Here is a 55,608-nt window from a genome sequence, read left to right on the forward strand (position 1 = left end):
AATGTTCCCTTTATTTTTTATCTTACTGAATTTTAGTCATTATTTGTGGGGATACCTCAGACTCTGACCCCATTTTTCAGCGTGCGAGAAATGTACTCTGACCCCATTTTTTGGGTGTATAAGTGGTCGAAACGCATATGTATTCGCAATATAAATATTGCTGATAGTTGTGGCGTGTTAGCTTAGCACTACATTCAGCGTTCAATTTTCAGGGCGAAATAATCACATGAATAGATCAAAACAACTGTTTACGCTAATTACCTCAGAAGGCGAGCTTCAGGTTTCGTTAAAAGAGGTTGATGTTCCAGAGCCGAAGCCGCACGAAGTGATTGTGCGTATGGAAGCATCTCCTATTAACCCGTCAGACATGTGGCCTATGTTTGGTCCAGCAAGCCTAGATAAAGCGACCTTCGATACAGATAAAAGTGCGTTGGTTGCGCCGGTGCATAAGCCTTTGTTAAATCGTATTAAGTCGCGTTTAGACCAGACTCTGCCTATCGGGAACGAAGGTGCAGGTACGGTTGTTAAGGCGGGTGATAGCCCAGAGGCACAAGCTTTAATGGGCAAAACCGTATCTATTCTTACTGGCGCAGCGTACACCGAGTATGCCTGTGTGCCTATGCAGGCATGCTTGCCTCACCTAGATAGCACAACGCCACAACAAGCAGCGTCGTCATTCGTTAACCCACTGACCGCGCTAGGTATGGTTGAAACCATGCGTATGGAAGGCCACAAAGCGCTAGTGCACACCGCAGCGGCATCAAACCTGGGGCAAATGCTGAACAAGATTTGTTTAGAGCAGGGCGTTGAGCTTGTAAATATTGTTCGCAGCCAAAAGCAGGTAGATATGCTTAAAGAGATCGGCGCGAAAATTGTGCTCGACTCTAGTAGCGAGAATTTTAAAGCCGAACTTTATCAAGCCATCGACAGCACGGGCGCAACACTAGCGTTTGACGCCATTGGCGGCGGTGAGCTAGTTAGCGATATCCTCACTATGATGGAAGCGTCGGGCAGTAAAGATGCAAAAGGCTTTAACACTTACGGCTCTGACAGCAATAAACAAGTGTATATCTACGGCGGCTTAGATTTCTCGCCCACTACTTTGAATCGCGCTTACGGCATGACGTGGAGCATTGGTGGTTGGCTATTAATGCGTTTCTTAGGCAAGCTTGATAAGAAGCGTGTAGGCGAGCTATATCAAAAAGTGGCGACGGAAATTAACACTACCTTTGCGTCGTCTTACACCAAAGAATTGAGTCTTGAGGAGGCACTACAGCCTGAGAATGTAGCGCTTTATAACGCTAAAAAAACCGGTGAAAAATACCTGATTGTGCCAAACAAGGGCTAAACAGCGCAGCGTTTAAATACGGCATTTTCAGCTTAAATTTGTTCAATAATGGGGTCTGTTGATCTTTGATGTACAAACTTCGGTTTAAAGTACATCAAAGGCTACAGGCCTTTTTTGTATTCGTTATCATCCAGCTGCAAAGAAGCTGAAAATGATGCGAAGTAACCAGTAAACAGTAACCGAGATAAAGGTATTTGAGACAGCATGCCTGAAGGCCCAGAGATTCGTCGCGCTGCAGATAAAGTCGAAGCGGTGATAAAAGATATCCCCCTAGAAAAAGTAGAGTTTGGATTAGCTCAGCTAAAACCCTATGTTAAACAGCTAGAAGGCGAAAACGTCTTGCGCATGGAAACCTGTGGCAAGGCGCTAATTACCCATTTTAGTAATGGGCTCTCTATGTATTCACATAACCAACTCTACGGCGTGTGGCATACCTGTAAACGCAACAAAATGCCCGATACTACTCGTCAACTAAGGGTAGGGCTTCATACCGAAACACACAGTGCTATTTTATATAGTGCGTCTGACATTAGCATTTGGCCAACACAAACTATTCATGAACACCCTTTTTTACAAAGAGTTGGACCCGATGTACTCAACGATTTAGTGACAGAAGAGTTGGTATTAGAACGTTTACGTTCTAAAACTTTTTATAACCGCGCACTAAGCGGTTTATATCTGGACCAACGCTTTATGGCAGGTCTGGGCAACTATCTTCGCAGCGAAATATTGTTTGCAGCAGGTGTTCACCCCTCACTTAAACCCTCTCAGTTAGATGATGAGCAGCTACGCACCTTGTCACATCACACCTTAGCAATATGCAAACGCAGCTATGAAACCGGTGGCTATACCGTGTACACAGAACTACGCGAAGTGCTTGAAGCAAAAGGCGTTAACTTTGAAGGTACGCGGTTTATGGTGTTCGACAGGGAAGAGCAGCCTTGTAGAGTTTGCGCCACTCCAATAAAACGCCAAACGTATAATGGGCGGCGTCTTTATTGGTGTAGCCGGTGCCAGGCGAAGTAATCCACATCCCGGTTTTTTGATGATTAATTAATAATCTGTTTGACTTGTTTCCAATTACGATTAATTATATTCCGTAACTGGTTACGGAGTTTTGTGAAATGAAGTCATTTAATGAATTGGGGCATATTGCATTAGGTACTGCCTTACGTCAGTTAGCCGCGCAGGTGTCAAAGGATGCGGAAAATACTTATGCGAAATTTGGATTTGCGATAGAGCCAAAGTGGTTTCCAGTATTTTATGTGCTCGCGTCAAAAGGTGCTGATTCCGTCGTGAATATCGCTAAAGAGATAAATCATTCTCACGTGTCGGTGAGTAAAATCGTAAAAGAAATGAAAGCACGCGACCTAATTGAAAGCTACAGATCGAGCGACGATTCGCGGGTTACGTTGGTGGCGTTAAACGACAAAGCGAAAGCGATGGTGCCCCAAATGGAAAAGCAATGCGACGCCATAGACGCAGCCATGCGCGAGCTAAAGGAAGAAACGGGTATCGATTTATGGGAAGCGGTGAGCGTAGTTGAAAGGCACCTTCGATATCGCCCCATAAGTGCAAGAGTGGACGCTCACTCGCCTGATATCAAGGTAGTCGATTATGCGCCAAAGTATCGCGAGGCATTTAAATCGCTCAATGTTGAATGGATAAGTAAATATTGGGAATTGGAAGAGCCCGACTTTAAAGCGCTCCACGACCCTGAAGGCTACATTTTGAATCAGTCGGGTGTGATATTAATCGCGTTAGATAAGGGCGAACCCATAGGCTGCTGTGCACTTATTAAACAAGCTGACGATACGTTTGAACTTGCCAAAATGGCGGTGTCTCCCGAAGCTCAAGGTAAAGGGGTAGGGCTGCTGTTGGGTAAAAGTATTGTCGAAAGAGCGAAACTGATGGGGTTAAAGCGGCTTTATTTAGAAAGCAACTCGGTACTTAAGCCCGCGGTAAGTTTGTACGAAAAGATAGGATTTAAGCATATTAAGGGGGCGTCGTCGCCTTACGCGAGATGTGATGTGCAGATGGAGCTACAGTTAAAATAGTCTGGGCGTACGAAAGTACGCGTAAGAAAAGACAGGACTCTAACGACCTGCCCGGTGCTTTACAAGCATGAACACTAACATCACGTTTAAGCCAAATATGGCAATGCACAACGACCCAATAGTGGCATCTCTGAAGCTAAAGAATTGAGCCACGGTGCCTGCGCCAATGGTGCCTAGCATCATACCCACCCGAGTGGCGTTTGAATAAAACGCTGAAGTGAATCCAGTTAAGTCGGGCGCTTGTTGTTGGAGCAAGGTCAATCCAATACCGGCATATAAACCGTAGAACAGCGCGTTCAATATTTGAAGGGTCAATAACTCCCAACTCGACTGAGAAAAGTACACGCCAACGTAGAAGCAACAGCCGAAAATAAATGCCACTGCCATGATACCCGCAGGTGGGAAGCGTCGGGCTAATTTGGCTGCTAGCAGCATGGTAGGTATTTCAAGTGCGGCCACAACCCCCATCATTAGCCCAGGCAAATTTTCCGGTAACCCCAGTTCATTCATTACGTACAAAGGCATGGATGATAAATACATGACATTGCCCGCCATTCCGGCAAGTATGGCTAACCCCACAAGCCAAAACGGCAGTGATAGCGAGCCTTTAAGCGTTGTATTGAGTGACTGTTGATTGGCTTTTTGAGGCGGCACAATGTTCACCACAAAAAGCGTTGCAACAATCACGCATGCAATGGCCACCGAGAAGGACGCTGCGAAGCCAAAATTGGCAACCAGCGTAAATGCCAGCGGCGGACCTACTACCCAAGCGAGAGAAATGGCAGCGCGAACTTTTGAGTTAAATGCAGCTAAGTCAATGTCTTGGTTTTTTGCCCATAATCCCGAAACGGTCAACATTTGAGACACGGCTCCAGCGCCCACCGACATAAACAAGACGCCAGCGAGAAATACGTGCCAAAACTGTTTGCTAAAGATAAAGGCGACCATGGCAATGCCCACGCAAATCATGGTTAGCCCGTAAAGGCGATTTGCGTTAAAACCTTTGTCTGCCAAGTGCCCGAGGTACTGACTGATCACCAACCCTGATAGCGTAACGGACACCATATAAATACTTATATAAATAGGCTCAACGTTGATCTCATCAACGAGGAAATAGCTCATCAGTGGCGTAACAAACGACGATGTTAGGCCAGTTAATAGACTTAACAGTAAAAAAGGAAGCTGTGGAGAAAATGCGTGACGCGATGACATGAGGATACGAGCTCCGAGGGACTGTTAAACGTGGTTGACCGAAATTCGTAAAGAAAAGGTCGCAGCCCTTAATAACGAGGGCGCATTATAAGTGCTGCGTATCTCATGTCTATGACAAAGCTTTTATTAGTTATGCCGTTTTAAATACTTGGTTTACCTCATATGCTCAAGCACTGCGCGCTTTTTAAATTTAAAGAAAGCTCGCAATTTCGCTAAGCGACTTTTTTTGCATGGCGTGTGCAGGAATTGTGGCGTTATCCGCCGGATAGCCCGCAATAATAAGCATATAAGCACGCTCGTTATCAGGCCGCTGACAGACTTCGGTTAAAAAGTTCATTGGCTTTGGTGTGTGGGTCAAGGTTGCCAAACCTGCGTTGTGGAGTGAAGTAATAAGCATACCCACTGCGATACCCACCGATTCGTGCACATAGTAGTTTTGGCTTTTTTCGCCCGATTCTGTCTCTCCAAACTTTTGACTGAATACGGCAATAAGCCAAGGCGCGGTTTCCAGATAAGGTTTACTTGCGTCAGTGCCTAACGGCTTTAGGTCATCTAGCCACTGTTGCCCAGCACGCCCATTATAAAAACCGCGCTCATGCGCTTCAGCCTGTTCGCGTATTTGTTGTTTTACTTCGGGCGACTGAATAGCGGCGAAATGCCAAGGCTGATGATTCGCTCCACTAGGTGCAGTGCCAGCAGTCAAAATACAGTTTTCAATTACCGCTTTATCAACGTGCTTGTCACTAAAGTGACGAATACTGTGGCGGCGCTGCATGGTTTTCAAAAAATCTTCGCTTCGGGAAAGCATTTGCTCTTCAGGGTACTCAATAAAATCACTGAGCGGAGAATGGTCGTGAGGCTGCATTTATAATCTCGTTTTTCTGCTTTTTTACTACTCTATCGTTAGTGACGGGTTATTAAAAATAAAAACGCGCTAACTAGAGCGTGTTATTTACATCGAAATAAAAAATAGCGTAAACAAGTATGCACAATAAAAAAGCGACTCACTCAGGCAAAAGTGAATCGCTTTGGTGCAATTTGTTGGTAGTAGAAAATGCTGTTAGTGGCGTTTGAACGGCGGACGAGTGCCGCGTTTTTGCGTGTCAGTTTGCTCTTCTAGCATTTCAAGTTGGGCAACGTCATACACAGGCATCATTGTTGTCACTCTGCGATACGGTGGCTTACCGCGCATGATGACTTCTTTCACTTCTACGTATTCAATAGCTTCTTGCCCTACTGATTCCAATTGCGCTACATCGTTAACCGATAAGCTTACGATCTTGCGTTTAAATGGAGGCTTTCCTGAATAATCAACTACTTGTACATCAACCGTTTCATCAGTTGATGATGTCATAGCTTGCGCTGCGTTTGCAGAAAAACCAAGTGAAACAGCCGTAATTAATGAACTCAATACATAGCGTAATTTCATGTCGTGTCCTCTCGTTGACATACTTACCTTTCTACATTGTATGAGCGAAAAAGTTCTAAACAATGACGATTGGTGATAGGTAATTGCTATCACCTAATTGGATATAGAGAATTTGAGTAATCAAGAGGATAGAGAGCAGTTGAAAGAGAAGTTACTGCGTTGAAAACGGAGTGTTTAGCCTTGGTGCGGAATAAATGGTTTTGTGCACTATTATGGTGCTGTGGCACCGTCTGGTATTGTAGAGTTTCGGTAAAATCAATCATTTACCCTTTGGTCTTTATCTTGCTGTCAATCAACACCTATGTAAAGAGTCGACAAAGGGTGTATGTGCGGTGAGTGTAAAATCTAAAATTCCCTTATTTGTTCTGCTAACTTTTTGGTTAGCGTGCACATCTGCCGTGTCAGCGATAGAGCAAAATATTCCTCTTTCACAAAGCAAAGGCGGAACACTGTACCTAGAAGCGACCCTAGAATCGAACATAAAGGCTTCGTTTCTATTAGATACGGGTTCAAGCTTGTTAACCCTCAATCAAGCTACGTTCGATGCGCTAACAAGAAATCAAAAGCTTCTTGCCACCAGAACCTCTGCTGCCAGAATGGCAAATGGAAAGATCGTTAAAATATCTCAGTATCAATTAAACTCGGTTCGTATAGGAAATACGTGCGAAGTGGGGCCAGTGGAAGTGGCCGTGCTTCCCAAAGGGAACAATATTTTAGGTATTAATACGTTGCTTAGGGTCGCACCTTTAACTATAACACCAGACGCTGTGATTTTAGCAGGGTGTGAATAGCGTGAATGACTCACTTTTGTTTGATTAAACAGCAAAAAAAAGCGAACCCGAAGGTTCGCTTTCAAATTTTCTTTTTTTGCTGGAAGATTAAATTAATCGTCGCACTCGCTAACGTCGCCGCCCATTTGCTCTTTCATTTTTACGCAAGCTTCATAAGCTTTCTTCGCTGCGGCGTCTTTAAATTCGCCAGCTTTCTCAGCCGTTGCGTCGTATGCGTCAGAGGCCATTTTCTTGCCATCTTCGTATGCGTCTGAAGCCATCTCTTTGCCGTCATCAAAGGCATCAGAAGCCATTTCTTTACCTTCTTCGTAAGCTTCAGAGTTCGCGTCTTTGGTTTTATCCCAAGAATCTGCAGCACTTTCTTTTGCGCTGTCATAGGCGTCAGCTGTCGCTTCGCCCGCTTTTTCCATCTCTTTTTTTACTTCGCTTTTCGTCTCTTCGCTAGACTCAGTACAGCCCATTAAAGACAGTAACAGTGCTAACGCCATTGCTTTAGTTTTCATTGTGAAGCTCCTTTTGCTGGGATAGTGGCTTGTTTCAAAGCCGGTCAACATGGTGTGTTCAAATATCCATTGTAAACGTTCAAAATGCCTGCCGTTTTATTGTCATATTCGGCAAGCTGAATATTCGACGAGACCAGTCTAGCCTACTTACCTGATAAAGTGTAAGTAGACTTTATGAGGAAAAATGAAAGGTTTATAACCAAAAACAAACCTAGCTAAGATTGAACAAAGAAGTTGGATATCCTGTTCTGCAAAGCGTGATGTGGGTTACTCTTCTGGGCCTTGTGTGGTGAATATAAGATGTCGACGCATATCTTTTAACACTACGCCTTTTTTAAGCAGCGCTGCGCTTAATTTTCGCTGCCACTTCTTTAGCTCGGGCTCAGCGTTTGACACCGCTTCTTCATTTTCGAATTGAAAGCGAAGCAGTAACGAGCCGGGGAATTGGTGATACTGAACGTCAAACCAACACTGTTGCATACCATTTAACTCTTCAAGCGCTTGTGCTTCAAGGCTATCAGCTATACTAAAGACCAGTGCTTGCTGTTTGAGTTGAACGGCAGAGAGTTTTTTCATTACAAATGCTTCTCTATAGACACTTCAACGCTCTCGGTGACATCTGCACCTTCAATGGTTAGCCACATTTGCCCATCTTGAATAGTAACCTGTATTTGCATAGAGCGATGAACAGCATTGGCCAAAGTAGCGGCAAGCGACTCTGGCAAAGTAAACACCGACAAATTCTTTCTTGTTTGCAGCTTGTTTTGCTCCTTCTTCCACCACGCATCGAAGCTGTTGTCGGCGTAGGAATAAATCATCATTTGCTGGCTTTGATTGCAGCCCTTTTTGATGCGCTGTTCAGAGGGTTGGCCTAACTCAATCCACAGTTCTATTTCATCGCTAAAACTCTTTTGCCATAAATCTGGAACGTCATCGTCAGACAGTCCTTTGGTAAACTGTAGGCGTTCATGAGCATTAACAATAAACGCAACCACGCGCAACATCATTCGTTCGTCATTTTCAGAAGGGTGACGGGCAATAGTAAGGTTGTGGTCGTTATAGTAACTGCGATCCATATCCGTTATGGATATGTCAGCTTTAAAAATGGTCGCTTTAAGAGCCATGGTGTTCCTGCTTTGTTCTTAGGAGGCTTGAAGTTAACCCCGTGTGCTATGTAAAAAAGTGGCATAGCAAGTTTTGGCGCTATAGTAGCAGTAAAAAGCAAATTTCGCTGTAGGTGAGTAGCGCCCATTACAAGTATTTGTCGGTTTATTTATTGGAGTGCGAAATTTCTAGTGAAGCTTCTCGGTCATATTGGACATCGCGCAAAGCGCGGATAACCAAAAACTAAACAAACAAAAATGATAACGGAGAGGGTTGATGAAGAGACTAGTGGCTATGGCGATGTTAATGTTCGGCTGTATAGCAGGCGCATCAAATGCGTATGCTTTGGAGCGCGGCACTATTGCAGAAGATGCAGATTCAGTAACGCCGTTGCTTAATGGTCAAGTGGCGCCTAAAACAACGCTTAAAATGGCAGATGGCTCGCCGGTAAGCTTACAAGCGCTTACTATGCAAAAGCCCAGCATTGTACTTTTTTATCGCGGCGGGTGGTGCCCGTATTGTAATGAGCAGCTTGCCCAGCTTAAAGATATTGAAAAAGACTTGGTGGATATGGGCTATCAGATTTTGGCCATTTCACCTGAATCACCAGAGCGCTTGCAAGAGCAAAAGCTTGAAACAGAATTCTTGGTTACGCTTTTATCCGACGACAAACTAGAGACTATTCGTGAGTTCGGCGTTGGATTCTACCTAGATACTGTGACTGAGTTAAAGTACAAAACCTATGGCATTAACTTAACAAAAGATGAAAGTGGTAATAGTGTTTTACCAGCACCCAGCATCTTCATGCTCAATAAAAAAGGGCAGGTTTTGTTTAGCTATGTTAACCCAGACTTCAAAGTTCGTCCGTCGGCAGACTTAGTTTTAGCGGTTGCGAAAACCCTTAAAAAAGAAATGTAATGCGAATAGCCTTACCAAGGCGTTGTTCCTGGTAAGGCATGCCAAAAGAACTTTATGATATCGAGCACTACATTTCATCGTGTCTAATATTGATTCAGTTAGATTCGCACGTATTTGACTGTCATAACGAGCTGTACTTAACCATTCACCAAGTCACCCTATCTCAAACTGTAAGGAGTAAGCATTTACACTGAGATCAATGAAGTGATGTGCGTGGCTAGACGTTTAGGTTCAATATAAGTGTCGCCTTTACAGTTGTTTACGACGCTTAATAGCTGAGTAAGTAAGTGTTTATTCGCTACGTTCCGCTGACATATGGCGTGAACGGTATTGAGTTCAAGTGTACTTGCTAACGCGTACACACCTTTCAAATTGCGATTTATTAGAAGCGCGTTTAACACGCGGTTAGCGGTGTATCGACGCCACGCCATATGAAAGCTGTCGAAATCGCACGTTAAGTCAACAGTTAACGCCACACGAAGCGCCCAAGACAATGGGCGAAAGTGTAAAAGATGTTCGGTTAGTAAGAATATTTCAAGTGCATGGTCAACAAACAGTGACGGCTTTGCAGTTTCACTTAGCGCAATAATGGGGAATAGCCCTTCAGCAGCGAACATAGACTCTACGAATTCAAAGGTGTAATACCCGTTACCATGAAGAGCAAGAAGGCATGTCTCAATTTCATCGAGAAGCGTTTCATCGAGGGTATTAGCAATGTCTTGAAGCGTTAGGTTATCTAAAAACTTCTCAACGTTCGGATAGAGGGCATTAATCTCAGCCCATTTACTTTCTTTTGAATGACGTAAGGCCCTCTGATATTTAAGAACGTCGTCATGCCGTGTTAAATCGATTTGGGTGTGCAATTCGTTTCTCGAATAAATCCATCCTGCCCAAGCTATCATTGGCGAGTCCGCAAATCCAAGTGCGTGGAGCTCATTGAGCGAAGAACCTAATGAGCATACCGCTTCCACCAAGCCATGGGCTGCCTTTACATCATTCCCCATAAAATCGGGTTCTTCTTGCATATGTTCGAATGAATACACGCCATTACGCCAGCCTGCTAAATAGCAGCCTTCTATACATTTTCCGCACATGACTGTGCTCCTGTTAGTGTTTTTTGGTGATAATGAAGAGGCCTGTTGCTCTTTGGTGGTATTTAGCCTGTGTGACAAGGCGCACGCCAACGAGCAACTGGCTCGTTGCTATTGAAAGTTATGAAAAGTAATCAAGAAAAGCATCGATAGAGTGAAGTTAGATGCCTAGTACGAACTTAAAACAAATTTTGTTTCAAAAAAAGTACTGTTTTGTCCCGCTATAAAAAAGTTATTTTCTGCAAGAATGCGAGGTTTACAGCGCCAAGTGGTATAGTAGGGCTTACGCCTTAACCCATCGTATTTCCATGATAAATAAAAACTTTCCATTACTTGATTTACATCGTCATTTAGATGGCAATGTGCGTCTGCAAACCATTCTGGAGCTCGGTCAGCAATTTAACATTTGTTTGCCAGCTTATTCGTTGGAAGGCTTGCGACCGCATGTTCGAGTAATGGAGATCGCCCCCGATTTGGTGTCATTTTTAGATAAGCTTACTTGGGGCGTTAAGGTGTTAGGCAGTCTCGACGCCTGCAAACGGGTAGCGATAGAGAATGTAGAAGATGCAGCTAAGCAGGGTATTGACTACACAGAGCTGCGTTTTAGTCCTTATTTTATGGGTGAAAGTCACGGGCTACCGACACAAGGTGTGGTTGAGGCCGTAATAGACGGTGTAAAAAGCGCAACTAAAGATCACGATGTTAAAGTTAATCTCATCGGTATTTTGTCGCGTTCTTATGGCGCAAAAGTATGTCAGCATGAGCTAGATTCAATCTTGGCCTGTAAAGCGCATATAACTGCAATTGATTTGGCGGGTGATGAAAAAGGCTTTCCTGGCAACATGTTCATAGAGCACTTTACAAAAGTGCGCCGCGAAGGGCTGCCTATCACAATTCATGCAGGTGAAGCAGTAGGCCCACAGAGTATTTGGCAAGCCATTAACGACTTAGGTGCTGTGCGTATAGGACACGGCGTTAATGCTGTTAATGATGCTAAGCTAATGGACTATTTGCGCGACAACCGTATTGGTATTGAAAGCTGTTTAACCAGCAACGTATTGACGAACACGGTCACATCATTAACTGAGCACCCGTTAACCACCTTTTTGGATCACGGCATACTCGCCTGCCTGAATACCGACGACCCGGCAGTTCAAGGTGTAGAGCTAGATCACGAATTCTCCGTTGCAGCTAAGCAAGCTGGCCTTATGCCTTCTCATATTAAACAAGCGCAAGAGAATGCGCTTGCAATTGCTTTTTTAAGTGAAAGCGAAAAAGCCGCACTTAAGCGCAAAGTAAATTAATCCGAAAGATAAAAATCGTGCCGTGGTTAAACGGGCCGTAACATTATTTTGATTAATAATGCCACCGGTGGCATTATTGTCGTGATGTGAACAATTTGTTTCTTAAACGTAATAAGTTACGACTTAAATAATGGAGCTTTTATGCTGCGCTTTATACCTGATGTTGACCGTTCTATGAGTAGCTACCCCAGCCGTTTCACACACCGCCGGGCTTTGGGATGGGTGGCGTTTATTGTGACCCTTCTAACTTGTTCCTATGCGTCGGCATCTACTGACGAAGACTGGGAAATTGCTGAACAGATTGTAAATCAGATCCAGCTGCCCACTATTCCAAACGAAAAATTTGTGGTTGATGTGAGTGATACTTCACTAAGTGCAGCGCGAGCGCCAATTCAAAGTGTAATTGACAAGGCTTCGGCTAGCGGCGGCGGTATTGTTGTTGTGCCCAAAGGAACATGGCAAGTAGACGGTCCTATTCGTCTTAAAAGCAAAGTGAACTTGCACCTAGAGGAAGGCGCTACTCTGCTGTTTTCCGGCGACCCTTCGCACTACCTACCGGTGGTTAAAACCCGTTGGGAGGGTACTGAGGTATTTACCTATTCACCGCTAATTTATGCGCTAAATGTGGAAGATGTGGCAATTACAGGTAAAGGTACTATCGACGGAAATGCCCAATCGGCGTTCATTGGCTGGTATGAGAAACAAAATACAGATATGCATGCGCTTCGTAAAATGGGGTTTGATGGCGTTCCAGTAGAGAAGCGTCAGTTCGGAGAAGGGCATTACTTGCGCCCTCCGCTTATTCAGTTTTTCCACGCCAAGCGTGTGCTGCTTGAAGATTATACGGCCCTGAACTCACCGTTTTGGGTTAATCACTTAGTTTATACTTCTCATGCTACGGTAAGACGAGTGAAGGTAGAAAGTCACCTGTACAACAACGATGGGTTAGACATTGAGTCGAGCCAGTATGTGCTTGCTGAAGATAATCACTTTAGAACCGGTGATGACGGTATCGTTATTAAGTCTGGTAGAGACGCCGACGGTCGAAATATAGGTATACCTAGCAAAGACATTGTTGCGCGAAACAATGATTTAGGCGGGGAAGACGGCATTGGTCTTGGTTCGGAAATGTCTGGCGGCATTAAGCGCGTATTTTTCGAGAACAATGTCTTGCATGAGGGAGACTCAGCATATCGTTTTAAAAGCAACTTAGACAGAGGCGGGCGCGTAGAAATGGTTCGAATTAGAGGCAGTAAAGTGGCTTCGTTTAAGCACTTATTCTGGTTCCAGCTAAACTACCCCAGTAATTTACATGGTAATTTCCCGGCTACCTATACCGACATTATTATTGAAGATTTAACGGTAGAAAATGTGGGAACGGTTTTGGAAATTCACGCTCCGGACGCAGCCCCTGTGCACAACGTTAAATTCAAAGACATTAAAATTAAGGAAGCAGAAGAAATTCTTGTCCTAGAAAATGCCGACGATATTAGCTTTGAAAATGTCAGCATAGGTGAGCAAATCTGGAACGGCACGTTTTCTTCGCTGCACATAGAATCTATTACTCGCTAGAAAACAGGTTAAACGCGATAGGTTGTTCGCATTGGTCCTTTATTTTCGCCGTAACAAGCGGCTAATTAATTGTAGGCGAACCTATTTAGGTTCGCTGGCTTTCAGTTTCGACCAGCTCAACAACAAGGCGTAAATTACTTTGTGTTGATACCGCATTAAATGGGTAGCAGGTAACTAAGTAGAGCTGCTGCCCATTTACATCTACTTTCATTGCCGAGGCGGCATCGACTATCGTCTTCGATACAACCCGATAGGTTACCCACTGTGAGTTCGGCAACTGCAATTGCATAATATCTCTGGCTCTCACCTTCTTTAAGAACGTGAAGTGAGTATCTCTATGCCCGCCAATCACACTACCACCCTGTCCGAGTGGGGGCGAGCCGGTGTGGTGTCCAGGGCCAAATGCAAGGGCGTTTCCCTGTGCGCCTTCTAGTACATACAGCTGCGTTTCGCTTTTGGCATGAACCAGCTTGCCTACTGGCCAGGTATCAGACCAACGCCAAGGCTTCTGGTTAGCACCAGTGGTTAGCGTTTCTTCCCACGAAGATTGAATTAAATATTGCGCGAGCTCAGCTTTCAGTAATATCCAGCCAGCTTTGCCAAAGCTGGCTGTGGCGATCAAGACTAAGATGATAGTAAAAGAGTATTTAATCATTGTTTGTCCAAGCAATATTCAGTCAAAAAATAAAGAAATGAGCTTAAGGTGCTAATCTCGTCCCCCTTTGTTTCGCAAGAAGGCGACGCTGTGAAAAAGCGATAATAAAAGCATGGCAATCATGCCTAATACGACATGTTCAGATACACCCGCTGCGGTTTGGGGGTAACTGATTTGTCTGAATTGCGTTCCCTGTGGCATTAGGTTTCTTACGTTTTCGGTGGAAGACGGTATGCGCTGTGTATTTGCTATTTTTTCTTCAATAGCAACGAAGCTGGTGAACTCTGTTATAAGTTTATGGGGCAGGGCTACAGCAAGAATGTCCTGTTTTACTTCATCTACATTTCGCCCTAACGCTTTTTCATCCATTAACGCCGCCACTTTCTTTCTTGCCCAAGCAGTCGCTACGCCAAGGTGTTGAGTAGAACCTGTCGACGTTGGCGATATTGCTATCGAACGGGTCCACTCGCGAGTAGTGCCCTGCTTGTCTACAAGTGCGCCTTGAAGGGCCATTTTTCCGCTTGTACCGGCGTTATGAGGCAGTTTCACATTCAAAAGTAAAGGAACTCCCGCGTATAAATCAGGGATCTTAGAAGGGTAAATCTCTGCTGACTGTGCATAGCCAGCTGGTAGAGTGAGGCTTAAATCACTCAACACAGGGCTTTCTAATTTATAAAGCAAGCTATCCATTTGCTGTTTAATATCTGCCGTATTGCTAACAAATACATAGCTTCCGCGACCAAACTGAGCGGCTCGGGTCATAAAATAGCTATTAGGCGCGCTGCCTATGCCTACTGTAAAAAGGCGCGCATCACCCAGTTCGTTCTTTATTTGCGAGAACAATGCAGCTTCATTGCCTACCGCACCATCGGTAATAAAGACAACTTGTTTTATAAAATCTTTAGTTGTCGTGCGCTTAAGTGCGGCATTAAGCGCTGGCGCCATTTCAGTGCCGCCCCCTGCATTGAGGTGCTTTACAAAATCCCTCGCATATTGCTTGTTTCGTGTTGTTCCCTCTACGGAGGTTTCAAACAAACGCGTGGTGTCATTGTTGAATGCAACAACATTAAATCGGTCTTTCTCACTCAAGCGGTCTATCGCTAATTGTAAACTCTCTTTTGCGTCGACAATCGGGCGACCTCCCATAGAGCCTGACGTGTCGATAACGAAGGTGATATCGCGATCAAAATCCTGTAAATCTTGGCTCTTCACTTGTGGCGGCATTAGCATAACAAGGGCGTAGTCATGTTGACCTTTCGATTCAGTGAAAATAGCTGCTTGTGGTGCACTAGAGGGCGAGGGCTGCCACTCTAGCCAAATGTCTCGGTCCATTTTGATATTGCTTTGATTAAAGGTGACAAGATAATTACCTGTGGATTCTGACCAATTCACACGATGATTTCTGCTAGTGACGCTATTAAGCGTTAAACCGGTATTTAGTGTTGCGTTGAACGTAAGTTGCGGGCCTTCATTGCCTTCTCTCATATAAGGCGTGATAGCTCTGGCATCGGGTACCTGATCTGTGGGTTCTCCCCAACCTGTACCTGATATTTCAGCCTCTATATTCTCGTTAAACTGATTTAGCAGAATGCCGGGCGAATAGCGAGGAGTGAGCGTAGTAGGCAAGTGAAAAGTAAATTTTCCATCGCGGTAGTCTACCTGTTGGACATACTGAAGTGTCACCGTTATTTCCTCACCCGGCGCTATATTCGCGACCTGCTGGGTGAATAAATTTGGGCGTTGTTGCTTTGTTAAACTGGCTTTCTTACCCGCTTTTTTGGCCGCTTCAAATGCTTCTTTCGCTTCTGCCTTCGGCTTAATTTGCCCCCGGATTATTCTGTCTCCTATACGCATTTCCATACTGTTAATCGCCGCGTTTTCATTAAGCGGAAAGGTGTAAACGGCATGCTTCCATTCATTACTGGTGTTAGTGAATTTTTGAGAATAGGTAACGTGCGCAATCATGCCATTCACCTGTAAATCCACGTCAGTTGAATGCAAAAGAGCGGGGGAAGACTCACCGTCTACGCTTTGCAGCATCAATTCGCCAGACTCAGCGCGACTTAGCGGGCTAACTACTACACCAAGCAAAAAGCACAGGAAGGAAGTAAGGATAAGCAACCTGTGATTACGCGGCTTGGCTGCATGGTGCCGTTCCCTAAATAAAGGTTTGTAAGTATTGGCAGGCATTAAATAATCCCGCTTGGGTGTTTTGGAAAATAGCATCAGGTAAGCTCGCTTTAGTATCGATACTTACCATTAAACGCCCTGAATAGGGCGAATTGTGAACAGAGATTATGGCAATCTAATGGGCAATAGTGGCGAGTGTGTTACTCGCCTGCCATGGCGCGCCCTTTGGTTTTAACACTGGCTATCAGCATATAAATACTGGTAGCAAGTAAGCACGCAAATAAGTAGCCCATCAACCCTTGAGGGCCTACTAAAAAGTTATCGGCAATGAGTGGGCCTACTACTGAACCCACGCTGTAGCTGAAAAGCATGACCTGTGTGGCGCATACAATGAAGCTAGCATCGAGTTTGTCGCAGGCGAGATTTATTGCCACTGGGTATAGGGCAAATATTGCCATACCTAATAGAAACAGACCCGCTCCCAAAGCGTATATACCACTAACCGCTGCGGTTAATGTTATGGCGGCGACACCCAGTAAACAAAATAGTGCCATGAGTAACGTGCGGCCTAAGTACTTGGATAACGCAGGAATTAAAGGTTGAACTGCCATAGCGCCTAAAATAATTAAGGCCATTAAGCTACCCAAATCGTCATGAGCAATGCCGCGGTTTAATAGTTCAAGGGGCATTAAGCCGTAGATGGCACCTAGGGTTAAGCCTGACACTATGCAACCAATAATTGCGGCATGATTTAGTTTCGATATTTGCTTTAGCGACAGTGGCGTACTGTGGGAAGATTCAGGCTGTTCGCTCTTTGCAAACAAAAGTACGCCAATGGCTAAAATCAACATGGTGAAAATGGCAGCAAAAGGAAGCATGCCGCCTACGCCAATAGCGCCAATACCTAACTGACCTAAAGAACTTCCCCCGTAAAGTGCGCCCATGTATAAGCCTAAACGTTTGGCTCTATCGGCTTCGTCGCCGTGTAAAAGCCACGACTCTACGATAACAAATACACCCGCTACAGCAACGCCAGCCACTAACCGAGCCACAAGCCAAACTGCGGTGTGAGCAAACAAAGGCATTACTACAATAGTTAGCAATAATACGCCTAAACACAGTGCAAAACCGTGCTTGTACCCAATGCGGGTGACCAGCGGTTCAATGCTAAGGGCACCTACAAGTAATCCTGCGTAAAAGCTGCTAGCCAGCCAACTGGCGATAGCCGTGTCTAGGTTGTAATGGCTGAGCATTAGTGGGATCAGACTCATCAAATAGCCAGACGCAACTGCGTAAATACCCAGCGCAATAACGGGAACAGAAACCCGCGCTTTGGCTGGCGGGATAAGGGTGTTGTCCAAGGTAATGCCTTACATTAAAGGAAAGAGAAGATAATTTCGCGGCGCGAATATGAGGCAAATTCTGATATAGGTAAAATGAAAAGAAATGCTCGTAAAGATGCTAAAAATTGATGGTGAGGAAGGCGCTGCTAGATAGTGCATGCGCCTCAGATAGTTTAAGCATTAGCGCCTTAAATCATCCGGTGTATGATCTGCCACAAATGCGTTTCTTTCGCCCATAGGTTTATCTTCTCCTACCGTACTGTCCGCGGAGGTTTGTAGCTCTATCGACGAGTTCACCTCTGCACCGATTAGAATGATATAGGCGGTTAAATACAACCACATAAGCAAAATAATAATGCCCCCAACGGAGCCGTAGGTTTTGTTGTAGCTTCCAAATTCATTGAGGTATATCGAAAAACCATACGAGGCTACCACCCATAATAAGGTGGCAAAAACTGACCCCGGCGTCACCCAACGCCACTGGGCTTCTCTTCGATGAGGGGCATATCGATATAGGGCTGAAAGCGCAATATTAAATAGGGCCAGCATAACTGGCCAAGTCACCCACATGGCTTGCTCGGTACTAAGGGCATTTGACGTCATCCAGTTTATTGCTTCGGGTAAAATGGTGATGCAGGCGAGGGACACAATTACGGTAAGGATCATAAATATGGTGCACGTAATGCGCGCTAGAATACCTTTGAAAAAGCCTCTTCCTTCCGCCTCGCTATAGGTAATGTTGCATGCTTTTATCAGTGCGTTGGCGCCTTTGCTACTGCTCCACAGTGACAAGAGCAGAGTAAATAAAAAACTCCAGCCTAATGCAGTATTCGACTTCTCGGTTAAATTTTTAAGCTGTTCTTCAATGATGTAGCGACTGTCATTTGGCACCACATTTACCAGCAATGCCATGTGGCGTTGCAGTTCGTCGGGTGATACAACAAGCCCATACAAGGCAATGGTTGCCCCTAGTAAGGGGAAGATAGCCAGCAAGCAGTAAAAGGCAACCCCAGCGGAGATAAGAGGAATGTTATCTTTTTGCAGGCTAGTGAAAATACGCTTTGAAATACTCCACCAACTTTTCAAAGAAAGCTCGAATGCAGATTTAGCGTGGTTGAAACGTTCCTTGCTCATGTGTCCTCATGTTTTGCCTAATCGATAGAACTCTTAAAGCTTGATACATGAAAACTTCGCTGTCGGCTTACATCAACTTAAAAAAAAGGAGCGAGAAAGAAGCTCTGTAAATCGTTCACAAAATCTGAATATGTGCGTGACTATTGGTGTTGGTGAGATTTCTTTTTTTTGTATTTATTTTCATAAAATCAATGGTTTGCTTTGTTCTTTGGGAATGGTTTGCAATTTGCACCTTCAATAGCATCTTAGCTAGATAGTAAGAGCTAGGTTATGCCATGCACAAACTAACGCGTTCACCTGATGTGATTTGCTAATGGTGGTAGGCGGACAGTTATTCCTGTCGTGTGGCGACCCCTGTTTTTACTAGCTTTACATTTCGTCTTTCAGAAGGAGAGAACACTATGAGCAACACCCAAAACCTTAAAGGCAAAAAAATCGCTATTTTGGCAACCAATGGTTTTGAGCAAAGCGAGTTGATTCAACCAAGAGACAAGTTTATTGAGCAAGGTGCTGAAGTTGATGTGCTATCTATTGATGATCAGTCCACGATCAAAGCATGGGACGAAGACAACTGGGGGAAAGAAATTAGCGTTGATAAACAAGTTACGTCAGTAAACCCTGAAGATTACGATGCCCTTGTGCTACCCGGCGGTCAAATCAATCCCGATGTGCTGCGTACCAATGAAGATGCTATTGCCTTCATCAAAAGTGCAAACAGCGCGGCAAGTATTAAAGCTATAGGTGCTATCTGTCATGGTCCATGGTTGCTGGTGGAGTCTGGGTTAGCGAAAGGTGCAACACTCACCTCGTTTCCTAGTATCCAAACAGATCTCAAAAATGCTGGTGCGACCTGGGTTGATGAAGAAGTGGTGACCCACTCAAAACTAGTCACTAGTAGAAACCCAGATGATATTCCAGCTTTCGTAAGCAAAATTAGTGAATTGGTTGCCCAGTAAAAAGGAGGAAGTGTATGTCCACCTCAGCTACAAATGAAAAGGTTATCGCGATAACGGGTGCCTCCAGCGGCATTGGTGAAGAAACGGCGAAGCAACTGGTAAATAACGGTTTTAACGTTGCCCTCTTAGCGAGAAGTGAGGACAAACTGCGTGCCTTAGTTGAAGAGCTTGGCAATGATAATGCATTTGCTGTAAAAGCTGACGTAAGCGACTTTAATGAAGTAAACAAGGCGTTTAAACAGGTAAGCGAACATTTCGGTCGCATTGACGGCATTTTCGCCAATGCCGGGCGTGGCGCGAAAGCCGCCGGCATTGAAAAGGGGGACGTAGATGACTGGGATGGCATGCTGGGCGCAAACGTAAATGGACTGCTTTATACTGCAAAAGCTGGATTGCCGTACCTGCGCGATACGCAAGGCCACTTCATTATTACGTCTTCGGTCGCCGGTCGAATAGCCCTGAAAGGCTCTGTATATGGGGCAAGTAAGTGGTTCGCTTATGGTTTCGGTCAGAACCTCGCCGAAGAAATGCGCGAGTGGGGCGGCCGCTGTACAACTATCTGCCCTGGCATGGTGAATACGCCATTTTTCGATGAGCCTAAGGAAGATAAACTTCAGCCAGCGGATATTGCAAAATCGGTATTATTTGCCCTAAGCGCAGAAGAGTCAGCCTGCGTTCGCGAGGTTTATGTTATGCCGGCGAAGTAAACGAACTAACCACGGGTAAGAGATAATTTATTCAAGCAAAGGGCAAGGTTAGTCACTGCCCTTTTTTGTTTGCCTGTCCCTTACTTTTAACCTGCCTTATTAATTTCATGAAGCTATTCAAATTAGCCAAATAAAGTATTTTCCCCTTCCTGTTACCCCTAATCTAGGTGTGTAGATAAGCGCTAGTTGAGTGAGATAGGCGATTGCAAACTCCTCATTGAAATGGCTTTCACAAAGGGCCCGCGGCGCAATAACAATAACAGGAGAGTAAGATGTCTAACGAATTTACGGGTAAGACCGCTATTATTTCTGGCGCCGCTGGCGGCATAGGGTTAGCGCTGGCAGAGGCATTGGCAAGGCAGGGTATGAATATCGTCATGGGCGATATTGATAATGCTGCATTAACCGAATCGGGTAACGACTTACGAGAGAAAGGTTTCGATGTATTGACTTGCGCCCTTGATGTTACCGATTACGCTCAGTGGGAAGATATTGTAGCTAACGCCAAAGAGAAGTTTGGCAAGGTTCATATGGTCATCAATAATGCTGGTGTTGGCGGTACGCCGGGGAAAGTCGAAGATTCGGAGCATGAGACCTGGCGCTGGGTAATGGACGTCAACGTTATGGGCGTACTCTATGGCGCACAAGCATGCGTGCCAGCTATTAAAGAGCACGGCGAAGGAGGTTGGGTGCTAAACGTGGCGTCGATGGCAGGAATGATGGGCATGCCATATGCGGCGGCCTATTGCGCATCAAAGGCTGCGGTTGTCTCTATGACGGAAAGCTGGGTACCAGAACTGAAACCTTTTGGAATCCATACTTCTGTATTGTGTCCAGCATTCGTGAAAACCCGCATTCACGAGTCGTATAGAAATAGGCAGCAAAAATACGCAGTAGCCGCTGAGAAACGCATTGATAAAGAAAAGCTTAAAGCAGGAGCTCAAGCGGCCACTAAAGCAGTAGAGTCGGGAATCGATGCATCTGTGCTAGCTGAGCGCGTGATAGAGGCGCTTCAGTCAGAGCAAACTTATATTTATACACACCCGAATTATAGAAAGGTTACTACGGCGCGCTTTGGCGCGATTGATAGCGCCTTTGTCGATGCTGAGCAGAGTCAGGCTGTTGGTCATCTTATTGATGATGAAATCGTGACTTTTTAGTTCATTCGTGGCTACGGTTTACGTATAAACACACGAAAGTGCCCTGAATTTTGTCTTCCAAAAGCCGTTATATAACGGCTTTTGGTGTTGTGAGAGTCTGAAGGTCAATGACGCGGTCACAGACTTTTTCTAGCTGTGTTCTATCGTGACTGATAAAGAGCACCGTACAATTTTCTTCTCTGCATTGATCGACAAGTAAGTGAGTAATTGCCTTACTTGTAATGGGGTCGAGCCTAGATGTTGGCTCGTCAGCTATAAGTAGCTTGGGTCTTAGTAGCAGCGCGCGCAGCAATGCAATGCGTTGAAGCTCACCTCCACTTACCTCAGAGGCGCTGCGCTCAAACAATCGCTGGTTAAGGCCTAGTTGAGATGAAAGTAAATCAGCACGCTTTTTAGACACCTTGTGAAGCTTTATTACGTCATCAATCAATGATTTAAGCGTAGTGTGATCGGCAAATGAACTGGGGGGATCTTGATATAGCTTTAGGGTTTGATAACGGTGTAAAAGCGTATGAAACGCAATATTGCCTTGATAGGGTAGGAGCCCAAGTAGAGCATCACCTAGAGACGTTTTTCCACTGCCGCTATCACCACAAAGCCCGACAATTTCGCCTTCCCCTAAAGAAAAACTAAGGCCAGTAAATAGTGTACGGTTACCTCTCATAATTGTGAGGTCATTCACCGATACCAGCGGTGCAATCCTATGCGTTTTTTTTGTTGTAGCCGTCCAGTGTTGCGGAGCCGACGCAATAAGGGTTTTGGTATAGTTTGAAGACGGGGAGGACAGTATCTTGCGGGTATCACCTGTTTCAACCAGTTTCCCGTTTTTAAGCACCATACATTTACCACCCAGTGCCTCTGCCACTGAAACATCGTGTGTAATAGTAAGTAGCGTACCGTCGTTAGCTTTTTGCTTTAGTTGCTCAACAATATGATGTTTGCGTCCGGCATCTAGCCCTTTTGTGGGTTCGTCGGCTAGAAATAAAGGTGCATTAGTCGCTGATGCACAGGCAAAAGCGACACGCTGTGCCATTCCACCGGAAAGTTGAGAAGGGACCTTATCACTGTCGTCTTTAAGAGCCAGGTTGTCTAGCTGTGTCTTCGCACTCTTTTGTGCTTCGCGAGCACCGTTACCCAATGTAAACCGAAAAACTTCGGCGACTTGCTGGCGAATTTTCATCATTGGGCTTAGAGAATGCCATGGCTCTTGCGGCAGCATAACAATGTCTCGCCCCCACAATTGTTCACATTCACGTCGGTTCGCACGAAGCATATCTACACCGTTTACCAGAACATTTCCCGTAACCCTCAGTGCAGGTGGTAAGTCGCCCATAATTGCTTGCGCTAGCAGACTTTTACCTGCCCCGGTTTCACCCAATATAGTCAGTGTCTCGCCTTGTTCAAGGTTAAGGGATAGATCCTCTACAATAATGGTGTCTTGCGCGTAAATTGATAAGTGTTCAATAGCAATGTACTGGCTCACAGTTTGCGCTCCAATGCATCACTCTTTGATAGTCTACTGCTGCTGTCAAAAATGAACTTATTTAAACGAGGTGTTTTGTCACTCTTCGCAGAAAGTAAGTGAAAGCCCAGTACGAGAACGAATAGGGTGGAAATAGGTTGTGCGAGCAGCCAAGGTGCTTCGTGATAGTATGGAAAAAGCTCAACTATCATCAGCCCGAGCTCAGGGCTGGGTGGTTTTAAACCAACATAAACGAAGCCCACCGATGCCATGGCGATAATTGAGGAGGAGGCACCAAAAGCAGCAAGTGATAACACGTCTTGTCGAATGGCGGGCCATATATGCTTACTAAATAAATAGCGTTTTGGAAAACCCATTAGCGCAGAGTTTTCCAGTGCAGGGCCTGTCACTACTGGTAGAGTGATAGCACGTACCAGCCTGAAGTACTCGACGGCCAGTACTAAGGAAATGGCTAAATACAGCATAATGAAAGAGCCTGGTACTAGCGCCGCGAAAAGAAGAATAAGTACCAGTCCGGGGAGCGCCAATATTGTATTGGCAATGAAATTCAACGTCGTATCTACCCAACCTCTACACCACGCTGCAATTACGCCCGTTAGCACGCCAATGATTGATGAACTTAGTACACACAGTGCAGCGAGAGAAAGTGATATGCGCAGACCCTCTGAGATTCTGGCTAACATGTCGCGTCCGAACTGATCTGTACCTAACCAATGTTGCGCACTTGGGGCTTCGAGCACTTGCTTTAAATTTTGTTGATTACCGTTTGTTCCCAATAGAACAGGCTCGCCCAACGCAAGTAATAAGAGCAGCATCAAAAGTGAAAAGCCAATCACTTTTTCAACAGGTAAGGCGGGTGTCTTCATTGGCTATACCCTCGATTCTCTCTCACCCTTGGGTCGAGTGCATACTGACTTAAATCGACTAGTGTGTTGACCAATACGAATAAAATGCCCATCAGCAAAGCTGTGCCTTGCAACATAGTGATGTCGCGGGCAAAGACAGCATGGGAAAGTCCGTGTCCTATGCCGGGCCAAGCAAAAAGGCTTTCAATCATAATTACGCCTTCAATTAACCCGATAAGCTGTATGCCCATGAAGGCTAGAGCAGGTATTACAATGTTAGGTAGCGCATGGCACCTAAACGCCTCTAGAGCGCTTAACCCTTTTATCTTGGCGAAATGGAAGTAACCCGATTGAACCGCATTAACAGTACTATTGCGAATTACGCGGTTTGATATAGCCGCCAGGCTTAACCCTAAGGTCATTACAGGTAATATGGTATAGACAAAGCCTGAAGAGCCCGCAACCGGTAGCCAGTTGAGCTCTAGTGCAAAAATAAAGATGAGAATTAGCCCCAAGCAAAAGACCGGTTGAGAGCGCACGAACGTGGAAAATACTAATGCTGTTTTATCAAAAAGAGAAGCACGGCTTTTAGGAGTATTTTCACTTTTTCGAGCGCTTCTGATGCCGCTATAAATTCCCAGAGGAAACGCAATTAATGCGGATACCAGAATAGCGAGTCCAGCGAGAACAAGGGTGTAAGAAAGCTGATTTTGTAGCTCAACAACAATGGGGGCCCCCGTGACCAAGCTATTGCCTAATTCCAGTGAGGCTAAATCAGTCATCCAGCTTACGTACTGTTCGAAAGCGCTTCTGTGCAGACCAAGTTCTTCTGCTACGGCGTTAGCGGCACTTGTGCTTACCGCATCGTCACCGTAGCGGCCAGCCGCTATTTTGTAAGCCATATCTCCAGGTAGTGAACGGGTTATAATAAATGTGAGTGTGCCTACACTCCACGCCATCAGTACAGCTTGAAGCAGCCGTTGAAGTAGGATTTTTCTCATTATTATGGGGCTATTCTCATTTGAGATACGCGAAAAGAACGCTCGTAAGGGTCGAAGCTGAAGTTTCTTAGTCGGCTAGAAGTCGCCGTTTGCTGCACATAGTACATAACGGGGATAAGAGGAACGTCTTGCTGAACTTCTTGCATAATTGATGATATCAACGATTTGTAAGCGTGTTCATCCGTGGTGTGACTCAAGGTCTTTAAATCGCTAAACACTTTTTCATTTTGCCAGTTCATTGGCCCCCAATCGCCGCCTTCTTTTGAAGAAAAGTCAGCCAGCATTATACCGAGAGGGTCTGGAATGTTAGCAAAGTTACGCGCCATAAGTGCAGTTTCTAATGTACCATCAGCATGCCCTGAAGGAATGGCACTTACATTTTCCATATGGACAGAGAGCTTCACTCCAATGCTAGCCCACTGATCTTGAATTGCCGTGGCAATGGTAATGAGTTCTGGGCGATTGGCATAGGTAATCATATCCAGCGTTAAAGGTGAGCCATCTTTGTAGCGCACGCCATCCTCACTTACTAACCATCCCGCGTCGGTTAGCAGCTGTGCCGCTTTTTTCCTATTTAATAATAAGTCACCATTTTCAACGCTATTTTTAATTGTTGGATTATTGTCAGCGTCACCCATTGAAATAGTATTGGTAGCATTATCTGTGGCAGTAGAACGAATATGCCAGTCTCGAATATTTGGGCCAAATAGCTGATCAGCAGAGATATTCGATATACGCATTACGCCAGATGCAATGCCTTTTCTGTCAATCGCTAAACTCAATGCTTGCCTTACTTTTACATCTGAGAGGATAGGATGGCCGCTATTTAACTTAACTAGAGTGGTGCGAGGGATCCTGTCGCTAAACACGTTTACGTTAGAGTCAGTGCGCAACATGCTAACCGCGGCAGGGTCGAGGTTGTACACAATATCTGCTTGCCCCGTTCGTACCATAAGCGCCCGCGTTTCAGAGCGGTGACCCGTTACGTACTCAACGTTTTCAATAACAGCGGGCTCGCCCCAATAATTGTCAAAGCGCGTGGTTGTAATATTGTGGGGTGGTTCAAAGTGCGTAATCTGATAGGGGCCTGTACCTATTAAGGTTTTAATTCGATTGAACTTGCCGAAGGTAGCAGGTGCCACGATCGCAGTTGCATAATTACTTAACAGGGAAGGGAAGGGACGGTAACTTTGGTTCAAGGTGAACTTGATAGAATATTCTGATACCACCTCCATGTTGGCGATCATATCTTTTGAAAATGGCGTTGGTTTACCAAACGCGACCGAAAGGCTTTTGTAGACGGCGTCGGCGGTCATTAATGTGCCGTCATGAAAATACACATCAGGACGTAAATTAAATGTCCAAACAGTAAAGTCCTCATCATTTGACCATGAGCTAGCAAGTCCTGGGATAAGCTGACCTTGGTTGCCCACGTCTATGAGAGTTTCCAGAATTTGCATTCGTGTAAACATGTAGCCGGTACTTGCCGGATCGTTATTGACTGGTTCAAAAGGACCACTGATCAGAATTTTGTTTGTAGGTTGTGAAGGTGTGCAGGCACTAAGTAGAACGCTGGCAACGACGAGTAAAATTGTTAGATGTCTAATCCGCATATTATTTTTATGTATTCCCTTCGAGCCTTTAAGCTTTTTCGTGTCTATTTGAATCCTGTGAATCAGTATCAGTATTCTTAGGCTGACGCCCTGAATAGTAAAACAAAGATCCAGATTGGATAATATACGATTTGTTGAATAAATGTACAGGTTGAGTCGGTAGGGCTAAACTGCTTTTTGAAAAAATGCACTGGCTAATGACCATCAAGATATTAAGTAATGTTAAGTCGGTGCACAATATTTTCAACTTTTGTAATGGGCAGTTGGTCGTATGTTACATTGTAACTTTAAGCATTTATTAGTAATGCTATAGAGTGATAGTACTACAAATTAAAAAAGGGTTTTGAGCCCTATCAAACACACTGGATAACAATAATGAAAAAGCTTCTTAATGTGAAGCGGCCTTGTTAGGCCGCTTTTTTTGCTTAGTTTTTACCTGCGATTATTTTATCCATGGTAATGGGGAAGTCTCGTACTCTCACTTTGCATGCATCATAAATTGCGTTAGCGATGGCGGCGCCTGCTCCAGTAATGCCTAGTTCACCAATACCTTTTGCACCCACTGGCGATGCGGCATAATCTGCCTCTTGTAAGAAATCCAGGCTAACTTCGGCAATGTCCCGATTGACTGCCACATGATATTCACCAAAATCTGGATTTACAAAGCTTGCCGTGTCTCTATGGTGATGGATCCCTTCAGTAAGTGCGTAGCCAGCACCCCATACCATTCCCCCTTTTATTTGAGATGCAGCTGTTTTCATATTCAAGATTTGCCCTGCGCTGAACATACCGTATTGGCGAAGTAGCCTAACTTCACCCGTGTATTCATCTACCTCTACTTCCGCGAAATGAGCGCCACATGAATACTGCTCATCATCGCTGGTGTCATCTTCGGATACGCTACCGGTTGCTGATATGGGGAATTCGCTGTCGGACATAAAGTTGGCGAGTAATATCGGACTACTTACTTCATCATCATTACCTTGTGCAATCGAGACTAACTTTATTTGCCCATTTGAAATTTGTAGTTCAGCTTGGCTAAGAGCTGGGGGAAGTGAGTTTTTAATATTCGCAATAAGCGCTTCACAGGCTTTTTTAACCGCCGAACCAGAGCTTGCTGCGCCAAATGAGCCACCTGAACCACATGAAGCAGGGTAGCGGCTATCACCGAGTTTTACTGTGACATTGTCTACCGATGTATTTAAAGTATCGGCGGCAATTTGTGTGAGAATTGTGTAGGTGCCTGTACCAATATCTGTCATATCAGTGCGAACCGTTACCTCACCGGTAGCACTCAATTCCACTTCAGCTGAACTTTCCACCAGCACATTCATACGCATAGCACTCGCTACCCCATGGCCGATTTGTTTACCCGGTGTGGGCTGTGTTTTATGCTGCCACTTGAAGTTTTGCGCGCCTTGACGAAGGCACTCACCTAAGTTGTGGGTGGTAAATCGCGTGCCTTTCATAGGGTGAACTACCGGCAGATTTTTTATGCGAAATGTGAGCGGGTCGACACCAGCTTCGTGGGCAAGTTCATCAATGGCCGATTCAAAAGCAAGGGAACCAATGGCGTCTCCAGGAGAACGGGTAGAGTCGATAAGCGGCAGGTCTACGTCTTTGACCCTATGGGTACTTTCAATAAACTGAGATTTATAGGTAACCCGTGCGCCGGCACCTGTTGCTTCGGCAAACTCATAGCCCTTGGCTTTTGGCATAGCGCTTTTGTGCTGTACGCTTAACAGTGCATGATCATCACCAGAAGCAAGGCTAATTTTCTGTATGCTGTGCCCTCTATGCGGGGTGTTATAAAAGACCTGTCGCCTGCTTAACACCACTTTTACAGCCCGCTCTAAATACCTTGCCCCTATACAAGCAAGTGTTGCATCGTAATGAAGACCTAGCTTAGAGCCAAACCCGCCACCCACAAAGGGGCTCTGCACTACGATGTCTGCTGCGTCCATTTCAAGCGTAATCGCAAGCGCCTCAACAGCCGTCGCTATAATCTGAACGCTACAATAGACCTCAAGCTTTCCATCTTTAAAGTCGGCAACCGTGGCATGAGGCTCCATAGCGGCAGAGATTTGGCTTGGTGTAGTATAAGTTTCGTTAATGCTTGCTTGAATATCACTTTGCTGCGGTTTATCACCGCTAGACGCATCTGCCTCAAACCCACCATCTAGCGACGCGGGTTTTTGCGTTGCATCATCGAATTCTGTCAGCAAATCTGGTATTTCACCGTCTATGGTGAAGCTTACTAGACTTGCGGCATAGCGTGCTTGCTCCAACGTCTCAGCAATAACTAGAGCGACCGGTGCACCGAAATGACGAATGTGAGGTTCGTTAAGTACGGCGCGACTTTGAGTAAACCGACTTTCATCCGCAGGCTTGCTAAATGGCTTAAGAGTACCTGCATTTTTATACGTGATAACTGCATGTACGCCTTCGGCCTGTTCCGCTTGCTCTGTATTAAGGGATGTGATTTTACCTACGGCAGTATCACTTGATACAACCCAGCCTATCAAAGGAGTGCGATCGCTCACATGCTCCCCAGCGTAACTTGCTTGACCTGACACCTTTGCTGAACCATCAACTCGATTAACTGGCGTCCCTACAGTTTTGGCATTATGCGTTGTCATATAAAGCTCCTTCATGTCCTGGGTGCTTTACCTGATGTTCTGCTAACTCTAAAAGCACTTTTGTTAACGTCCTGCGCAATAGTTCTGGTTTAAAGTCATTACTGCCAAACGTTTTTGCTTCGGATAACTCAGCTTCCGCGGCTTGCAATATGACTTCTTGGGTTGGTTCCGCGCCTTCAAGAACACTGATTGCTTTTTGCGGATACCAAGGCTTGGTGCCCACACCACCAAAGGCGAGAGAAAGGTCTTTAAAACGACCATCTTCAATTTTCAAACCAGCCGCAACAGAAACGAGTGCAAACGCATAGGAAGAACGGTCGCGTACTTTGTGATAGTACTGAGTACCGTTTGCTTTTTTCTTTATGCTGACATGGGTGATAAGTTCATCTTCGTCTAATTGGGTTTCTATGTGCGGCGTGTCGCCTGGCTCGCGGTAGAAATCTCGTAGCGCGATTTGACGCGTGTTGCCATCAGGTTGCTGCGTATGTACCTGTGCGTTAAGCGCAATCATGGCTACGGCCATGTCGGAAGGGTGTGTGGCGATACAGCTCTCGCTAGTGCCAAATATGGCATGAATTCTATTCATGCTGTTATATGCGCTACAGCCAGTGCCTGGCTCTCGTTTATTACAGGCTTTTGTGGTGTCGTAAAAATAATAACAGCGGGTGCGTTGTAGCAAATTGCCTGCAGTGGTTGCCCTATTTCTAAGTTGAACTGTTGCACCGCTTAATAAAGCTTGCGCAAGTAAAGACACATTGGGCTGCATGTGAGCGAACTTCGCTAAGTCAGAATTAGTCACCATGGCGCCAATATAATAGTAATTGTCGTCTTCGCTGATAGTGTTAGCTTTATCCCATTTCGCAAGACTTACTAATGTTTTAGGCGTTTCTACCTGTAGTTTCATTAAATCTATTAGGTTTGTACCTCCGGCCAAAAAACGTGATCTTGTGTCCAGGGGCAGGCTACTCAACGGCTTTTCGCCGTTATAATGATGAAGAGTGAATGGCTGCATTATTGTCTCTCCAAAGCAATGACATCGGTTATAGCATCCACAATATTAGGGTAGGCACCGCAGCGGCATAGGTTACCGCTCATGCGTTCGCTGATATCTTCTTTCAATAAAGCTCTACTGTGACGAGTTTGACTGTAAGTAACTGCGCTAGGGTCTTCATTTTTCATTTCCCTAAGTAGGGATACGCCTGAACATATTTGACCAGATGTGCAATAGCCACACTGAAACGCGTCACGCTCGATAAAAGCTTTTTGCAGCGGATGAAGACTTTCACCTTCACCGATGCCTTCAATAGTTGTGACTTCAGCGCCTTCTAACTGGAATGCAAACACTAAGCATGCATTAATACGCTTGCCGTCAGCGATAACGGTACAAGCACCACATTGACCGTGGTCACAACCTTTTTTGGTGCCAAAAAGTGATAAATGCTGGTGGAGAAAATCTAACAAAGTCGTTCGTGGATCATCGGGAAGACTGACGTCTTTCCCGTTGAGATTTAATGTTGCCATGGAAGTATCCTTCTACCAATGAGCTCAATTTCGGTACGCCGATGAAATGAGCGAAACCAGATGTACAATGTCGTTACGCCAACTACGTTAATTTGGTTTCACTATGTGTTGGTAGAAATTATGCACCTGACAGCCCGCGATAGATGCGAATGGCCAAGTAGTGTAAAATATGCGAAAGCGCACGTTGCGCTACACTGTAATCCATACCAATTATTGGCTACTCCACTTTTCAGGCCCATTTTCATGATCCACAACGATGTTCTACGTCGCCTTCGTTATGCATTAGCTATCAACGATACCGCCGCCATAAGTATTTTTAAATTAGTTAACTACGACATGGAAATTGATTATTTACATGCTGTGATGAAGCGGGAAGGCGAAGAGGGCTATCTACCGTGTCGCGACAAGATTATTGCGCTGTTTCTTGATGGATTGATTATTAAAAACCGTGGGCGTCAAGAAGGGCAAATGCCTCAAGAACTGGGGCCAAAAGAGCGATTAAGCAATAACGAAGTGCTGCGCAAAATCCGTATTGCGATGAGTTATAAAGATGACGATATGATAGCGGTACTTAAATTAGCAGACTTCAGAATAAGTAAAGGTGAACTGTCAGCATTTTTTAGAAAGCCAGACCATCGCAATTACAAACCCGCAGGCGATCAAGTGGTTCGTAATTTGTTGCAAGGTATGGTGAAAAAATATCGACCGGAGTCCACGCGACAAACTTCGCCTAAAAAATCAGATAGCCCAAGCACTTCTGGTACTAAGCCAAGCTCATTTAAAAAAGGCGCTAGCAAACAAAAAGAAGCGGCTGGCAAAAACACCAATACTAAAGTGTCGCCAGTGAAAAAAAGTGATGCAGGTTCGGTTTGGGGAAAGCTCCCTAAAAAATAAAAGCGCTGTAAAAATAGGCGTTGAATAAAACGCATCTGAGGTAAAGCGCGTAAGAGGATAGACTAAGTGCTGTTGTGAAAAGAAAATTACCCCTCATTTCTATGCACTCGTTTTTAGGCAAAGCAAGATTGCCTTGCCTTAATTATCTATATCGCTAAGGACGACTATTATGAGCCGACATTTCGATAAGGCCGAAGGCCTGTATGAAGAGAAAGATGCCGCGACACAAGGTTTTGTGTTCAACCAAACTATGCTGCGCATTGCCGACCCCAAGCGTTCGCTAGATTTCTATACGCGAGTTATGGGAATGACGCTAATTAAGCGTCTAGATTTTGAAGAAATGAAGTTCAGCCTTTATTTTTTGGCGGCAGGTGATGATTTCTCTGATATATCTGACGATGTTGACGAACGTACTCAGCAAACTTTTGGTCGCCCGGCCATGTTGGAGCTAACCCACAATTGGGGCGATACACCAGAAACGGTTGATTATCACAACGGAAATACAGAGCCAAAAGGTTTTGGGCATATTGGTTTTCATGTGCCTGATGCTGAAGCTGCATGTGCACGATTTGCATCACTAGACGTTCCTTTTCAGAAAGGGCTTAATGATGGTTCTATGAAAGGGATCGCATTTATCAAAGACCCAGACGGCTATTGGATCGAAATTTTCAACGCGTCTAACGTATCCGCAACTTGCGCGCCCCATTTGAAGAAGTAGGCGAGGCACGCACTACGGTACCATTTGCTAGCTGGGTTTTAAGTAGCAAGTAGTATCAGAAGTCACTGTTTACAAAAAAGGGTAGCTTAACTGAATAAGCTACCCTTTTTTGTTTAATGACCTTATGGCTCTCTAAATTATCGGGTTTTATTTTCAAGCCAACCCATTCATTATTTCGCCTCTAACGTTAACTCCACACCGCTAAATTCGGTATGTAGGTCGTGCTGAGTATTTAGCAAGAATAAGCGATTCGCTTCTACCTCAGCTTCATTTGCCAGATAACCTTTCACCGCTTTACTGCGCGCGTCAGCCAGAAGGATTAAGTCACTTTCAGGGATATCAATGTTGTTACGTAGTTTGTTGTATCGGGCAATGCTTAATGCTCGGTTTACACTTTCTTCGTTAATGACTTCCTTATTGTTATCAGCACTCTTTTGGCTCTGTTCATTGTCTGAATTTGCGAGTTCAGGGTAAAGCTGCGCCACCATGTTGTCATATTCTTGATTAAGATCAGGTGTAAACACCTCAACATAGTAGGATAAAAGCGCATCGGCTAACGGGCCTTCCAGTGGGATGCTACTGCCACTTATTGAGTCGCGCTGTACGCTGCCAGGGGTGTTGGAACTTTCATTTTCACCGCCAGCAAGAGAATTTACGTTAGTACTAGCATTGCCGGAAGTAGCAGATGCATCAGCATAGCCGCTTCTTGTTAAAAGTGTAGTGTTTAACTGACGTTGGGCTAGGGCACTTGCATCAGACATGGCGTTGACTGTACCTTCGATATTAACCCTAAGCCCTGGACGTTTTTTAAGTGCTTTGGCAAGGGTATTCAGTTTTTCTTGAGCGTCCGCATTTAGCGAATGCTCTCCAAACCCAAACTCAACGTTGTCGAGTTCGTCGTCACTGCCAACCAGGTTCGCAAGTAGCGAAAACGGTGCAGTAACAGCTTTGGTTATAATATTGCCAATAGCATTGAGGATAATGGAGCCGAAACTGAAGTCCGGACTATCGATATCGCCAGACACATCCAAACCCAAATCGATAACGCCGTTTCTGTCTTCTAATAACGCAATGGCAAGCCCAAGTGGTAAACTCAATGCCTGCTCAGAATTCGATTTCTTGCCTAACGTTAATTGGTCGATAACCACACGGTTCTTACCTTCCAACGCTTTACCATTCAGTTTGTATTGCACAGCCAAAGACAGCAAGCCTTTGTCAATGTAATAGCCCATGTAGGTGCCTGAGTAGGGGTTAACTGAAGTGAGTTCAGCGCCTTTGACTGAAAAATCTAAATCAAGGTCTATATCATCTTTTAATGGGTGGATAGTGCCTGCTAGTTTGACCGGAGCATAGTTGTCTATCTTTCCGGTGATATCCACATTGGCAGGGGAAGTTGAGCGAGAGTCAATTCCCAATACTTTGCCATTTAAACTTTCTATAGCAGACGCAAATTTTGGCGTTAATGAATGGTCAGCAAAGTACGCTTTGCCGTTTTCTATTGATATGGTGTTAACGGCGATGGCCAATTCGTTGGCTTGTGAAGGCTCAGCTGTAGTGCCCGCAGGCACGTTTGCGTTTGATGCTTTCGACGCGGTAGCGCTGCCAGTTTCGCTGGAACTTTCACTGTTAGCGGACTTGTCTGATGAATTGACAATCAGCTTACTCACATTGGTCTGTTTAGCTTCATCAATAATAAGTCGTGCAAATGGCGCTTGTAGGTGAATGTTGTCTACGCTTAGCTGGTTCGATGTGTGGTCAAATTCGATGTTGTCTACATTTAAGGACTGCCACTGTAGTAGGGGAGAGCTGGCGTCATCCAGTACGCTTAAATTATTAATACTAGTACTCGCCTTAACGTTTAGTGAGTCGATATTTTCTTTATCAGCGGCGTTCATAAATGCCCCATCAAACTCAACGTTTAAATTAAATAGCCCATCTTCAAGGGTCACATTTGCGTGGGGGGAAACGTACTGCTGGAACTGACTTAGCACTAGTTGCTCAATTGCTGCTTTGCCCTTTATGGTTTGTTCGGCAATAACTATTTGGCCGCTGCTGCTTAGCACACCGTTAGGTGCATCGCTAAACGTTTGTGGATTGGCAGAGACATGCAAACTTGTGGTGTAGGAAATGGGTTTAGAGAAGTCAGTAGTGACTTTTCCGCTTTTAATATTGAGGTTGCTGATGCGGTAGTAGGTCCCGTCACTTACGCTACGCTCTAAAAGATCAATGCTACCGTCATTAAATGCAAATTGGTGAAGCTCAACATACCACGAGGTCTCATGTGCTAGTTCATTTGTGCTGTCGGTTGCTACGTTGGAAACATCCTCATCTTCTGTTTCACTATTTTCCTTTTGCGCTGTGCTATTACCTGTATGCGCTGTGCTATTACCTGTATGCGCTGTGCTATTACCTGTATGCGCTGTGCTATTACCTATATGCGCTGCGCTGGGGTTAGCGTTAACTGATGTAGCATCTGCCGCTGGGCTTTTTGGGGTAAACAGACGCTGTAAATCAAGCCCTGACTTGTCAAATAGACCCGACACTCGAACGTTGTCAAAAGCAACTTCAGCAATGCTAACTTGCTGTTCTAATGCGTTTACGTTTATATCGTGTATGGCAAACGCGGGTATGGCAATGATCTCTTGCGAACTCTTGGCGGTGCCTGTTGTGGCTGGCGAAGAATCAGCGTTAAACACAAGGTTGTTAACACCAAATTCGCCACGCTCTAGAATAAACTGGAAGGCTGTATCTTGTTCAAAAACTTCAGCATGTAAGCTTAAGTTAACCTTGCCGTCTACTAAATCTGCTTCTATCAAATCTTTCGAAAGTGACCAAAGCGGCGTAAGCGCTACATCGTTTATCGTGATGTCTGTCGTAACTTTTAGTGGAGATAATTGAAACTCGCCATCAATGGCGATGTTACCTTTCTCTGCGGTGAGCAAGTTAAATTGATATTGGTTGAACGCTAACTTACCTTTTGATTGATCACTTTCACTTTTATCGCTTTTAGGGTTAGCGTTTTTGTTGCCAACACTACTTGAAGTGATCAAAGCGTGAGTATCCAAATCTTGCAAGTCAACGCTCAGTTCTGGGTAATCAAGCAGGGTGTTGGTCACCTTGTCTTCAATAACCACTCGCCCTTCGTTAAGCGCAAAGTCACGTAACGTAATTCGGGGAATTTGTCCTTCGCTAGCATCTTCAGGCTCGGTGGGGACATTCGTATTGCGCTTTTCTATGTGGGTGAGAATGTCAGAGAAGTTGAAGATTTGTGTGTCTTCACTTTCGCTTAAACGTGCAATTGAAACAAAAGGTTCGTCTATGGTTAGCGATTCAACGGCAGGAGTGAAGGTGAAAAGTGATTGCCAGAATCCAACGTCCAGCGAAACATTGCCTACGCTAAAAAAATGATTTTCTTGGTTCTGGATTACGGCGTTATCTTCGCTTTCATTTGAAGAGTGTATATTTGGATAGATAACAAAATTAGTCACTTCTATTTTTAGCAAGAAAGGGTTGATTGCAATATCTTCAACAGCAGCATCTCTTCCAGTGTTTTCTTTCACTATGTTGGGTAACTTTGCCTTTAATACCGCAGGCGTAACTACGCCGATAAGAAGCGCGTAAGTAAGGTAGATGAGAACAAGATAAGTGGATAGTCGAAACCATTTGGGCTTCGTAGAAAACCGAGACATTGCATTTTGCATAGGCGATTAGGCTGTGTATTTGAGTGTAAAAAGATAAACAGGAGTTGCTATTTCACCAAGCTAAAAGCCCCTGCAAAAAAGTTAAAGCGTATTAATTTGGATTGTAGAAGAGAATTAATACGCCTTAGACAGGTTACAGAGCGGTTAGCAAATTATCTAGGCCAGATTTAAACAACGCCTGGGTTTCTTCATCTGCATTTACATTTAAATACGAGCTGATTTGAGTGACAAAGCTGGCAATCATATCGGTTGAAAGGCCTAGCGCTTCAAATTGTTGCTTTAAGTCGTTTACCGATTTAAGTGTAGAGCTGTACTCAGAGGCCTTATTGAGTAAGCCTGATAGTGAAGAGCTTGAGCTTGCTGCTGAGTTACCACTAAGAGAGGGAACATCTTCAAGCAGGCTATCAATACCTGGAATGCTGCTTGCCAACTGGGCGTAATCAGCGCCTGAAAGGTTGCCTTGTACATAGTTCATAATTGACGCTATGCCACCTTCTGATTGGTTTTCAGACACGTTAAGGTTACCTGCAACTGAACTCACTAAGCTAGCCAAGTCGATATTAGATGCTGCGCTGGTTGCCATTTCAGTTAGGCTACTGGAAGTTACTGTCGATTCCGCTTTCTTACCGCCTAACAGACCTTTAAGCTGATCAATATTGGCATTAGCACAAGTAGTAAAAAAAGTAAGGGCAAGCACTGTAGGTGCTAAAACGATACGATTCATTATAGATTTCCTTTTTGTACACCAGCAGCGAAAGCCCATCTGGAGTAACATGATTGAAAATAACCGTAGCAATTGCGCTATCGACTATTTGAACCTTCCATAAATTAGAAGTTTTCAGGTGTGTGAATACTCACATTCTAACGTAGTGAGGTCGTAAATTCTCTATAGAAATTGTAAAGGCACTTTACATTTTATAAGAGACTTGGGTGATCGAGTGGAAGTGTGCAGCAGGCAGGAACTAAGTCAATTAGACAAAACACTAAAAGGAGCGATACGCTCCTTTTAGTATTCTGACAATTTTGGGGCTTACTTGCTCTGTTTGGGTGGAACGATTATACGCTCTACATCAGGGGAAGCATTCTTTTCAACACTCGCCGTATCAAGAGAGGCTCCGAGTTGATAGTCTAGCTGCACCAGAAGGCCGGTCTGCCTCACGCCTTTGCCACCTTGAATACGAGGCTTGTATTCCCATTGTTTCAGGGCAACTTTTGCGCTTTTATCAAACACGCCAGCAGGCACTGATTTTACTACTTTTACATTATCTGTAGCGCCCGTTTCAGTAATATCGAAGGAGAGTACAACGAAACCTTCAACATTTTGCTGTGCTGCTTTTTCTGGATAGCTTGGTGGAACGCGTTTAACCGGCGATGCCTGGTTAATCTTAGCTTCAGATTTGGTCTCTGCTACTGGCGCATTGGCTAAAGCCGTGTTGATGGTGAGCATGGCGGCAATTGAAAGTACGCCTGCAGCCAGTACCTTATTGTTACGCATAGGTTGCTTTATCGCGTTTAAACGTTTGATCATAGTCCTTTTTTCTCCAAAGGTTGGGTAAAGCCCGCGTGTAAAGTGCAGGGCGTCTGAACCATGCTCGGCACATTGCACGAGTGCTTTTGCATAGGTAAGTTTTTCGTTGTCTGTCTTGTCTTTCAGTACTGCGTGATCACAAGCCAGTTCTTGATTAATTCTGAAGGGTTTTAGCGCAAGCCAAACTAGTGGGTTGAACCAAAATACAATAGCGGTAACCAGCGCTAACGCGTTCCACAGGTGATCGTAATGTTTGCGATGCACATTCTCGTGCTCTAATACCAGTGCTTGTTGTTGAATCGAAAATGCACTTTTAAATGAGAAGGGAATAAGCACCTTTGGGAAGATAAAACCAAATAGCATAGGTGTGGTAGCTTTGCTGGAATAGTAGGCATTGGTGTGGATAGCGTGGCGCTTTCCTATCGATGCCCATATTTTAAGATGATGCGCTAAGACATAGGCTGTAATTGCGCTTACGCCAATTGCCCATACAGTAAACCAGGTTTCAAACTCAACGGTGTTTAATGTGGGCTTAACGCCAACCACATAGCGAGCAAAGCTATTTGATGGAATGTTAACCAGCGACATTGGAAGGTTGTTAACTATTAGGCAGGCTGGTATCAGCGCCCATAGCTTATAGGTAAGCGAAGCCCCAATTTTATTAGTGAAAAAGTGTTCGCACACCATGAGTAAAACAAGCGCTAGCGACAAAACACCCTGCTGAGCAATAATCCAATCAATCATTGTTTTCTTCCCATTTCTTGATAAGGGCTTTGAGCTCGTCCACATCTTGTTTAGATAACGAGTTTTGATTTGCAAAACCGGCGACCATAGGGGCGATCTTGCCTTTAAACAGTCGGCTAACAAAACTCGTGGTTTCTTTCTTTGTATAGTCTTCTTTAGCAATCAGCGGATAATAAAGATACTGGCGCTGCTGCTTTTCGAACCCTAACACTTCTTTTTTTACTAAGCGGCCTAACAAGGTTTTGACGGTTTTTTCGTGCCAGTCTTTTTTGTCATTAAGTCGCGCAATAACCTCGTTCGACGTGGCAGGATGGTCGTCCCACAGTACGTCCAGCACTTCAAATTCAGCGTTTGAAATTTCGGGTTTGTCTGACATTTTACTCATAATTACGACGTCTTTTATTTTGATTACATTTGTAGTCCATGTTTTTAGATTACACTTGTAATTCTAAAGCGCAAGCTTTTTCTGCATGTTTTTTAAACGGAGAGATAGTGTGAGATGGAGTACTACGCTTGGCGCTTCTTTGAAAGCGTTACGTTGGGTGTATCAGTATAAAACGGTGAAATTAAGCTCGTTAGCTTCTAAGAACTCGCCGAGTATTCGTGCTTGTTGATTTCCACGTGGCACCATTACATAGCACGGCGGCTTTGGGGTTACTTCTTGTAAGTCGTACCACAGCGTATCCAGCACGTCGCTGCCGTGTCTCAAAAAGGTTTCACCCCAAGACGTCGTATAAAGGATGGATACATTCTCTACCGTGGCTTTTTGGCGTAGGGTGGGGAAGTTCACAATGGCAAAACATGCGGTTATGCGTTCTGGCGCCAGCAAGTCATTACGCGGTAGTGACGACACTTTGACTGGAGGAAAATACTTGCACAAATGCTTAAGCAAATCGTTCAAGTCTAGTTCGCTCACTTCACCGTAATTGTAATCGAGATAAACCTTACTGTTTGTATCTATTATTTTGCTCGACACAAGCCAGACCATCAGTGCAATGGCGCTAGCCGCTTGAGTAACTTTTTGTGAATCGTCGATAATGCCCGATTTACTCAGTAAATCACCAGCATAAGCTGACCATACTTCATCACCATTTTTGAGCTGACGCATAGCAATGGTGATCTTTTCACAGTAAAGGCTTTCGTCAAAAGCGCGTCGCAAAAACTCAATTTTATCCGGCTTTTTAGCGTAATAGGTACTTAATCGGCGACCTAGAACGGTCATGTCTTTTTGATCCATCACCTGTTGATGGTGACTAATCTCTTTGGAGATGCGGCGATAACACTTTAATAAAAAGCGGTGAATTCGACGGCTCAGCTGCACACGTTCATTGAATGTCCAATCTTGTTGGTTATCCAAGTGGGCAAGTAGTTTGCGGCTCCACCCCCACTGTTTTGCGTACGAGGCCATAATTTTGCGTTTGAAATTCGCTTGCTCACCTTCTACAAGCGGGTGGCTCAATGTACACCCACATTTCAAATATAAACACTGCTGCAATACAGCAATATCTTCCGCCTGACCATTGGCTTTGTAATGAGCGATGAGTTCGTCAAACATGAGTGCGTAGGGGTCGATATCTGCAACATGCCCTGGAGCTTCAGCACCGCGGTGTACATGCTTTTTCAAAAGGTTGCACAGTGGTTGTCCGTGAGAGATATTGGCAAGGTATACTTCAAGCTTTGCCATTTTTAATACGGACTTGAATGGCGAGTCCATGGCTTTGCCTAATTGCCAGATGGCGGCGCCAAAAAGTTCGCTTGCGTCTAGTCGCTCTAAGTGACCCAAGTCCATGAACCAGTCTACGTCTGGTGAGCCGCCTTTTTCCAAACTATTGTAAATAGCCTGATACTGCTTCTCTGTTGTTTTCTCTGGAGTAAGCCACCAAAACGGCGCTTTGCCTGCTACTACTATATTGGTATTGTAAAACTCAGCTTTTAGAAACAGGGCTTGCGCCGAGCCCGCGCTTTCGCCTTCAGCGACGCCAAAATCGTTTTGCTTAACTTTATCTATCTCAGATAAAAAGAAATGCACTTCAATACCAAAGGTGTTATCCGCCCATTTTTCAATGGCTGTTAGCTTTTGTTGAAGTAAAGTCAGCTCAGTCGTCGAAAAACGTTTACCGTCAATACACACCCAAAAATCAAAGTCTGAGTCGTCAGTCTGAGCAATAGTCCCCACGCTACCCATTAAAACCAGTGCATCAACCGCCCGCTGTCTTGGCCAAATTTGCTTAATGTCTGAAAACAAGTGACTCTGTGCAGGAAAACAGCGCTGCAAAGCTTGTTCTACATCAGGTCTAAACGAGTAATTGTTGATACCAAATGGAACGGTTTCACCCGAGGTGAGTGGGGTCACATATCCTGGAAGGGCTTCGTGGTTAACATGTACAAGAAAGGGAAGCACATGAAAAAGCGGCCTGTGCTTTTCAGGCATGAGCGTAAGTGCACGCTCAATACGTGCTTTGTTGTATCGCAATACGCGCAATAACCTAATGGTAAGGTTTTGCTGAACGGAAAGCGGCTGTTGCGCTGCCATTATGTCAATCTGCACTTCATCATGCAGCCAAGCATAGCGTTATTTCGCGTCGACTTCCTCTAATTTCGCACAGAAAAAGTGATTCTTAATTTGTGATATTCGGTACTTATCGGCTCTCGTGTGAGAGGAAGGTAATGAATAGAGACTTATTCACTTTGTAAGATTGCCCTTACTGCTTATCAAATGCATCAATTAGCGCATCAGTTTTACCATCAGAAGAAAAGCCGAACCCGTTTTTATTGAATATCAGCGTATTGTCAGACGTCACTGACGTGCGGGCTTCTTTTAAAAATGACTGGATAGTCGCTTCGTCAGTGCCTTTCTCTTGTAGTGTTGATGCAAATGACGTGGCATCTCCCCATTCTTTGAACTGAGACAGACGAGATGTTTGTTGAATAAGTGACGTAAGGTTGGTGTCCTTTTCTAGGTACTGTTGTAGGCGCAACGTGGTTTTATCAAGCTCTTGCTCGCCCTGACTGCTTTCAATCACCAGCTCGCCTTTACTCACCGTTAGCTTTGTATCGTCTGAAATACCAAGTTTTGCCGCTAAATTACTTAACTCCGAGGCAAGCTTTTGCCGATTAAAATCGAGATAGTTTGCAATTGTGTTGCCGTTGAGTGAGGCCTCGCCGCTTTCTATTTTTTCAAGATATGTGTCAATTTGATTGCCCTGTAGTTCACCATTAAACGCACTAAACGCATCACCGAGAGCATTGGCCTGCTTGGATTTTTCTACAACATCTTGAAGTGCGCTTTGGGCATTTGCTGTGTCGCCCAAGTAATTGAATAGTGAAGGTGAAGATGACAAGTGGCTGTATGTGGTATCCATTTTTGACTCTGTGTAGCTCACTTCATAGCGTGGGGCATAAAAGTGGGGACCTAATGTAGGCATTCATACGCAAAATCAGCGCCAAGTTCATCGTTATGAAGAGTTTTTATGGAGTAAGGGCTCTTGCGAGCCCCTAGCGGAGAAGTCAGTTCTTAATTGTTGACCCAGGTGTGAGCTACCTGTTCGACGGATATTGCTCAAGGAGCTTGATGACGAGTTCATCAAGTTTATTTTGAATGCTGATACTGTCTTTCGACTCCAGCTCAACCGCTCCCGACGCGCTGTAAACAAATGTACCGTCTTTAACCATGTCAATTTGAAGCCCTTGTTGAAGCGTGGTTTGCTCTCCAACCGGAATGCTAAAAATGCTGCCCAATGAAATGCCGCCAGAGCGACCGTAACTTCCGGTGCCCAGCCCTAGATTCAAGGTGGTGCCATCCTCTTTAGTGGTGGTGGAAGGTAGGTATCCCACCGCGATATCGGCGTCCTCCTCCGAAGATGGGGTGAGGCCTTTCTCAATGAGGCGCTGGGTAATGGCTGAGGAAAGATGATTGGCCAGCGTCGCGTTGATTGGGTTTAGAGGAGGCTGAATATAGAACGTTTTAATATCGGCAAAGTTTTGTGTTTCATCCATATTTACCTGAGGCTTACTACTACTGCATGCGGCAACCACGACCATGCATGCTGTTAAAAGTAGCACTTGTTTCAAATACTTTGCCTTTTGCATTAAACCAGTTTCACGTTTTTTCATCATACTGCTGTGCATAATTTTCAGTAAAGTTTGTTAGCTCTTAACTTAAACGAAAGCATAGCGTGTTTTGGATCTCATAAGTGGTAAAGCAAGTTTCACCGCTTGATTTTCGTCAGCCTGCATAGATAAGCCGCTAAAAGGTGTTCCACATTCACAATAAGACCGTATGCTTTATTCCATTCAGTTTTGTTAATGCGCACCGCTTTGTGGTGTGTGCTGACAAGCGAAGCCACTAATTAAAGGTAAAAGGACATGAATACAAAGCGTATAAAACTAGGGGTACTTGCCACGAGTGTCGCCGCACTTTTTTCGGTAAATGCAATCGCGCAACATTCACCAGACGCGAATGTTGAATTAGTGGGTGACATAAAGGGCACGCAAATTACCGGTGTTACGGTAAGTAATGATGGTCGTGTATTTGTGAATGCGCCCAACTGGCGTGACGGCGTTCGCTTTTCCGTAGCTCAGGTTACCGACACCGGAGAATTTGTCGCTTACCCTAATAGCCAAATAAATGAATGTGTGGCACAAAGCGAAGTAAGAAAAGACTGCTTTTTAGCGGTGCAGTCAGTGGTTGCGCACAAGGATAAGCTGTATGTGTTGGACACCCGAAACCCTAAGTTTAAAGGTGTAGTGGATGCACCTCGCTTATTTGTTGTTGATTTAGCCTCAAACGAGATAGAAGGAACCTTGATACTTAGCGAAGACGCTTACCATCCTGATTCGTACATTAATGACTTGCGAGTAGACGAAAAAACGAATCGCATTTATATGACCGACTCGGCTCACGCGGGTTTAGTGGTATATAACCTTGATGACAATACCAGCTATCGTATTTTAGATAACCATAAAACCACTAAAGCTGAAGTCGATGTGTTAAGTATTCAGGGCAAACCCTTTACTATGCCTGTTCAGTCTGACGGGATCGCGCTAGATTCGTTAAACGACACACTATATTTTCACGCATTGTCTGGTTATTCGCTGTATGCCATTAACACATCTGACATCGAGAAATCGTCAAATGACGTGTTGGCAGAAAAAGTGCGAAAAGTAGCGACGACAGGCGCACCAGATGGCATGATTTTTCATCAAGGTAATGTTTATTTGGCTGACCTGGAAAAGCAAGAAGTACAGTACCTTACGCCAAGTCTAGACCTTCGCACCCTTGTGAAAGGTGATGTGGTGAGTTGGGCTGATACCTTTAGTATCTACAACAATGCGCTTTACTATACCAATAGCAAAATACAAGATGCGGGTAGTGATGTTAGCGACATGACATTTGAAGTGTACAAGACAGCGCTGCCTGCGCGTTACAGTTCGAGGAATTAGCAATGAGCATCACAAAAGGGATTGGCAGCGCGTCACTGGGGTTTGCAGCAGCACTCTTAGTAGCCGGGCAAGCTTCAGCTAAATCAGATTTTGATTATGGCCCTGTGTTTAACACTTTCGGCAAGCATGCTCATGTTGAGGGCGTAAGTTTTCCTGAAAATCAGACGTTCAAGGTTGCGTTTGACGTAGCCAAAGCGGCAAGCCCTGGTGAGGTAAACCGCAAGTTTGAGTCGCTGGCACGGTTTATCAATATGCACGCAGCCAACGGCGTCAAGGAGGAAAATCTTTCGCTTGCGCTTGTCGTTCACGGCTCTGCCACAGAAGAAGTGCTTAAAACTGCAAACTTCAAAGAGCGTAAGGGCTTACCTAATGGAAACCAAACGCTACTTGTAGCGTTGATGGAGAAAGGTGTAGACGTAATAGTGTGTGGGCAGTCTGCCGCTGCCCATGGCGTTGAAAAAAATGCGTTGATAGACGGAGTGAAAATGGATTTGTCAGCCATGACAGCCCACGCGCGCCTGGCACAAAAAGGGTATTCGGTTAACCCTTTTTAAGTTGTGAGTTAATTCCTCTTGCGCACAGGAGCTTAACTATAGCTTCTGTGTATTGGCTAGGTAGACGATACCTGCCCAAACGCAATAATTTTCTCAAACGGTGTGGTGTCGGGTAATGTACCTAAGGCAAAACCACATGCATTGCCAAGCCTTGATTCACAGAAGGTGTGGGCGATGTCGATAAGGGCGTTGTCGTTATTAAGTGACGTAGCAAGAAGTGAACATGCTTGTAGCGCTAGCGCCATTTGTTCTGTTAAATATCGGCTGCGCGTTTCCATATTCTGCGTGTTTGATAGCTCGTCGAATAGCTTACTAAGATGAATATCATAGTGCCTGTTTTTGCCTGCTTGTGTTTTAAGCTCACTAAACAAAGCCTCTTTAACATTGGGCTCTTTGGCGAGTGCGCGCAGTACATCTAAACATTGTACGTTTCCGCTTCCTTCCCAAATAGAGTTCAGAGGCGCTTGGCGATAGTATCGTGGCATGGGGTTTTCTTCAACGTAACCAATACCGCCTAAACACTCTTGAGCTTCGTTAACAAACATAGGCGTGCGTTTACAAACCCAGTATTTTCCAATGGCGGTGGCCAGCCTTGCCAGTGCAGCTTCATGATTATCGCTCGATGCACTATCAACCGCTTTGGCAACGCGCATAGTGAGTGCAGTAGCAGCTGCACATTCAATGGTGAGGTCTGCCAACACATTTTGCATTAAAGGCTGATTGACTAAGGTCTTGCCGAATGCGTCGCGATGACTTACGTGGTGTAAGGCGTGAATCAGTGATTGTCGCATAAGTGCTGATGAGCCAATCATACAGTCTAACCGCGTAAGCGACACCATATCTATGATCACCGGCACACCACGGCCTTCTTCGCCAATCAAATATGCCGTGGCTTCCTGAAATTCAACTTCAGACGATGCATTGCTCCAGTCACCCAGCTTGTCTTTCAAACGCTGAATTCGCACGTTATTGAGTGCACCATTTTCCAACAACCTTGGTAGTAAAAAACAGCTTAGTCCGCCTTCCGCTTGCGCAAGTATAAGATGAGCGTCGCACATGGGGGCTGAGAAAAAGAATTTGTGCCCTACGATATGGTAACTTCCATCAGCCTGTTTAACCGCTGTAGTGGTATTACGCCTAACATCCGACCCACCTTGTTTCTCAGTCATCCCCATACCAATGGTCAGTCCATGTTTCTGACTAGCTGGCAGGGAACGAGGATCATAAACACCATTAATAGTTTTCTCTAGGTATACGGGTGGCAGCTGCTTTCCATACCGCATGGCCGGAATAGCTGCGTGGGTCATGGTCAGCGGGCAAGACGTGCCAGACTCAGCCTGATAATGCATATACATTAGCGCCGCCCTGAAGGTGTGTGCGCCTTCAATGCCTTCATGCTTCCACGAATAGTTGTGTACATTGTGCTGCATCGCACTTTCCATAAGCGCATGATAGCTGGGATGAAACTCAACATCGTCAATGCGGCGGCCATAGCGATCGAATGTGTGGAGAGTTGGCTTATTCTTATTAGCAAGCTCTCCGTGAGCCATAAGTGCATCCCCCGCGATTTGACCATACTGGCCTAATAACCCTTCGTCATGCTGGTGGGATGATGGCAAATGCTGCTCGACTAACACGCGCAGTAAGGTGTCATCACGCCATAAATTGTAGGGCGTGGAAATGGTGGGTTGGTTTTCTACAACGTGAGTAACAAATCGATTTGATGAAGTCATGGCATTTCCATTTGGTGAATATTCAAGGTGTACCCTTGAAATGGGCTTTTACGTTAAAGGGCTACGTTAAAGCACTATTTCCAAGTACTACCTTAGAACATTACATTGATAGTTGTAAATTGATATTTCATGTAATATTTGTGCACGGCGCGTGTTTATATAATGATGAATGCGTATATGTTTGGCCTTAAGCCAACTTATATTTTAATTAAAATTACGTCCTATCTGAGACAAAGAAGTAAATAGAGTTTGCAATTAGAAAAACAGAAAAAGCCCAATGCAAGAAAGCTACTGCTAAAGCTATTGGGCTCCCGTGACAATATTCAAATGAATGCCAGCGTAGCTGTTCGCGTAGGGGCGCTGTTTGGTATTTCTGAAAATAACATTCGGGTAACGCTCACGCGTTTACAGTCTGCACAGCTTATTACCTTGGTTGAACGCGGTTTTTACAAGCTGGGCGACAAAGGCATTCGTTTTGCAAAGGAAATTCATCAGTGGCGAGAGGATGAGGATGGGCTTGTACCCTGGCAAAACGATTGGGTTGTCGCTCAAACCAGCACGCTTCCTAAAAGTGATAAAAAGCAGCTCAGAAATAATGAACGAGCGCTGAAGCTTTTGGGGATGAGAAAGCTGACAAACGACGTTTACCTCAGACCGAACAATTTCTCTGGCGGAGCAGGCGAAGTAAGAGACAAACTTTACACACTTGGTCTATCGAAAAAGGCGCTCGTGTTTAGTGCCAGTGACTTTGACACTAAAGTACACAGCAGGGCGATGGGATTATGGAGCCACCTAAACCTAGAGGCACTTTATAAAGACGGATGCATCGAAATAGAGGAATCCCTTGCTCGATTAACGTCTTTACCCCTTGAAGAAGCAACCAAAGAATCTTATGTGATAGGAGACAGGGCGTTATACCACTTGGTGTTTGACCCCTTATTGCCATCGCCACTTGCAGATGTAGCAATGCGCGAGCGCTATCGTAATCTAGTAAAACGGTACGATGATGCGGGCGCACAAATTTGGCATCGCTTTTTAAATCAAAACTAAGCGAGATTAAAGGTAAACAGCTCAAAAAGAGGGTTACAGATACGTTACACACAGTTGAGCGTAAATTTCACATATAGATGTATTGTGTGAGAACAGTCAGAAAGATGAGACGGTAAGTAATTATTTGGCCGCATAGAACGCTAAGTGTAATTAGCTCTAATGGAAGTAGCGTAAATGGAGAGAAGATGACCGCATCAAGACCGTTATTTAAGCATATTCGCAATCATACAGCGCTTTTCAATGAGCTTTCTCAGTATCGAAACGCCGATGTAGATACCTTAGGGTTTACGGGGTATGAATTTCATAAAACGCCAAAGTTCGTAACCGAAGATGGGAGTCGGCTTACCATCGAACCAGAGAGAAGCATTGTACTGCCTAAAGTTCATGCGTTGTCGGGTTTGAAGAATAAGCTGACACAGGCTATTCCCACGTTACATATGGTTGAGCATAGTGAAATAGGCTATCGCTACCCAACGGCAGCGTTGGCTGGGCTAGACGCGCCATTTATTAAACGTATGCGTTCAGAGTATTTTCACAAAGTGGATGAAGATAGAAGTATTTGCCGCCCTGTGAATTTGTCGTTCGGAATTAAAAGTCGCGGAAAAGCTGACAACCGACAAGAATACGAAGTGTGGATGCCAGACGAAGCGCCAGATCAAAATCCGCTTCCTTTGCTCATCAATGCCTATGGCGAAGACTTACCCGATGATGTAAGACACTTTGTTGAACAACCCTCGAGAGTACACGGTTGGATGGGGGTTAAGCGGGCAGCATTTGAAGCGCTTTACACAAACAAGCAACATTGTGGTGATTTGATAATTTGCGTCGCCATGAGTGTAGACGCCTACAACATTGGCGCTAAACCCGATCTAGCTTATTCTCCTGAAGCAGAAAGCTCTATTGCTGTAAGCAACGCAGAGTTTGAGTGGGAAATAGAGGGGTACTATGCTCCGCGAGGCTGGGCGTTTGACCACGATGAAGTGTGGGCAGCAATAAATCACACGTTAGAAGCTATCAATGCGCCGCTCGATGATTTATACGGCAACGAAATTATTCCTATTGCCGAAAGTAAAACGGAGCGAATTTTGTCAACATTGCAATCACTGGGCGTTAGGCAGGAAGAAGTAGACGAACTTAATCTTCAGCCTTGGGAGTTCATGCTAACCGAAAGTGAGCATAGGGTTAAAGCGCACGATCCCAGCCGTTCAGTTAATTTGTTAGGTAGACTAAATCGACTCTTTTACCAACCAGAGCAGCAGCTGCCTTCACTAAATTGGATGCATGATCTGATTTTATAGGTTTAAACTTTTAAGATTACTCTACTGTCCGATTTTATTTCATATCGTTCACAAGGCTAGGCGCGCTGAAAGCAATTTCATGCGCGCTTTTTTATATTCCTTCTGAAGTCATTCTGTAACTAAAAAGACTTATATGTAAAATTTTATATAAAATATGTTGGTTTCTGTAAATAACTTTCAGTTTTGTCGTGATCTGTCTGTTTATTTTGCTATTTCTGTAATTAAATTGCGAAAAATGCTTTATTTTTTGAAAGTATTGTTCATAATGTATTCATCGCTCAGGTGATATCTAATTTAGTTACAAAATAGGAATTCAAAAATGAAACTGTCTACTTTCGCTATTGCGCTAACATTATCTGTTGCTGCCACTCAATCTTTCGCAAAAGATGTCGTACTAAAGCCAATTAACGACAACATCGAAACACAAGCATGTTTAACTGCTGCTGAAGATGGTTTTGGTCCTGCATTGCGTCTTATCCGTTCAAAAGGTTTTAACGCAGAAGAGTTCAGTGCATCTGTACGTTGCAACGGCGAATCACTTCGCACTTTTGCTTACATGTACAAAAACAACAAGGCGACTGAAAACGCGAAAACTGTAGCACTTGTTGCTAAAAATCAAGATGTTGCGTCACAGGCTTGTCTAGAAGCGCTTTCAGTAGGTAAAGAAGCGGCACTAGCGAAGTTTGGTTTGGAAGGTGAGAACATTATTTGTAACCACAAAACAATGTCTGATTTTGTTCGCGAATACAGTGCAGAGAACGTAGTTGTTCGCACTGCTGCTGAATAAGACTGCGTTTTAGGATAGCAACCTACTGCTAATATTTAGTACAGTTTCATGGCCTTTCGCTTGAAAGGGCGAAAGGCCTGACACTTTACGCTTCGCTTGATTTAATTCTACGTAAGTCTTCTCGCATCGGCCAACCTTTAGCCGCACCGTTCAGTTTTTTCATTTCGTATAGGCATTAAAATAGGCGTAACGCTCCACCCATAGTTATTGGTTTTCATCTGAATGAATCAAATGAAACTCAGTTTGCCTGCCATCTAAATAGGTTACTGACTGACCATCAAAAAATGCATCTTCTTCCAGCATAATTCTAATTTCTTTGTTCCACTCTTTAATAAAGCTTGCTGCATTGAGTTCTATCGAATAAGCCGTTTGTGCAAACACTGGATAGTCACCTTGAACTGGTACTCCTTCCTGTGCATCCCACATTCCTATCGTTGGACCTGCCGCGTGCCCATGAAAACCAAGCGGGTGGGTGTAAATAGCGGGCGTAATGCCTTGTTCGATAGCCTGCTGTCGCGACATACTCAAAATAGTGTTACCTGTTCTGCCTACTTTAAAATTACCGGTCAGAATGTCCTGCAACTGGTTTCCAGATTTAAGTGCTTCCTTAAGTGAAGCTGGCGCGTCTTTTTCACCAGGCTTTAACACGTAAGCATGCTGCTGTTGATCAGTATTAAGTCGAAGGTAAGTAATGCCGAAATCGACATGAATGAGATCGCCCGGCCGAATGATGTTTTCACCAGGACGCTTGCTAAACGCGGTAATTTGGTCGAAGACTTCACTGTCTTTACGTTGAATTGAGACAGTAGGATGAAACCAGTTGGTCAGCCCTAAAGCGCGCGTTTGATCACGCAGCCACCATACTACATCGTCAGTGGTGGTCACGTTAGGGGTTATAACTTCATTTGAAAATGCCGTTGCTATCAATGAATGACCAATTTGAGTAAGTACCGGATAATATTGCATTTCAAGGTCACTGCGCGTTTCCAGCCAACCGATTGAGAGTCTTTCGCCACTTACAACGCGGCTTTTCAGCGCTTCAGGAAGTACGGCCATAAATTTATCGTGTTCGGTAGAGGTCATGCCATCAGCGAGCGCAAATGAATCAGACGTATTAATGGCAATTTTAGCGGGATTCCGGGCTTCGATAACGTGTTTCAATGCCTTCCACTGGTCGGGTTGTGCTTCCTTATCCCACGCTTTTTTAAATAGTGACCCTACCGCATATCTTGCAACGGCCAAACGTTCTAGCGGTTGACCATTGCCGGGGTTATAAATGACTAACATGGTATGACGTCGTGCGGAAATCCAAGTAGAAGGTAACATGGTTTTTAAAACGGGATCTTCGTTGTATTCCCGGGACATTAACACCCACATGTCGATGCCTTCACGCTCCATAATTTGGGGCAGCACGGAGTTGAAGCGTTCAACGGTGATCTTGTCAATCAGCTCGCTTCGCTGTTTCATACTAAGAATGTTATTCGCCCATGCGTTTGCCGATAGGGACAACATTACTAAACCTAAACTTATCGCTAGTAACTTTCTCATCCATGTTTCCTGTCTATTATTATTAAAATGATCACAGTGCGCGTCCATTTTTAGTAAACAAACCTAGCAAACAAAAATACAAAGTAAAACGCGCACGAGTGAGGTAACGTTAATCTAACACTAAATTTGAAAGTTCAGCTAGGCGTATCACTTAATAGCCCTAGTTATATGAAACGACTTCAATCTCTATGTTTTGCTGAGCCATGAAATAAAAGCGTCTACCTGGTTCATAATCGCCATGGCTAAAAGTATTGAAATTTAGTGCCAGAACCCGCTGCTCTGTTTCGTCTAAATTAGGCACAACAATACCGATGTGGTTGATATTGGCGAGGGTTTTATAATCGCTTTCAATATCATTGATAGTTTTAGGTCTGTAAAGGGCGAGGTAGTCTTTATCGTTTCCTACGTGCACCGTGTAGCCGTCATTTTTGGCGCCGCCGCTCCACCGTACTTTCCAACCAAATAGCGTACAAAGTAAGCTGGCTAGCTCATCTGGGTTTTCAACGGTGATATTCGCGTGCTCTAAGTATGCAGTTGTCATGTGTTTTTCCTTGTGTAGATAATCAACGAAAAACAGCTTAATATCTAAAGCTAACTTTAGATCAAGCATTTTTTACCCGTAATTTGAAATTGGAAAAAGGGCGTTATGGCACCAGAACCTATGGTAAGCATTGGCTTTATTGCTAAACGTACTGGCAATGCTGTTTCATTAATTCGCTATTATGCCAACGAAGGGCTTATTCCTTCTGTGCGCACAAGTGGCGGAAATAGAGCCTTTCCTCGCTCTGTTATTCGCAGGGTTTCTTTTATTTTAATAGCGCAAAACATGGGTTATTCCCTTGCTGAGATAAAGAGTCTGTTGTCTACACTTCCAGACAACAGAACGCCAACACAAGCTGATTGGGCAAAATTAAGTACGGTGTTTAATCAGCATATCGAAGCAAAAATTGCAGCGCTGACCAGTTTGAAGACGTCGTTAGAAGGCTGTATTGGCTGTGGGTGTTTGTCATTAGACCGCTGTAGGCTTTACAATACCGACGATAAAGTGGCAGCCCAAGGTAGCGGTGCCCAGTTGCTCGATGAAAACGTGCAATCCCAGTTCTTAGTTTCACACAAAAAGTAGCGCTTCATGCACCCAAAAAATCTTCACAAGAACGGCTATCCTATGGATACGCTGTGCCAGACATACCCAGCGCTCAAGTCTTTTCTCGTTCGTGCTAAAAGCGGCAATACCAGTATAGATTTCACCAGCCCAAAAGCGGTGAAGGTGCTTAATGCGGCCTTACTTCATCACTACTACCGTCTTGAATATTGGGATATTCCTGATGGCTATTTATGTCCCCCTGTACCTGGAAGAGCAGATTATATCCACGGTATTGCTGATTTATTAAAATCAACGAGCAGCAGTGCACAGGGTGAGCAGAGTCAACAGGGGAAAGATCAAAACGTTCGTGGGCTTGATATAGGCGTGGGCGCAAATGCTATCTATCCTATTATCGGCGTTACAACCTATGACTGGTCGTTCGTAGGGAGTGACGTTGACGACGTCGCAGTAAAAAGTGCTAAAGCTATTGCTAGTAAAAACAGTGTGTTAGCCCATAAGTTCCAAGTGCGTAAACAATTGAATAGAGCAAGTATTTTCAATGGTGTGATTAAAGAAAACGAACGATTTACTTTTACGATGTGCAATCCGCCGTTTCATAAATCTGCACAAGATGCGCTGTCTGGCACACGAAGAAAAACATCCAATTTAACTCGCAATAAGCAGAAACGTGCTAGTGGAAAGTTCTCCGATAATCGAGATCAAGGTCTCGGGTATCGTCCCCCCAATCTGCAAGGCAAACATGCCTCTAACCAAAGGCAGGGTGCAAACTTGAATTTTGCGGGTCAAGCTAATGAGTTGTGGTGTGAAGGCGGCGAGTTGGCCTTTATTCAACGCATGGTTAAAGAGAGTGTCTCTGTAAAAGACAATGTAGAATGGTTCACCTGCTTGGTGTCGAAGAGTGCCCATTTGAAACCAATTAAAACCAGTATTGATTATTATGGTGCAACCCAGTGCAAAGTGGTTGATATGGGGCAGGGTAGCAAGCTAAGCCGTTTTATTGCATGGTCTTTTGACCACTAATATCATACCAATGTTGATTTGACAGCTTATGTTATGTGAACAACTATATTGATGTTAGTTTGTATGTAATTATCAAAGTTTCGCTTTGTGAAATAACGCTTTGGGCGTCTTTATTTGTTTTTTGAGGGTCAATGAAAAGCCATCATTTTTCTGTATATAGCATCACCTGTTTGCTTCCCATCGTCGTTTTTCTTTTGACTTCCATCAATACTACTTCAGCATCTGAAAGCTACAGAGTTGAGCGATGGAAGGTGGCTGGCGCTCCTACCTATGATGAGGGTCAATACGTATCGGCTAATGGGCTCCCTCAAATATCCGTTAAGGCGATAGTCAAAGATAAAGATGGCTTTGTTTGGCTTGGTACAGAGAATGGCCTTGCTCGTTTTAACGGTCGAAAATTTGAGTTCTTCAACACCATAAATACTCCTGTGTTAGGGTCAAATTGGATCCACGATTTGTTTTTGGACAATACCGGCCGACTTTGGATAGTGACAGGCATTGGGCTGGTGAGTTTCTATGATGGAAAATTTGAAGTCGTTAACGCTAGTTTTGGTGATGAGAAAATAAGACAAGTTATTGCAGATAATAAAAGTAAAGTATGGGTGGTCACTGATTCGATTTGGTCATTTCAAGGCGACGAAGCAAAGTCATATGATTACGCAAAAAATACAATTACACATTCTTATTACGATGAACAAGACTTGTGGTTGTTGACTGCTAAAGGTGAGTTACTGCAAACGAACCTTGCATCGTCAGTAAAAGAAAAATGTCGCTACCCTTTAGGCGCTACAGCCAACTCCGAACGCTTCATAGTGCATGCAAATACAGCTTATATCTTGCAAGATCAAAAACTTCATCGCTTCAAGCTCTCTGTAGAGAACTGTCTGGTAACAGCTATGCCACCTACTACTGAGTTTACATTTAGAAGCATATTTAGCACTCATAGCGGTAAGGTTGTAGCAGTTTCAGATGAAGGTCAGTTACTCAACATTTCTTCGAATGCAAAGCCAACCATCCATAGCCTGACGCCATTTATAGATAATAATCTTTTGCTCGACACTAGCGTGCTTCTTAATGATGAAGAAACGTGGTTTCTCGGCACTAAAATAAATGGATTAGTCATTTTCTGGAAAACAAATCTTAGGCGTGAAGCGCCTAAACAAAATATATCTAGTGCGAGAGTATGGTCCTTCTTTAAACAAGAGGAAAATCTTTACGCCGCAACAAATAAAGGCGTGTTTGTAAAAAACGAAGAGGACAACTGGTCGTTAGCAGTTGCTACAAGTGCAATTGAAGGTAATGACGCTTACAGCGTTACTGAGCTTGATGATGAATTATGGGTGGGGACTCGCAAGGGACTTTTTAGGGGGCAAAGAGGGTCAACACAGCTCGAATCGATAGCCGAATTTACTGGGCTTCAGGTTAACACCTTCTACCACGATGGGAACGCGTTTTATGTCGCGACGACAAAAGGATTATTTCAGTTTTACGGGACCGATTTCAAGCCTATTTCAACTTTTGAAAACCAATCTGTTCGCAGTATCTTAAGAACGTCAGACGGCGTTTTGTGGGTTGGCACAGAGTCAGGTCTATTTGGTCTGAAAGACGGTAAATGGCAGGAAGTTGACTTACTTAGCGGCACGAGTGTTTTCGCCTCTTCGCTTCTTGAGTTAAACGATGGAAGGCTACTTCTTGGAACTTACGGGCACGGCTTATTAATGCTCGATGAGTCTAAACAGTGGCGCTCGTTCAATATCAAAAATGGCTTGCCGTTCCAAGACCTTTTCAGCGTTACAGCGCGCGGTGGCAAGCTTTGGCTGAGCGCTGCAAGTGGTATTGCTTATGTGGAAATAAACAACATTAGTGATACTCAATTGAAGAGTACGGTTGTGTTGCGGGATGACGGTACTTTCAGCGCGCGTACAGATTTACGGTGTTGTAACGGAGCGGGTAATCTGCGAGCTGTTGTATTTAAAGATATCTTATATTTACCAACATTAAATGGTGTATTAGCAGTACAAAATAGTGAGAGTCGAAAGCTAACAGAACAAGCAGTCATTACTGGCGTCTACGTGGACGGTAAACGGGAAAATAGTTATAGCAATCGAATTAGTCTCAACAAAAAGCGAAACGCAGAAATTATTTTTTCGCGCCCTGTTTTTTCTGCAGAGTCTGTTCCAGAGTACCGATACCGTCTAGACGATAGCGACTGGATTTATTCAGGTCCACGTGAAGAGGCTTTCTTGGCTAAGCTGTCAGCAGGTGAAACTACCTTTGAAGTTCAATCTAGACTAGAGGGCGAGGCTTGGTTACCAGGAGACACAATAGTTCTTTATGTAGATCCAAATTGGTGGGAATCTATATGGGCAAAGCTAATTGCCGCCTTAGGCTTGCTTGCAATTTTTTATGTCATTTACCGCCTTCGCATTGCCTCTTATCGACAACGAAACGAGGTGCTTGAAGCACGAGTCAATGAGCGTACTGCAGCATTTGAACGGGTCAATAAGGAACTTCAACAAAAAAACAAAGCGCTGGAAGAAGCGGCGATCACCGACCCGTTAACTGGGTTATATAATCGAAGAGCAGTTAAGCGTTTCGTACCTAATATTTTTGATTTAGTAAATGGAAAAGCAAAGCAAGTTGATACCTCAATTGAAATAGATAATGTATGTGCCATTTTTCTAATCGATCTAGACAATTTTAAACACTTAAATGACACCTATGGGCATGATAAAGGTGATAGTGCACTTTATCATGTCGCAAGAGCTTTGCAGACAGTAAGTCGCGATACCGACAAGTTGATAAGGTGGGGAGGAGAGGAGTTTCTGTTGGTCGTTCCTTCCATTAACTCAAGCGATATCGTCGAATTTAATAAGCGATTGCATAGGTCTATCCGTCATTCCGCACCTAATTAACTGATTTATTTTTCTTGACACCGATCCCCCATTTTGATCTATTACTCATCTTTGG

General features: G+C 44.5%; 48 protein-coding genes. 20 read left to right on the forward strand and 28 right to left on the reverse strand.

The features are described from left to right. Positions 1-226: 226 nt before the first annotated feature. From NO989_RS15805 to NO989_RS15815, 3 genes are all read left to right on the forward strand, one after another. Positions 227-1,348, forward strand: a complete 1,122-nt coding sequence (locus NO989_RS15805) for a zinc-binding dehydrogenase (RefSeq protein WP_371342861.1) — start codon at positions 227-229, stop codon at positions 1,346-1,348. Between the two features lie 204 nt (positions 1,349-1,552). Then, entirely contained in the window at positions 1,553-2,374 is an 822-nt protein-coding gene (nei, locus tag NO989_RS15810) for an endonuclease VIII (RefSeq protein ID WP_371342862.1), read from the forward strand. Between the two features lie 98 nt (positions 2,375-2,472). Beyond that, positions 2,473-3,405: a GNAT family N-acetyltransferase gene (locus NO989_RS15815; protein WP_371342863.1), complete on the forward strand. Its 933-nt coding sequence runs from the start codon at positions 2,473-2,475 to the stop codon at positions 3,403-3,405. Positions 3,406-3,444: 39 nt separating this feature from the next. Here the strand turns inward: NO989_RS15815 and NO989_RS15820 are convergent, their stop codons facing one another. The 3 genes from NO989_RS15820 to NO989_RS15830 all read right to left on the reverse strand — a co-directional run bounded on the left by NO989_RS15820 (position 3,445) and on the right by NO989_RS15830 (position 6,046). Next, entirely contained in the window at positions 3,445-4,617 is a 1,173-nt protein-coding gene (locus NO989_RS15820; RefSeq protein WP_371342864.1) for a sugar efflux transporter, read from the reverse strand. Positions 4,618-4,807: 190 nt separating this feature from the next. After that, entirely contained in the window at positions 4,808-5,482 is a 675-nt protein-coding gene (locus NO989_RS15825) for a nitroreductase family protein (RefSeq protein ID WP_348670730.1), read from the reverse strand. A 195-nt stretch (positions 5,483-5,677) separates the two neighbouring features. Next, the gene (locus NO989_RS15830) at positions 5,678-6,046 is read right to left on the reverse strand and encodes a hypothetical protein (protein ID WP_348670729.1); all 369 of its coding nucleotides are present in this window, start codon (positions 6,044-6,046) and stop codon (positions 5,678-5,680) included. Positions 6,047-6,378: 332 nt separating this feature from the next. On the opposite strand from NO989_RS15830, the gene NO989_RS15835 reads away from it, so the two are divergent. After that, the gene (locus tag NO989_RS15835; RefSeq protein WP_014950335.1) at positions 6,379-6,837 is read left to right on the forward strand and encodes a retropepsin-like aspartic protease; all 459 of its coding nucleotides are present in this window, start codon (positions 6,379-6,381) and stop codon (positions 6,835-6,837) included. Positions 6,838-6,929: 92 nt separating this feature from the next. Here NO989_RS15835 and NO989_RS15840 read toward each other — a convergent pair whose 3' ends face one another. The 3 genes from NO989_RS15840 to NO989_RS15850 all read right to left on the reverse strand — a co-directional run bounded on the left by NO989_RS15840 (position 6,930) and on the right by NO989_RS15850 (position 8,464). Then, the gene (locus NO989_RS15840) at positions 6,930-7,340 is read right to left on the reverse strand and encodes a hypothetical protein (protein WP_371342865.1); all 411 of its coding nucleotides are present in this window, start codon (positions 7,338-7,340) and stop codon (positions 6,930-6,932) included. A gap of 267 nt (positions 7,341-7,607) precedes the next feature. Then, a complete protein-coding gene (locus NO989_RS15845) occupies positions 7,608-7,916 on the reverse strand; it encodes a hypothetical protein (protein WP_014950333.1) in 309 nt (102 codons plus the stop codon). Continuing rightward, positions 7,916-8,464 carry a YaeQ family protein gene (locus NO989_RS15850; RefSeq protein WP_348670727.1) on the reverse strand — a complete coding sequence of 183 codons (549 nt, stop codon included), beginning with the start codon at positions 8,462-8,464 and terminating at the stop codon, positions 7,916-7,918. The genes NO989_RS15845 and NO989_RS15850 overlap by 1 nt, the downstream gene beginning before the upstream one ends. A gap of 256 nt (positions 8,465-8,720) precedes the next feature. Here NO989_RS15850 and NO989_RS15855 point away from each other — a divergent pair, with 256 nt between their 5' ends. Then, positions 8,721-9,362 (forward strand): peroxiredoxin-like family protein, encoded by a 642-nt coding sequence (locus NO989_RS15855; protein ID WP_156086752.1) that lies wholly within the window; start codon positions 8,721-8,723, stop codon positions 9,360-9,362. Positions 9,363-9,547: 185 nt separating this feature from the next. Here NO989_RS15855 and NO989_RS15860 read toward each other — a convergent pair whose 3' ends face one another. After that, positions 9,548-10,456 (reverse strand): hypothetical protein, encoded by a 909-nt coding sequence (locus NO989_RS15860; protein WP_348670726.1) that lies wholly within the window; start codon positions 10,454-10,456, stop codon positions 9,548-9,550. 305 nt (positions 10,457-10,761) lie between these two features. On the opposite strand from NO989_RS15860, the gene add reads away from it, so the two are divergent. Then, on the forward strand, positions 10,762-11,757 hold the full coding sequence (gene add / locus NO989_RS15865) for an adenosine deaminase (protein ID WP_348670725.1): 996 nt from the start codon (positions 10,762-10,764) through the stop codon (positions 11,755-11,757). Between the two features lie 141 nt (positions 11,758-11,898). Then, positions 11,899-13,329: a glycoside hydrolase family 28 protein gene (locus NO989_RS15870; protein WP_348670724.1), complete on the forward strand. Its 1,431-nt coding sequence runs from the start codon at positions 11,899-11,901 to the stop codon at positions 13,327-13,329. 85 nt (positions 13,330-13,414) lie between these two features. Here the strand turns inward: NO989_RS15870 and NO989_RS15875 are convergent, their stop codons facing one another. The 4 genes from NO989_RS15875 to NO989_RS15890 form a co-directional block, all read right to left on the reverse strand. Beyond that, positions 13,415-13,984, reverse strand: a complete 570-nt coding sequence (locus NO989_RS15875; RefSeq protein ID WP_348670723.1) for a class GN sortase — start codon at positions 13,982-13,984, stop codon at positions 13,415-13,417. 51 nt (positions 13,985-14,035) lie between these two features. Continuing rightward, positions 14,036-16,174, reverse strand: a complete 2,139-nt coding sequence (locus tag NO989_RS15880) for a marine proteobacterial sortase target protein (RefSeq protein WP_348670722.1) — start codon at positions 16,172-16,174, stop codon at positions 14,036-14,038. Positions 16,175-16,314: 140 nt separating this feature from the next. Then, entirely contained in the window at positions 16,315-17,475 is a 1,161-nt protein-coding gene (locus NO989_RS15885; protein ID WP_239218216.1) for an MFS transporter, read from the reverse strand. Positions 17,476-17,637: 162 nt separating this feature from the next. Next, positions 17,638-18,591, reverse strand: a complete 954-nt coding sequence (locus tag NO989_RS15890; RefSeq protein WP_049587901.1) for a YihY/virulence factor BrkB family protein — start codon at positions 18,589-18,591, stop codon at positions 17,638-17,640. Positions 18,592-18,992: 401 nt separating this feature from the next. Between NO989_RS15890 and NO989_RS15895 the strand changes: the two genes are divergently transcribed. From NO989_RS15895 to NO989_RS15905, 3 genes are all read left to right on the forward strand, one after another. Beyond that, positions 18,993-19,547, forward strand: coding sequence for a type 1 glutamine amidotransferase domain-containing protein (locus tag NO989_RS15895; protein WP_168463266.1), 555 nt, complete (start codon positions 18,993-18,995; stop codon positions 19,545-19,547). A 14-nt stretch (positions 19,548-19,561) separates the two neighbouring features. Continuing rightward, positions 19,562-20,254 carry an SDR family oxidoreductase gene (locus NO989_RS15900; RefSeq protein ID WP_202942139.1) on the forward strand — a complete coding sequence of 231 codons (693 nt, stop codon included), beginning with the start codon at positions 19,562-19,564 and terminating at the stop codon, positions 20,252-20,254. 272 nt (positions 20,255-20,526) lie between these two features. After that, positions 20,527-21,414, forward strand: coding sequence for an SDR family NAD(P)-dependent oxidoreductase (locus NO989_RS15905; protein WP_049587896.1), 888 nt, complete (start codon positions 20,527-20,529; stop codon positions 21,412-21,414). A 67-nt stretch (positions 21,415-21,481) separates the two neighbouring features. Here NO989_RS15905 and NO989_RS15910 read toward each other — a convergent pair whose 3' ends face one another. The 7 genes from NO989_RS15910 to NO989_RS15940 all read right to left on the reverse strand — a co-directional run bounded on the left by NO989_RS15910 (position 21,482) and on the right by NO989_RS15940 (position 30,516). Next, positions 21,482-22,897 carry an ABC transporter ATP-binding protein gene (locus NO989_RS15910; protein WP_239257970.1) on the reverse strand — a complete coding sequence of 472 codons (1,416 nt, stop codon included), beginning with the start codon at positions 22,895-22,897 and terminating at the stop codon, positions 21,482-21,484. Continuing rightward, a complete protein-coding gene (locus NO989_RS15915; RefSeq protein ID WP_168463269.1) occupies positions 22,894-23,763 on the reverse strand; it encodes an ABC transporter permease in 870 nt (289 codons plus the stop codon). Before NO989_RS15915 ends, NO989_RS15910 begins: the two co-directional genes overlap by 4 nt. Further along, positions 23,760-24,743 carry an ABC transporter permease gene (locus NO989_RS15920; RefSeq protein WP_348670721.1) on the reverse strand — a complete coding sequence of 328 codons (984 nt, stop codon included), beginning with the start codon at positions 24,741-24,743 and terminating at the stop codon, positions 23,760-23,762. Before NO989_RS15920 ends, NO989_RS15915 begins: the two co-directional genes overlap by 4 nt. A gap of 2 nt (positions 24,744-24,745) precedes the next feature. Next, entirely contained in the window at positions 24,746-26,356 is a 1,611-nt protein-coding gene (locus tag NO989_RS15925; RefSeq protein WP_371342866.1) for an ABC transporter substrate-binding protein, read from the reverse strand. Positions 26,357-26,781: 425 nt separating this feature from the next. Further along, complete coding sequence (locus tag NO989_RS15930) at positions 26,782-28,995, reverse strand: xanthine dehydrogenase family protein molybdopterin-binding subunit (protein WP_371342867.1); 2,214 nt, start codon at positions 28,993-28,995, stop codon at positions 26,782-26,784. Next, on the reverse strand, positions 28,982-30,007 hold the full coding sequence (locus tag NO989_RS15935) for a xanthine dehydrogenase family protein subunit M (RefSeq protein ID WP_014977141.1): 1,026 nt from the start codon (positions 30,005-30,007) through the stop codon (positions 28,982-28,984). Before NO989_RS15935 ends, NO989_RS15930 begins: the two co-directional genes overlap by 14 nt. Beyond that, the gene (locus NO989_RS15940; RefSeq protein ID WP_278344552.1) at positions 30,007-30,516 is read right to left on the reverse strand and encodes a (2Fe-2S)-binding protein; all 510 of its coding nucleotides are present in this window, start codon (positions 30,514-30,516) and stop codon (positions 30,007-30,009) included. Before NO989_RS15940 ends, NO989_RS15935 begins: the two co-directional genes overlap by 1 nt. Before the next feature lie 60 nt (positions 30,517-30,576). On the opposite strand from NO989_RS15940, the gene NO989_RS15945 reads away from it, so the two are divergent. After that, positions 30,577-31,410 carry a DUF1456 family protein gene (locus NO989_RS15945; protein WP_371342868.1) on the forward strand — a complete coding sequence of 278 codons (834 nt, stop codon included), beginning with the start codon at positions 30,577-30,579 and terminating at the stop codon, positions 31,408-31,410. A gap of 169 nt (positions 31,411-31,579) precedes the next feature. Continuing rightward, positions 31,580-32,128, forward strand: a complete 549-nt coding sequence (gene gloA / locus NO989_RS15950; RefSeq protein WP_014950300.1) for a lactoylglutathione lyase — start codon at positions 31,580-31,582, stop codon at positions 32,126-32,128. Between the two features lie 170 nt (positions 32,129-32,298). Here the strand turns inward: gloA and NO989_RS15955 are convergent, their stop codons facing one another. The 7 genes from NO989_RS15955 to NO989_RS15985 form a co-directional block, all read right to left on the reverse strand. Further along, positions 32,299-35,817 (reverse strand): DUF748 domain-containing protein, encoded by a 3,519-nt coding sequence (locus NO989_RS15955; protein ID WP_371342869.1) that lies wholly within the window; start codon positions 35,815-35,817, stop codon positions 32,299-32,301. A 145-nt stretch (positions 35,818-35,962) separates the two neighbouring features. Continuing rightward, positions 35,963-36,553 (reverse strand): DUF2780 domain-containing protein, encoded by a 591-nt coding sequence (locus NO989_RS15960; protein ID WP_014950298.1) that lies wholly within the window; start codon positions 36,551-36,553, stop codon positions 35,963-35,965. Positions 36,554-36,859: 306 nt separating this feature from the next. Next, positions 36,860-38,101 carry a TonB family protein gene (locus NO989_RS15965; RefSeq protein WP_371342870.1) on the reverse strand — a complete coding sequence of 414 codons (1,242 nt, stop codon included), beginning with the start codon at positions 38,099-38,101 and terminating at the stop codon, positions 36,860-36,862. Beyond that, complete coding sequence (locus NO989_RS15970; RefSeq protein WP_014950296.1) at positions 38,094-38,486, reverse strand: BlaI/MecI/CopY family transcriptional regulator; 393 nt, start codon at positions 38,484-38,486, stop codon at positions 38,094-38,096. Before NO989_RS15970 ends, NO989_RS15965 begins: the two co-directional genes overlap by 8 nt. 162 nt (positions 38,487-38,648) lie before the next feature. Next, on the reverse strand, positions 38,649-40,634 hold the full coding sequence (locus NO989_RS15975) for a class I adenylate cyclase (RefSeq protein WP_348670586.1): 1,986 nt from the start codon (positions 40,632-40,634) through the stop codon (positions 38,649-38,651). A gap of 169 nt (positions 40,635-40,803) precedes the next feature. After that, on the reverse strand, positions 40,804-41,463 hold the full coding sequence (locus NO989_RS15980; protein WP_342339407.1) for a hypothetical protein: 660 nt from the start codon (positions 41,461-41,463) through the stop codon (positions 40,804-40,806). A 175-nt stretch (positions 41,464-41,638) separates the two neighbouring features. Beyond that, on the reverse strand, positions 41,639-42,214 hold the full coding sequence (locus NO989_RS15985) for a DUF4136 domain-containing protein (RefSeq protein ID WP_044583890.1): 576 nt from the start codon (positions 42,212-42,214) through the stop codon (positions 41,639-41,641). A gap of 252 nt (positions 42,215-42,466) precedes the next feature. Between NO989_RS15985 and NO989_RS15990 the strand changes: the two genes are divergently transcribed. Together NO989_RS15990 and NO989_RS15995 are read left to right on the forward strand one after the other, a co-directional pair. Further along, on the forward strand, positions 42,467-43,543 hold the full coding sequence (locus NO989_RS15990) for an L-dopachrome tautomerase-related protein (protein WP_371342871.1): 1,077 nt from the start codon (positions 42,467-42,469) through the stop codon (positions 43,541-43,543). Positions 43,544-43,545: 2 nt separating this feature from the next. Continuing rightward, on the forward strand, positions 43,546-44,097 hold the full coding sequence (locus NO989_RS15995; protein ID WP_371342872.1) for a DsrE family protein: 552 nt from the start codon (positions 43,546-43,548) through the stop codon (positions 44,095-44,097). A gap of 56 nt (positions 44,098-44,153) precedes the next feature. Here the strand turns inward: NO989_RS15995 and NO989_RS16000 are convergent, their stop codons facing one another. Further along, the gene (locus tag NO989_RS16000; RefSeq protein ID WP_371342873.1) at positions 44,154-45,830 is read right to left on the reverse strand and encodes an acyl-CoA dehydrogenase family protein; all 1,677 of its coding nucleotides are present in this window, start codon (positions 45,828-45,830) and stop codon (positions 44,154-44,156) included. Positions 45,831-46,079: 249 nt separating this feature from the next. Here NO989_RS16000 and NO989_RS16005 point away from each other — a divergent pair, with 249 nt between their 5' ends. The 3 genes from NO989_RS16005 (at position 46,080) to NO989_RS16015 (ending at position 48,965) form a co-directional block, all read left to right on the forward strand. Next, a complete protein-coding gene (locus NO989_RS16005; RefSeq protein ID WP_061486317.1) occupies positions 46,080-46,880 on the forward strand; it encodes a PaaX family transcriptional regulator in 801 nt (266 codons plus the stop codon). Positions 46,881-47,065: 185 nt separating this feature from the next. Continuing rightward, on the forward strand, positions 47,066-48,178 hold the full coding sequence (locus NO989_RS16010; protein WP_061486316.1) for a hypothetical protein: 1,113 nt from the start codon (positions 47,066-47,068) through the stop codon (positions 48,176-48,178). Between the two features lie 319 nt (positions 48,179-48,497). Next, positions 48,498-48,965, forward strand: coding sequence for a hypothetical protein (locus NO989_RS16015; protein ID WP_014950289.1), 468 nt, complete (start codon positions 48,498-48,500; stop codon positions 48,963-48,965). Positions 48,966-49,169: 204 nt separating this feature from the next. On the opposite strand, the gene NO989_RS16020 is transcribed toward NO989_RS16015, so the two are convergent. After that, the gene (locus NO989_RS16020) at positions 49,170-50,513 is read right to left on the reverse strand and encodes a M24 family metallopeptidase (RefSeq protein ID WP_101565404.1); all 1,344 of its coding nucleotides are present in this window, start codon (positions 50,511-50,513) and stop codon (positions 49,170-49,172) included. A 160-nt stretch (positions 50,514-50,673) separates the two neighbouring features. Beyond that, on the reverse strand, positions 50,674-51,054 hold the full coding sequence (locus NO989_RS16025) for a VOC family protein (protein ID WP_049587211.1): 381 nt from the start codon (positions 51,052-51,054) through the stop codon (positions 50,674-50,676). Positions 51,055-51,159: 105 nt separating this feature from the next. Here NO989_RS16025 and soxR point away from each other — a divergent pair, with 105 nt between their 5' ends. The 3 genes from soxR to NO989_RS16040 all read left to right on the forward strand — a co-directional run bounded on the left by soxR (position 51,160) and on the right by NO989_RS16040 (position 55,553). Next, a complete protein-coding gene (gene soxR / locus NO989_RS16030) occupies positions 51,160-51,636 on the forward strand; it encodes a redox-sensitive transcriptional activator SoxR (RefSeq protein ID WP_061486314.1) in 477 nt (158 codons plus the stop codon). A gap of 6 nt (positions 51,637-51,642) precedes the next feature. Then, entirely contained in the window at positions 51,643-52,638 is a 996-nt protein-coding gene (gene rlmF, locus NO989_RS16035; protein WP_061486313.1) for a 23S rRNA (adenine(1618)-N(6))-methyltransferase RlmF, read from the forward strand. 131 nt (positions 52,639-52,769) lie between these two features. Further along, positions 52,770-55,553, forward strand: coding sequence for a diguanylate cyclase (locus tag NO989_RS16040; RefSeq protein ID WP_371342874.1), 2,784 nt, complete (start codon positions 52,770-52,772; stop codon positions 55,551-55,553). The last annotated feature ends 55 nt before the right edge of the window (positions 55,554-55,608 follow it).

It is taken from the genome of Alteromonas sp. DY56-G5, from assembly GCF_041414725.1.
Taxonomy (GTDB): Bacteria; Pseudomonadota; Gammaproteobacteria; order Enterobacterales; family Alteromonadaceae; genus Alteromonas; species Alteromonas macleodii.

Excerpts from the sequence above, each read along its gene's own strand:
- NO989_RS15985 (WP_044583890.1), bottom strand. The coding sequence starts at position 42,214 with ATGAAAAAACGTGAAACTGGTTTAATGCAAAAGGCAAAGTATTTGAAA.
- NO989_RS16010 (WP_061486316.1), top strand. The coding sequence starts at position 47,066 with ATGACCGCATCAAGACCGTTATTTAAGCATATTCGCAATCATACAGCG.
- NO989_RS15900 (WP_202942139.1), top strand. The coding sequence starts at position 19,562 with ATGTCCACCTCAGCTACAAATGAAAAGGTTATCGCGATAACGGGTGCC.
- nei (WP_371342862.1), top strand. The coding sequence starts at position 1,553 with ATGCCTGAAGGCCCAGAGATTCGTCGCGCTGCAGATAAAGTCGAAGCG.
- NO989_RS16000 (WP_371342873.1), bottom strand. The coding sequence starts at position 45,830 with ATGACTTCATCAAATCGATTTGTTACTCACGTTGTAGAAAACCAACCC.
- NO989_RS15975 (WP_348670586.1), bottom strand. The coding sequence starts at position 40,634 with ATGGCAGCGCAACAGCCGCTTTCCGTTCAGCAAAACCTTACCATTAGG.
- NO989_RS15970 (WP_014950296.1), bottom strand. The coding sequence starts at position 38,486 with ATGAGTAAAATGTCAGACAAACCCGAAATTTCAAACGCTGAATTTGAA.
- NO989_RS15845 (WP_014950333.1), bottom strand. The coding sequence starts at position 7,916 with ATGAAAAAACTCTCTGCCGTTCAACTCAAACAGCAAGCACTGGTCTTT.
- NO989_RS15960 (WP_014950298.1), bottom strand. The coding sequence starts at position 36,553 with ATGAATCGTATCGTTTTAGCACCTACAGTGCTTGCCCTTACTTTTTTT.
- NO989_RS15840 (WP_371342865.1), bottom strand. The coding sequence starts at position 7,340 with ATGAAAACTAAAGCAATGGCGTTAGCACTGTTACTGTCTTTAATGGGC.
- NO989_RS15930 (WP_371342867.1), bottom strand. The coding sequence starts at position 28,995 with ATGACAACGCATAATGCCAAAACTGTAGGGACGCCAGTTAATCGAGTT.
- NO989_RS15875 (WP_348670723.1), bottom strand. The coding sequence starts at position 13,984 with ATGATTAAATACTCTTTTACTATCATCTTAGTCTTGATCGCCACAGCC.
- soxR (WP_061486314.1), top strand. The coding sequence starts at position 51,160 with ATGGCACCAGAACCTATGGTAAGCATTGGCTTTATTGCTAAACGTACT.
- NO989_RS15855 (WP_156086752.1), top strand. The coding sequence starts at position 8,721 with ATGAAGAGACTAGTGGCTATGGCGATGTTAATGTTCGGCTGTATAGCA.
- NO989_RS15965 (WP_371342870.1), bottom strand. The coding sequence starts at position 38,101 with ATGATTGATTGGATTATTGCTCAGCAGGGTGTTTTGTCGCTAGCGCTT.
- gloA (WP_014950300.1), top strand. The coding sequence starts at position 31,580 with ATGAGCCGACATTTCGATAAGGCCGAAGGCCTGTATGAAGAGAAAGAT.
- NO989_RS15995 (WP_371342872.1), top strand. The coding sequence starts at position 43,546 with ATGAGCATCACAAAAGGGATTGGCAGCGCGTCACTGGGGTTTGCAGCA.
- rlmF (WP_061486313.1), top strand. The coding sequence starts at position 51,643 with ATGCACCCAAAAAATCTTCACAAGAACGGCTATCCTATGGATACGCTG.
- NO989_RS15915 (WP_168463269.1), bottom strand. The coding sequence starts at position 23,763 with ATGAAGACACCCGCCTTACCTGTTGAAAAAGTGATTGGCTTTTCACTT.
- add (WP_348670725.1), top strand. The coding sequence starts at position 10,762 with ATGATAAATAAAAACTTTCCATTACTTGATTTACATCGTCATTTAGAT.
- NO989_RS15980 (WP_342339407.1), bottom strand. The coding sequence starts at position 41,463 with ATGGATACCACATACAGCCACTTGTCATCTTCACCTTCACTATTCAAT.
- NO989_RS15880 (WP_348670722.1), bottom strand. The coding sequence starts at position 16,174 with ATGCCTGCCAATACTTACAAACCTTTATTTAGGGAACGGCACCATGCA.
- NO989_RS15830 (WP_348670729.1), bottom strand. The coding sequence starts at position 6,046 with ATGAAATTACGCTATGTATTGAGTTCATTAATTACGGCTGTTTCACTT.
- NO989_RS16040 (WP_371342874.1), top strand. The coding sequence starts at position 52,770 with ATGAAAAGCCATCATTTTTCTGTATATAGCATCACCTGTTTGCTTCCC.
- NO989_RS15895 (WP_168463266.1), top strand. The coding sequence starts at position 18,993 with ATGAGCAACACCCAAAACCTTAAAGGCAAAAAAATCGCTATTTTGGCA.
- NO989_RS15905 (WP_049587896.1), top strand. The coding sequence starts at position 20,527 with ATGTCTAACGAATTTACGGGTAAGACCGCTATTATTTCTGGCGCCGCT.
- NO989_RS15820 (WP_371342864.1), bottom strand. The coding sequence starts at position 4,617 with ATGTCATCGCGTCACGCATTTTCTCCACAGCTTCCTTTTTTACTGTTA.
- NO989_RS15925 (WP_371342866.1), bottom strand. The coding sequence starts at position 26,356 with ATGCGGATTAGACATCTAACAATTTTACTCGTCGTTGCCAGCGTTCTA.
- NO989_RS15940 (WP_278344552.1), bottom strand. The coding sequence starts at position 30,516 with ATGGCAACATTAAATCTCAACGGGAAAGACGTCAGTCTTCCCGATGAT.
- NO989_RS15955 (WP_371342869.1), bottom strand. The coding sequence starts at position 35,817 with ATGTCTCGGTTTTCTACGAAGCCCAAATGGTTTCGACTATCCACTTAT.
- NO989_RS15850 (WP_348670727.1), bottom strand. The coding sequence starts at position 8,464 with ATGGCTCTTAAAGCGACCATTTTTAAAGCTGACATATCCATAACGGAT.
- NO989_RS15805 (WP_371342861.1), top strand. The coding sequence starts at position 227 with ATGAATAGATCAAAACAACTGTTTACGCTAATTACCTCAGAAGGCGAG.
- NO989_RS15825 (WP_348670730.1), bottom strand. The coding sequence starts at position 5,482 with ATGCAGCCTCACGACCATTCTCCGCTCAGTGATTTTATTGAGTACCCT.
- NO989_RS16020 (WP_101565404.1), bottom strand. The coding sequence starts at position 50,513 with ATGAGAAAGTTACTAGCGATAAGTTTAGGTTTAGTAATGTTGTCCCTA.
- NO989_RS15990 (WP_371342871.1), top strand. The coding sequence starts at position 42,467 with ATGAATACAAAGCGTATAAAACTAGGGGTACTTGCCACGAGTGTCGCC.
- NO989_RS15935 (WP_014977141.1), bottom strand. The coding sequence starts at position 30,007 with ATGCAGCCATTCACTCTTCATCATTATAACGGCGAAAAGCCGTTGAGT.
- NO989_RS15945 (WP_371342868.1), top strand. The coding sequence starts at position 30,577 with ATGTACAATGTCGTTACGCCAACTACGTTAATTTGGTTTCACTATGTG.
- NO989_RS15815 (WP_371342863.1), top strand. The coding sequence starts at position 2,473 with ATGAAGTCATTTAATGAATTGGGGCATATTGCATTAGGTACTGCCTTA.
- NO989_RS16015 (WP_014950289.1), top strand. The coding sequence starts at position 48,498 with ATGAAACTGTCTACTTTCGCTATTGCGCTAACATTATCTGTTGCTGCC.
- NO989_RS16025 (WP_049587211.1), bottom strand. The coding sequence starts at position 51,054 with ATGACAACTGCATACTTAGAGCACGCGAATATCACCGTTGAAAACCCA.
- NO989_RS15870 (WP_348670724.1), top strand. The coding sequence starts at position 11,899 with ATGCTGCGCTTTATACCTGATGTTGACCGTTCTATGAGTAGCTACCCC.
- NO989_RS15890 (WP_049587901.1), bottom strand. The coding sequence starts at position 18,591 with ATGAGCAAGGAACGTTTCAACCACGCTAAATCTGCATTCGAGCTTTCT.
- NO989_RS15920 (WP_348670721.1), bottom strand. The coding sequence starts at position 24,743 with ATGAGAAAAATCCTACTTCAACGGCTGCTTCAAGCTGTACTGATGGCG.
- NO989_RS15860 (WP_348670726.1), bottom strand. The coding sequence starts at position 10,456 with ATGTGCGGAAAATGTATAGAAGGCTGCTATTTAGCAGGCTGGCGTAAT.